This is a genomic window from Shewanella sp. 0m-8 (genome assembly GCF_052977265.1).
Genome location: NZ_JBRIMB010000012.1, coordinates 1 through 57,671, shown reverse-complemented (window position 1 = coordinate 57,671; position 57,671 = coordinate 1). Strand labels below are relative to the sequence as shown.

Sequence of the window (57,671 nt, the reverse complement as noted above, 5' to 3'; positions counted from 1 at the left end):
ATGTAAAATTTTTGCTCAATATGAATGTTATTAGCGGGTAATTGAATGAACAGCTAAATGCACGCAAAAAAAACCACCAATTTTAATGGTGGTTATTTATGTTTAAAGTTAAAGCTGAAGCTGAAGCTTATCTCTGGAACTGATAAATACTACCTAGTTGCATAATCTGTGTTAGTTCATCGAGTGCTGTGCGGGACTCAATGATAAGCTGCGGATCGGCTAAGTCTTCAACGAGTAAGCGGTCACGATAATGCTTATCAACCCACTGATTTAAGCGTGTGAATAATCCATCGTTCATCAAGGTGTGCTGGTTTACTGCGGCAACTTCGTCTTGATTCATGGCAACACGAAGGCGTAAGCAGGCTGGGCCACCGCCATTTTGCATGCTCTGCTTAACGTCAAAGTAAAGCACTTGCTTAATCGGCGTATCAAGAGTGACAAGTTCGTTAAGGTAAGCGAAAACCGCTGGGTTCTCTTGACAGTTAGTTGGCGCAATAATTGCCATTTCACCTGAAGGTAAGGTAACGACTTGGGTATTGAACAGATAACTCTTTACGGCATCTTGAATAGCAACCTTTGAGGTTGGTACTTCAACAAAGTACAGCGCAGAGTCACCAAATTTGCGCTTAATCTCAGTGAGCTTTTGCTGAGTATTTAAAAACGCCTGCTCATGGTAGAACAACACGTTTTGGTTGCCGACGGCAATCACATCGTTGTGAAATACACCTTGGTCAATCACATCCGGGTTTTGCTGAATATAAACTGTGCCATCATCATCTAATTGGTGTAGGCGGGCGACAGCTTGCGACGCTTCTAGTGTTTGACGAGCGGGGAATTTTTGTGGCCTAGGTGCTGATGGGTTCGTGGCTTCTTGACCATAAACAAATAACTCTACACCAGCATGTCCGTACTCATCGCAAAGACGAGTATGGTTAGCAGCCCCTTCATCACCAAAGCTGGCATGTTCTGGCAGATGTTGGTGATGTTTGAAATAACGGCTATCGTTAAACGTAGCTTGGAGTATATTGCCCGTTGTAATGGGTTCAATGCTGCGGTGAAGCTTGTCGACAAGGTTCGCAGGGGTGAAATGGAGTTTACCGTCGTGTGTGTCTGCGCTTGGAGAGACTGTGGCGGCATTAGCAGTCCACATACTTGATGCACTGCAGCAAGCTCGTAGTAGCGCTGGGGCGTCTTTTGCTGCTTTAGAGAGGATCGCTGCATCTGTGCCTGTAAAACCGATTCTACGAAGCGTGTGTAGGTCTGGGCGTTCTTGAGGTGCAAGCATTCCTTGAACTAAACCGAGATCAGCGAGGGCCTTTGCTTTTTTGAGCCCTTGCTTCGCGGCATCTTTTGGGCTTGAGGTTGCAGCGGCGTTATTTAATGAGGCGACGTTACCAAATGATAAACCAGCGTAATTATGCGTTGGCCCAACGAGTCCGTCGAAATTCGCTTCAAAATGCTTCATTCTTTATCCTTAAGGGTATCTCAGGTTGTAATATCTTTTCTGAGTTGTAATTATTGTGGTCAGTATACTGAAGCGTGAGTGCCACACAAGCGAACGATAATTGACAAAAATGCTGAATTTGAATCGAAATGCACAACTAATACTTGCTTGATGACTAATAATGAAATATTAGTTTTTAAATACGCACTAATTTTTTTCACATTTATTTCAAAAACGGTTAAAAATTGATACTCCAGTACAAATAAAAGAGGGATTAGCTTGAAACTCTGTACACAACCCTCTATATATGGAGCCAAATTTCCGATTTTTGAGACTCGTTGGCGCAAAGTAATCTATGGGTAAATCGCTAGTAATCGTCGAATCACCGGCCAAAGCCAAGACTATTAATAAATATCTAGGCAAAGATTTCATCGTTAAGTCGAGTGTAGGTCACATCCGTGATCTGCCTACATCATCGAGTTCAGACGCTAAAGTTGTCAGTAAGACAGCAGCTGAAGTTAAGAAGATGTCTCCAGAGGAGAAGGCTGAGTATAAGAGCTTAAAAGCGAAGCAAGCATTAGTTGCGCGCATGGGGGTAGACCCGGAAAAAGGCTGGAAAGCCAATTATCAAACCTTACCCGGCAAAGAAAAAGTCGTTAAGGAACTTCAAACTCTGGCAGCGTCTGCTGACCACATCTATCTCGCAACCGATTTGGATAGAGAGGGAGAGGCAATTGCTTGGCATCTACAGCAAGTAATCGGTGGTGATGAGTCTCGCTATCAACGCGTGGTATTTAACGAAATTACCAAGTCAGCGATTCAAGATGCATTTAGCCAACCATCAGTGCTTGATACCAATATGGTCAATGCACAGCAAGCACGTCGATTCTTAGACCGTGTTGTTGGTTTTATGGCATCACCACTATTGTGGAAAAAAGTGGCACGTGGTTTATCTGCTGGCCGTGTACAGTCTGTGGCTGTTCGCCTAGTGGTTGAGCGTGAAAGCGAAATTAAAGCATTTGTGCCAGAAGAGTTTTGGGACGTGCATGCTGAGCTAAATACTTTGACGGACGACTTGTTGAAAATGCAGGTAGTCAAGTTCCAAGGTAAAGCATTTAGCCCAGTGAATGAAACCCAAGCACAAACTGCGGTTAGTCAGCTGTCTCAGTCAAGCTTTGTGGTGGCAGCTCGTGAAGATAGAGCTACATCAAGTAAGCCGTCTGCGCCATATATTACTTCAACGTTACAACAAGCTGCGAGTACGCGTTTAGGTTATGGCGTTAAGAAGACCATGATGATGGCTCAACGTTTGTATGAAGCGGGCCATATTACTTATATGCGTACCGACTCGACAAATTTAAGCCAAGAAGCGTTAGAGAATGTGCGCGACATGATTGGTAAAGAATATGGCGATAAGTATCTGCCAGAATCTCCAATTCGTTATGGTAGCAAAGAAGGCGCTCAAGAGGCTCACGAAGCGATTCGTCCTTCAAATGTAAAAGTTAGCGCGGCATCTTTGTCTGACATGGAGCGAGACGCTCAGCGCCTTTACGAGCTTATTTGGCGTCAGTTTGTGTCTTGTCAGATGACTCCTGCAAAATACGATGCCACTCGTTTGACCGTTAAAGCCGGTGAATATGAGCTAAAAGCGACGGGTCGTACTTTGCGTTTTGATGGTTGGACTCGCGTTCAAACTGCTGTCAAAAAGAAAAACGAAGAAGATAACACCTTGCCATACGTGGCAGAAGGCGATGCTGTTAAGCTTAAAGAGTTACTGCCTAAGCAGCACTTCACTAAACCAGCAGCACGTTTCAGTGAAGCTTCTCTTGTTAAAGAGTTAGAAAAGCGCGGTATTGGTCGTCCATCAACCTACGCAACGATTATTTCAACCATTCAAGACCGTGGTTATGTGAAAGTTGAAAACCGTCGTTTCTACGCTGAGAAGATGGGTGAAATTGTTAGTGACAGTTTAGTCGGTAGTTTTGAAGATCTGATGAGCTATGATTTCACTGCAAGCATGGAGCAAACATTAGATGATGTCGCTCAAGGTAAGCTTGAGTGGAAAAAAGTCCTTGATGGTTTTTATAAAGACTTCACTAAACAGCTAGAGCTTGCTGAATTGCCACCAGAAGAGGGCGGTATGCGCCCGAACGAAATGGTGATCACTGACGACATTAAGTGTCCGACTTGTGGTCGTCCTATGGGTATTCGTACCGGTACAACGGGCGTGTTCTTAGGCTGTTCAGGTTACGCATTACCACCAAAAGAGCGTTGTAAGACGACCTTGAACTTAACGCCAGGCGAAGAAGCGATAAGTGAAGGTGGTGAAGATGCTGAAACGGAAGCGCTGCGTGCTAAACATCGTTGTGGTATTTGTGGTACAGCCATGGATAGCTACTTAATCGATGAAAAGCGTAAGCTACATGTGTGTGGTAACAACCCTACGTGTGAAGGTTACGAAGTCGAAGCGGGTCAGTTTAAGATCAAAGGTTACGAAGGTCCGATTATCGAGTGCGATCGCTGTGGCAACGATATGGAGCTTAAAAACGGTCGTTTTGGTAAGTACTTTGGTTGTACTAATTCTGAGTGTAAGAATACCCGTAAACTGCTCAAGAGTGGCGAAGCGGCGCCGCCTAAAGAAGATCCTATTCACTTACCAGAGCTTAAATGTACTAAGTCGGATGCATACTTTGTATTGCGAGACGGTGCAGCAGGTATTTTCCTGGCTGCGAGTACCTTCCCTAAATCACGAGAGACACGTGGTCCGTTAGTGGAAGAGCTGATTAAGTATCGTGAGCTACTATGGCCTAAGTATCAGTATCTAGCCGATGCGCCTGTGGCAGATGATGACGGTAACTTAGCATCAGTGCGCTTTAGTCGTAAGACCAAAGAGCAGTATGTCGCAACAGATGTTGATGGTAAGGCTACAGGCTGGTCATCTAAGTTTGTTGATGGCAAGTGGGTTACAGAGGCAAAAGCTAAGGCTAAGGCTAAGCCTAAGCCTAAGGCCAAAGCTAAACCAAAAGCTAAGGCGAAAAAAGCTGAGTAATTTGTTTTATAAGCCGTAAAAAAGCCCCGTATTATCGGGGCTTTTTTGTATTTATAGATTATATGCTTACAGGTTAATGATGCTGTTGCCATCAGTTAACGGCCGCTATCATCCCATTCAAAAATGCTTAGCTTTACCACTTCTTCTTCGGTTGGAACAACACATCAATATCATCGTCATCACCTTTGGCTTTACTGGCTACCGGGTGAGCGATTTTCTGGGCGCCAGTGATCTCCTCAAGCATGGCTTTAGCTTCTTCAACTTTACGGGCAATAAACGGGTCATTGGGAGTTTGTGCCTTGATCGTATGCAAGGTAGCGAGTGCCTTTGTCACCATTTGCTTAGCTGAACCATATTGCTTCATAAAACAAGCTGCACGGCCTCTTCCAAGCATGGAGTCGACGTTAATGCGTAGTTGCAAGCTATCGATTCGGATCTCTTCTTGGCTGAAAACGCTAGGCTCAACTTTTCCCTTGCTGTGTTCGGCTCGAAGAATCGCTTTCATCTTCTTTAGAGTCTGTACCAGAGTGAGTATTTGCCTATCATTATCAGGTAAGCGAAATAGCTCAATAGCTGGGGCGGTTTTTGGGCTGGTTTGCAGCGCCTGTACCTGAGTACGAACATCGATAAGACGACGCTCATAATCGTTACTTTGGTTTGCGGCAAGGGGAAGCGCAGTAGACAAGGCGTCTTCGACTCTTCGATAAAGGACTAAGAGAATACCTGAAGAGCAGGGGATAAGGCCTGTATTAGATAAAACTTCTTCAGTTTCATCTATCACTGCACGTTGACGAGCAAGCTCTATGCGCCTTTCAGCTTCAACACGGGCTTTTTGTTGCTGAATGATGCTAATACCTATTACTAGAAGTAATAGAGCGCCGAGCAAAACCAAGACTGAAGCAAATATCATACTGAAACCAATAAATTTACAATTCGGTTAATGCTACTATAAATCAACATTCTAGGGTAGTAATCTTCATCATGGTTTCTATATAAGTCCTTCGCAGAGATCGACAATTATGGTATATTCCATTTGATTTAATTATTGCGTTGTACTATAACCAATAATTATAGTAAATGCGTCATTACTTATTTACTAGACAGGTACTGAGCCTGCCCATTGGAAGGATAAAAGATGAAGTTGCAGCAACTTAGATATATTGCAGAGGTCGTAAATCACAATCTCAATGTTTCTGCTACAGCGGAAAATCTGTACACATCTCAGCCCGGTATAAGTAAACAGGTACGAATGCTTGAAGATGAGCTTGGGATCCAGATTTTTGGCCGTAGCGGCAAACACCTCACTCATGTGACTCCTGCGGGACTACAGGTGATAAACATTGCTAATGATATTCTTGGCAAGGTTGAAAGCATCAAGAAAGTGGCAGAAGAGTACACTAAGCCAGATCAAGGTGAGCTGAATATTGCCACTACAGATACGCAAGCGCGTTATGCGCTGCCGCATATCATTCAAGGTTTTATTGACCGCTATCCAAAAGTTAATTTGCATATGCATCAAGGTACGCCGTCACAGATAAGCGAGTTGGCCGCTAGAGGCGACGCTGATTTCGCTATCGCGACAGAAGCTATGCATCTGTACAGTGATTTAATCATGCTGCCTTGCTATCACTGGAATCGCTCTATTGTGGTGAAGCGTGATCACCCTCTGGCGTCCAGAAGCAATATTAGCATTGAAGATCTTGCGCGTTTTCCGCTGGTCACCTACGTGTTTGGGTTTGACCGCGCATCTGAAATCGAAAAATCGTTTAACCGCGCCGGACTTGAACCTAGAGTTGTATTTAGTGCCACGAGTGCCGATGTACTTAAAACCTACGTCAGACTGGGTCTTGGTGTCGGCGTGATTGCTTCAATGGCAATTGATGAGCATATGGATAAAGATCTTGTCGCCATCGATGCAAGTCATCTGTTTGCCCATAGCACGACAAAGATTGGCTTTAGAAAAGGTAATTTCTTACGTACTTATATGTATGATTTTATCGAGCATTTTGCGCCGCATTTGACTCGAACCGTTGTAGAACAAGCGGTAGCGTTAAGAGATGCGCAGCAGATAGAAGCGATGTTCAAAGATATTGAGCTTCCAGTTCGCTAATAATACGTTCGCTAACCAATAAAAAACCTCGCTTAAAGCGAGGTTTTTTGTTTTTAGACGCACAGCGATTAAGCCATACAAAAAGCCGTGATTAACACTCTACAATATTAACCGCTAGACCGCCTTTAGCAGTTTCTTTGTATTTGCTGCGCATATCTTTACCGGTATCCATCATGGTCTTAATCACTTTATCGAGTGATACCTTATGGTTACCGTCGCCGCGCATCGCCATGCGAGAGGCGTTAATCGCTTTAACTGCACCCATGGCATTACGCTCAATACAAGGTACTTGTACAAGGCCGCCAACGGGATCGCAGGTTAGCCCTAGGTTATGCTCCATACCTATTTCAGCGGCGTTCTCAACATGTTCTACAGTGCCGCCCATGATTTCTGTCAGTGCAGCTGCAGCCATTGAGCAAGCTACGCCAACCTCACCCTGACAGCCGACTTCAGCGCCAGAGATCGACGCATTCTTCTTATACAGAATACCAATCGCTGCGGCAGTAAGTAGGTAGCGTGAACAAACATCTCTGTCAACTTCTTGCACAAACATGTCGTAATAACAGAGTACAGCCGGAATGATCCCCGCTGCGCCATTGGTGGGAGCGGTGACAACACGATCGCCAGCGGCATTTTGCTCGTTAACTGAAAGTGCAAATAGGTCTACCCAATCCATCGCTGTGAGTGGGTCAACACAGTTTTTCCCTTCCGCTTTTAAACGACGGTAAAGTGAAGGTGCACGGCGTCTAAGCTTTAGCCCTCCAGGCAGTATGCCTTCTTTATGGTAGCCACGCTCAACACAGGTCTTCATGGTTTCCCAAATTTGCCATAATTGCTCATGAATATCGTCAGCATCGGCAATGCTCAGTTCATTGGCCATCATGAGTGATGAAATGCTAAAGCCATTTTCGGTGCAAAGGGCTAATAATTGCTGCGCAGAGTTAAAGTCAAATGGGGCTGCTTTGATAGGCGCGGCAGGTGATGCATCTTGGGCTTTAATTTCATCTTCATCGAGAATAAAACCGCCGCCTACAGAGTAGTAAGTACGCTCATAAATACATTTGCCTTCTTTATATGCATATAAAGTCATAGCATTGGCGTGAGCGGGGAGGCTCTTGCGTCTATGATAAGTTATGCCGTTTGCACGTGTAAAAATGACATTACGACCAGAGGCAAGGAGTAAGTGTTCATTGTCACTGACTTGCTCTAGGATGGCATCGATTCGGTCGGTATCGACCGTATCAGGGGCTTCACCCATAAGGCCTAAAATCACTGCTTTACCGGTACCGTGACCTTTACCCGTTTGACCTAAAGAGCCGAACAGCTCAGAACGTAACTCATCAACGCTGTCGAGTAACCCTAATGTTTGCAGTTGTTCGATAAATATATTGCCGGCTTTCATTGGGCCCACAGTATGAGAACTTGACGGCCCGATGCCGATTTTGAACATGTCGAATACACTAATCATGCTAAACCTTTATTGCTCTAGTCGTTATAATAATTACCAATTCGCTAAGATAGAACTGAATGGAGGAATGACTCTATTCTTGATATATTTCATTTATTCAGCGTGTAGAAACGATGCTTGATGTTAATCTTAGTTGCTTGAATTCATTGGTGCGAAAAAGTATCCCATACTTTAGCTTTTTCTCTACCATTAGTTTTTTTGTATGCAATTTTTAAACATTAGATAAACTAATTGTACATTGTTAACAATATTTTCATTTTTTAGTCTGTCACTTTTATTAATAATTGTTGTTTAACAGTCATTTATTGGGAATTTTGTTATGTGCTTAAGGCTAGGGCTATTACAGACCTACTTAAGCTTTAGCGTCATCGGGATTAAAATTTAGAGGGTTATATGAGTTATTTGATGTTAGATATCGAGTCCACAGAGCTAAGTGCTGCTGAATTAGCACAATTAGCGCATCCTATGATAGGTGGATTGATTCTATTTAGTCGTAATTATGTCGACCGTGCCCAGTTAGTTACGCTTATTCAATCAATTCGAGCTGTACGCCCTGACATTGTTATCGCTGTCGATCATGAGGGCGGGCGAGTGCAGCGTTTTCGTGAAGGTTTTACTGTTCTACCTGCAATGGGGGATATTTTACCCGCGGCCAAAGGCGATATGGCACAAGCTAAAGCGTGGGCTACGGAGCTAGGTTATCTCATGGCCATTGAATTGTTAGCCGTTGATATCGATTTGAGCTTTGCACCGGTACTGGATTTGAACGGGGTGAGCCAAGTGATCGGCACTCGAAGCTTTAGCCCTAATAAGGCTGAGGTGGTCGAACTTGCGGGGGCCTTTATTGATGGTATGGAGCAAGCGGGTATGTGCGCGGTAGGAAAACATTTTCCTGGCCATGGCAGCGTCGAAGCCGACTCTCATATTGCTAAGCCAGTTGATGAGCGCACCAAAGATGAGATTTTTGCTAATGACATGCAGCCATTTAAGGCGTTAATCGGAAAGAATCGATTACAAGGCATTATGCCAGCGCATGTTATTTATTCTAAAGTGGATAGCCAGCCTGCGGGCTTCTCTTCATTTTGGTTACAAGGTGTCTTGCGCCAGCAGTTAACCTTCAACGGGGTGATTTTCTCTGATGATCTCGGGATGAAGGGCGCCGCAGTCGCTGGCGGATACACGGCAAGGGCACAGGCTGCAATTGATGCGGGCTGCAACATGATTTTAGTCTGTAACGATAGCGATGGCGCGACAGAGGTACTTAAAGGTGTTCAGTGGCCGAGTGATGATAAGGGGTTAAGTGCTAATTTATTAAAACCTAACGCTAAACAAGTCGCTAAAGCGCTTGAAGATCATGAGCGCTGGGAGCACGCTAAGTCTATTGCTAAAAGTTTGATTTAGCGCAACACAAAGGTAACCATTGCTTGATAGGTTGGCTAACATTAATGATGAATAAATTATTTTGGGGGATACAATGATCCTTTATCTTCATGGGTTTGATGCTACAAGCCCAGGTAATCATGACAAGATGCGTCAACTGCAATTTATTGACGATGATGTACGTTTAGTCAGTTATAGCACCCAGCATCCCAAAAACGATATGCAGCATTTACTGAATGAAGTGAGTAAACAAATCGCATCGTCTGATGATGAGTCACCGTTAATTATTGGTGTTGGTTTAGGCGGATATTGGGCTGAGCGGATTGGTTTTCTAAATGGGGTTAAGTCGGTACTCATTAATCCAAACCTAATGCCTCAAGAGAACATGGTCGGCAATATTGATAGGCCTGAAGAGTACAGCGATATCGCTAATAAGTGTGTGAAGGATTTTCGCGGTTTAAACGCGGGTAAGTCACTGTGTATTTTAGCAAGGCAAGATGAGGTTAACGACAATTCACAAGTCGAGTCGACGCTAAAGGATTATTACGCTATTGCGTGGGATGAAGAGCAGCGGCATAAATTCGTATCACTGGCTGGACAGCTAAACCGAATTAAAGAGTTTAAAGGCCAACTTTAGGCTAGTTTTAGGGTTAGGATCGAAGTCCAATAAAACCACTTATAGCAAGCTTGCTATAAGTGGTTTTTTATGGGTATTTTTTGCCCAATGCAGGGCTTTGGGTTATCTTATTGATAAGTTAAATCCTTGATTAACCCAATCAGTATAAAGAGTTCAGTACAAAGATTTTAACGCCCATCTAAGGAATAGACTATGAAGCGTGTCATGATTAACGTGAAGGGAAAGGTGCAAGGGGTTTCCTATCGACAAAGTACACTGGTGCAGGCCAACGCGCTTGGCGTGACTGGATACGTGAGTAACCTTAGTGATGGTTCGGTGCAGATCTTAGCCCAAGGTGGCTACCCTGCCGTCGACAAACTGATTAGCTGGTGCCACATTGGGGCACCCATGTCACGAGTCTCTGAGGTTATTGTCGAAGAGGATGAGGCAGATGAGATCTACCTCGACTTTTCAATTATTCAGCTTTAAAAAGTGGATAGAGGCATTGCAGCAGTGTCTGTGCTCGTTTCTACGACACTAGCAGTAGGTTGCTCCATTTTTCTTATCTGAATGATCATGCCCATTTTGGGGTGGTCAAAGTAATGCACCTCGTCACTGCGTACCCTGCGGTTTTGTAGCATAGGGATAGAGTAAAGGTAAGGTGTTGTTACCTCTTGAGGCGTTGTTGCTGCTATTCCTGCTTCTATTTCATTAGCCGATGCGCGGAGTTCATTTTTAGCCACTAAAACGGTTTTGCTGCCTGGCTCGCGTAATCTAAAATCAGTTTCGATAAACAGATAGTGCTGTAGATAGATATTAATGGTGCCGTCAAATTTCCATACGGGTTTGTTTGCATCGGCAGTAAATTGTGACCCCATAAAGTCGAAGTTGCCAAACTCAGAGGCTGCCCCCGATGCTTTAATTGGCTGCCCGCTGAACTCATACTCTTCAGAATAGTCATGTCCAGAGTAAAGTCTTACTGGTACGGCGCGATTACGCGGTAGCATTGATTGCTGCCAAGTCATGTGTAACAGGCTGTGGGTGCCTTTTTCGCGAGAAATTGTCGCCATAATATCGCTAAATTGACTTTGGCTTTGAGCTAATAGCACTGCGCCATCACCTAAATGTGCCACAGCAGGCTTTGCTGCTGCTATCTGCATCGGCACATCGGCCAAGGCTTTATGGTTTGCGCTGCTCATTTGTTCATTGCAGTTTACGCTGTCGGTGGCCCAATCAGTCGACGAACAGCCATTAAGCCCCATACTCACAGCAGTTAAGTCTGTACTGACCATCGGCGTGATAAAGTCGACTGTTTTGCGGCTACGTGTTTCAGTGGCTTTTGTTGGCCACTGCTCTACGCTGGGTACATCGCGTTCGAAGATATAGACTTCGACCTCAAACCAGCGCTCTTCTGCAGCAAATACACTTGCGGGTAGGCTGGATAAGAGGCTAACAGCTAAAGCTGCGCTTAGCTTGTTTTTAGATAGTCCTAACACGATTATTCTCCAAGACGATGTTGAAACAGCTGCTCAATTAACAGTTTCAGTAATGCGAGCCTGTCTTTAGCTGTTTCAGAAGGCATAGTAAATTTTAGCTTATTGGGCCCGTCCATTCGATATACTTGGGGCTGAGTTTGCAGTAAGCCGATGATAAAGGTTGGGTCAACCTTATTATTGTCACCAAACTCTATACTACCACCTTTAGCATGCATTTCGATTTTTCTTAGGCCTAACTGTGTGGCTAAGTGCTTATAAAGTGTCATTTCCATCAAGTTTTTAGTGGCGTCGGGTAACATACCGAAACGGTCAATTAACTCGACTTTTAATTCATCAAGGGCTTTAGCCGTTTCACTGTTGGCAATGCGTTTATACAAAGATAAACGCATGTTGACGTCACCGACATAATCTTCTGGCAATAGCGCAGGAATACGCAGCTCAATTTCACATTGATGACGCAGCATCTGGTTAAGTGAGGGCTCTTTACCTTGTTTTAGTGACTTAACCGCATCCTCTAGCATCTCCATGTAGAGGGTAAAACCAATCTTAGAAATATGGCCACTTTGTTCGTCACCAAGCAGCTCACCCGCACCGCGAATTTCTAAATCTTGGGTTGCAAGCATAAAGCCTGCACCGAGATCCTCTAATGCGCCAATAGCTTCAAGACGTTTACGGGCATCTTTTGTCATTCGTTTTGGATGAGGCGTCATCAAATAAGCATAGGCTTGGTGATGTGAGCGTCCTACACGGCCGCGAAGTTGATGCAGCTGCGCCAAACCAAAATTGTCAGCACGTTCAATGACAATGGTATTGGCAGAGGGCACATCAATACCCGTTTCAATGATGGTGGTGCACACCAATACGTTAAAGCGTTGATGATAAAAATCAGACATCACCCGCTCAAGTTCACGCTCTCGCATCTGACCATGGGCGGTAACGACTCGCGCTTCAGGTAAGAGTTCACTGATTTCAGCTGCGCGTTTTTCAATGGTTTCAACACTGTTATGCAAGAAGTAAACTTGGCCACCTCTTAAGATCTCACGCAGCAATGCCTCGCGAATGGTGGCTTCATCATATTCTCTGACAAAGGTTTTTACTGCGAGTCGTTTGGCTGGCGGCGTGGCGATAATTGACAAGTCGCGCATGCCAGACATGGCCATATTCAATGTTCGCGGAATAGGGGTTGCTGTTAGGGTTAAGATATCGACATTGGCTCGTAACGCCTTAATCTTCTCTTTTTGTCTGACACCAAAACGGTGCTCTTCATCAATGACTAACAAGCCCAAGTTTTCAAACTTAGCCTCAGATTGTAATAATTTGTGGGTACCAATAACGATATCGACTTTGCCATTGAGCAAATCTTTCATTACCTGAGTTTGCTCTTTTGCCGTTTTAAAGCGAGACATCACTTCAATTTTGAAAGGCCAATCAGCAAAGCGGTCTTTAAAGTTCTCATAATGCTGCTGGGCTAGCAGAGTCGTGGGCACTAAAATGGCGACCTGTTTGCCATCATTGACGGCAACAAAGGCGGCTCGCATAGCCACTTCAGTCTTACCAAATCCCACATCACCGCAAACGAGTCTGTCCATCGCTGTTGGTGAGCGCATATCTTCAAGTACCGCATTAATTGAGGTCTCTTGATCAACGGTTTCTTCATACGGAAAACTGTTAGCAAACTGAGCATATTCTTCTTGGTCGATGTGGCAAGCTTCACCAGGACGTGCTTGCCTGCGGGCATACACATCAAGCAGCTCAGCAGCGACATCACGAATCTTCTCAACCGCTTTTTTCTTCGCTTTCGCCCAAGTTTCGTTACCGAGTTTATTCAGCGAAGCTTCTTCGTCGGGGCCTACACTGTAGCGACTAATGAGGTGCAAGGATGACACTGGCACATAGAGTTTATCGCCGCCTGAATATTCAAGCACTAGGTACTCGGCAACGAGGCCGCCCGTGTCTAATGTTTCTAGACCTTGATAGCGCGCTACACCATGATCTAAGTGAACAATCGGTTGTCCTACTTTGAGCTCGGCGAGGTTCTTAACCAGTGCGTCAGAGCTTATTTGGCGCTGTTTATCACGACGGCGTCGCTGTGATATACGTTGACCAAAGAGTTCTGTTTCGCAAATTAAACTAAATTTACCGCCTGTTTTCTTTTCAACGATGCAGCCTTGCGCTAGCGGTGAAACAATCAGCCCAAGTTTTGTCTTGCTGGCAACAAACTCATCGAAGTGGCTAAATAGCTTTGGCTTGATATCAATCTTAGCGAGCAGCTCTAACAAGGCTTCACGGCGGCCTTCTGATTCAGCACTAAATAACAGGCGATCGCCCTGTGCGACGTATTTTTCAAGCTCAGTTAATGGTTGCTTGAGTTTATGATTGGCGGTGACATCTGGTAGCTTGCTGACTTTACCTTGAAGAGCTGTGCCAGTATAAGTTTCATTTTTAAGGCCAAAGCGGGGAAGGGCCTTAAAAGAGGAAAAAATCTGTTCAGTAAGAAGATACAGCTCTTGTGGTGCTAACAAGGGTCTTAATGGATCGACGCGTCTATCTTGATAACGCGCTTCAACCTCATTAAGGTGCGACTGAGTGGCAGACTCAATGTCTCCCACTGTGACTAATTGGGTATTGTCCGGTAAATAGTCAAAAAGAGTGGCTGTCTCATCAAAAAACAGCGGTAGATAGTTTTCAATACCAGCAGGCATGGTTTTCTTGCTGACCATTTGGTAAATCGAACCCGGCTCTTTGACTAAGACTTCAAAGCGGCGGCGATATCTTTGTCTAAAGCCTTCAATGGCCGCGTCATCGGTTGGGAACTCTTTTGCAGGCAGTAAGCGGATCGCATTGATCTCTTTACTTGAACGCTGAGTCTCTGGGTCAAAATTGCGGATAGTTTCCACTTCATCATCAAACAGTTCGATTCGATAAGGCTGGCTCGAGCCCATAGGAAAAATATCGATGATAGAGCCGCGCACGGCAAATTCACCATGCTCATAAACCTGCTCAACCACATGGTAACCGGTATTAATTAACTGTTCGCGCACATCTAAAAGACGATATTTATCGCCTTTTTCTAGCATCAGCACATTGCCAGTGAGAAATGATTGCGGCGGTAAGCGCACCATTAAGGTGGTAACCGGCACAATGACAATACTTTGCTGAGCTTGAGGGATCCGAGATAGCGCTTCGAGTCGCTGAGACACCAGATCTTGATGTGGCGAAAAGCTGTCGTAAGGCAGTGTTTCTCTGTCAGGGAACAGCCAGATCGGTATTGATTGCTCACTGAGTAAGTAACTTAGCTCAGCTTCTAGGCCGATAGCATTAGGCGTATCGGCGGTCACAACCAAGGTTACTCCATGGTGCTGCTTCGCAATATTGGCGATGGTTAGCGCTTGGGCTGCGCCGCTAAGTGTACACAGCGTTTGTGCCAATTTGGCACTCTTGACAGCTGGTGGAGTCAATACGGAAAAAGCATTCATTAAGGCGAGGAAACAAGTCCATTAGCAGTAAAGTTGCTAAGTATTGTAGAGGCTTGTCTCAACTCATGCCAGTGAAAATTATGTTTGTCTTAGCGGGCTAACTTGCGCAGTTTTAGTTGCCTCTGCTGTATGCTTAAGCTGGCTTTCACCAGTTGTTCTACATCACTGTCTTGGATCACACTGAAGGTTAGTTCGCAGGCATACTGGGCTGCGCTAGCTTGTGAGGCGGTTTCAGAATTAACTTGTGGATCAGCTTCAAGCAAGGTGCAGCTTTTCACTTTTGCAAGGCATAGAAGGGCCACGAGCTCCTCTTTGATGTGTAATGTCACTTGAAACATTTGCCCAAGTTCAATTGGCGCAGCACTAACAAGGGTAATGCCACTACCACCGAAATGACTGCCGGTATAGCGAGTTCCCTCATATTCCTCTTTGGCCATGACGTGTTGCAATACCATGTCAATTTTTCGAGACTGCAACTTTAAAAATTCCACCACCGTTTTTGCTTCATCATCGAGGTGGCGCAGTTGTATAAGGCAATCTGATTCAAGGGCTTTAACATCGCTAATCAACTGCAGGCTGGTAGGCAGCATCATGCCAAGTTGCGCTGGTGATGGCAGTGGTTTAGCACTATCCCAAGGACTCAAATAGACATCAAATGGATGATTAATACTAAAATAGGCTGTAGAGTCGGTTAACAAGGCTTTTGCCTCTTGTTTTTAGGGGGCTAATACACCTATTATCGTGCGCATCTTTATGATTTAGCAAGGTTAGACACGCAAATGTCTTAGTATTTGAGCAGTATTGAAAAGATATTGAGGAAATATTAAGGTTTTTTGTGAAGCGCTGGGGATCTGTTATTCCATTTGAATGGGGGCTAGCCAGTTAATTACCGTGGCTATTGAGCTCAGCTTAAGTCGATTATATTTGGGTTTTTTAATGAATTTTTCATTATCGTTTTATATTGGTTATCGCTACTGGCGAGCGCGTAAATCCAATGCATTTGCATCATTTATCACCATCTTTGCTGTCTCTGGGATTTTACTTGGTGTCGCGGCATTGATTGTGGTCAGCTCAGTCATGAATGGCCTAGAAGGTCAACTTAAACAGCGGATCTTAGGCGCAGTGCCGCAATTAACTGTGCATTCGCAAACAGCGATTGTTGATTGGCCAGAGCAAGTCATCAAGCTGAGCGAACTTCCCGGTGTGATTGGGGCTACCCCCAGTATTTCAACTCAAGCCATGGTGCAATCGCCGAGTAATATAGGCGCCGCGCAGGTTTATGGGATCTATCCTGAGCAAGAAAAAAGCTTACTTAATACCACAAAACAGGTTTATTCCGGTGATTTTGACGCACTAGAATCTGGAAAATACCGCATCATCCTAGGTGCAGAGCTAGCCCGAATGCTCGATGTTGCTCCCGGCGATAAAATTCGAGTGTTGAGCGGCGATGGTGTGGTGTATACGCCACTGGGGCCCGTGCCAAGCCAGCGTAAATTTACTGTGGCCGGTGTTTTTGAAATGGGTTCACAAGTCGATGCGACCCTTGCCTATGTTCATCATGATGACGCGCAGCGTTTGATGAGACAAAAAGCGGGTGAAATTAAAGAGCTGCGTTTGTATTTAGATGATCCCTTTAACGCCGCAAAAATGGCGCCTCAAGTGATTAACCAATTTGCCACGCCCGTGACGACAACAGATTGGCGAGATACCTACGGACATTTATTCGGGGCGGTAAAGATGGAAAAGAACATGATGTCTTTAATGCTCAGTCTTATTATCGCCGTTGCTGCATTTAATATTGTTTCTGCCTTGGTGATGATGGTGGTTGATAAAACCACTGACGTTGCGGTTCTCAAAACACAAGGTTTAACCACATCGAACGTGATGGGGATTTTTATGATCCAAGGCTCACTTAACGCGATTATTGGTTTGATATCAGGCGTTGCTGTTGGTGTATTGTTAACCTTGAACCTCAATATGATTACTCAGCTTTTAGGGATCTCTATCTTGGGAGCCGGGCAAAATTTGCCGGTGCAATTAGAGCTGAGTCAATTAACCTGGATTGTGGTTGGTACATTAGTGATAACACTGGTAGCCACCGTTTACCCAGCAATTAGAGCAGCTAATGTGCAGCCTGCTACCGCGCTTAGGTATGAGTAAGCAAACATACGAGTAAGCGGCGATATGAATAAGAACAGAATAAGTAACAATAGCGAGTTAACAATGAATCAAGAATTATTGCTACAAGTCAGTGGTGTCAGCAAGCGTTATCAAGAAGGCTCTGTCGATACTGAGGTTTTGCATAATGTTGACTTACAAGTATTTAAAGGTGAGCAACTGGCTATTGTCGGCAGCTCTGGCTCGGGTAAAAGTACCTTGCTACATATAATGGGGACGCTTGATAGCCCGACCAGCGGCACCGTCACTATGCTTGGAGAGGACCTGTATAAGTTATCGAGTCAGCGCCAAGCCAAGATCCGAAATAAAAATTTAGGCTTTATTTATCAATTTCATCATCTATTACCTGAGTTTACTGCGCTTGAAAATGTGTCTATGCCTGCGTTAATTCAAGGTCAACGTCGTAAACAGGTTGAAGCCAAAGCCAAGTCATTGCTCGAGCGGGTGGGGTTAGGGCATAGGTTAAGCCATACTCCGGCAGAAATGTCCGGTGGTGAGCGTCAACGGGTAGCAATTGCCAGAGCCTTGATTAACGATCCTAAGTTAGTGCTCGCAGACGAGCCAACCGGTAATCTCGATGCTAATAGCGGCGAAGCCGTATATGAGCTTATCACTGAACTTGCTGCGCAGCTGGGCACTGCATTTGTTGTGGTGACTCATGATCAAAGCCTCGCGGCAAGAATGGATAGGCAGCTGCATATGAAGGATGGCCGCTTGGTGCAAGCCGAGGAATTCACTGCATGAGAAGTCTGTTAGCTATGTGGGTTGGCTGGCGCTTCTATTTAGCGCGTCAGTCAAATCGGTTTATTAACTTTATCTCGTTTGCTTCAACGGCGGGGATCGCGCTCGGGGTAACCGTGCTTATCGTGGTTTTATCGGCGATGAACGGCTTTGAAAAAGAGTTAGAGCATCGCTTATTAGGCGTGGTGTCACATGGTGAGTTAATTGGTGTCAATGAGCCCATCCATCAGTGGCAATCAATTGTCAGTGATGCCAATAAAGTGCCGGGGATCACTGCCGCCGCGCCGTTTGTGCGTATGCAGGGCTTAGTGCAAAAAGTCGGTGGTTTTCAAGGGTTAACAGTACTGGGTATTGATATCGAAACCGAATCGAAAGTATCAAATATTCAGCAATTTATGTCAGCTAAGAGCTGGCAGAGCCTAAGTGAGCAAAACAGCAATAATATCGTTTTAGGTAAAGGTTTAGCCAAGAGTTTAGATTTAAAAGTAGGTCAGTCATTAAGCTTGTATATGCCTAATATCAATGGCCAGTCACAAAGTAAGATTGGCGCGGCTAAAAGTCATCGCTTTGTGGTTTCGGGCATTTTTGAACTTGGCGGTGAGCTAGATATGACCACAGCCTATATCCCGATGCAATATGCCGCCAAGACCTTGAATTTAGGTGACAGTGTTTCGGGCGTGCGTATTAAAGTTGATGACGTATTTGCAGCGCCAAGATTGATAAGAGATTTAGGTTATAGTCAGCAGCAATATGTGTATATTTCTGACTGGACTCGTACTCAAGGCCATTTATACCAAGATATCCAGCTAGTGCGTATGGTGATGTATCTGGTGCTTGCGTTAGTGATTGCGGTGGCGTGTTTTAATATTGTGTCGACCTTAGTAATGGCGGTGCGAGATAAACAATCTGAAATTGCTATCTTACTCACCATGGGCATGAGAAAAGCATCAATCATGCTGATCTTTATTGTACAAGGCGCCTTTAATGGCATTTTGGGCTGTGCCATTGGCGGCGTATTAGGGGTCATGATCTCACTTAACTTAAGCGCTATAGCACGTACGATAGAATCGGTATTAGGCGTTCAGCTGTTATCGGCGGATGTGTATTTTATTGATTTCTTACCCTCTGAACTAAAAAGCGGTGATGTGGTAACGGTTGTCTGTTTAGCCTTTATAATGAGTGTTATTGCAACCTTATATCCCGCATGGAAAGCGAGCCAAACTCCGCCAGCAAGAGCCTTGGCTGGTAGGTAATACTGATTATCAGCTCTATAAAGACAAAAATAACGCCAGCAGATGCTGGCGTTTTTATTTTTGGCTTATCTTTTACCATCTCGGCAACTATCGAGTCAAAAAAGGTAAGCAATCTAGGGCAATAAGGTGTTAGAAAGCTTATTCATGTAACCAAGTCAACGCAGCATCCTCATTTTCAAAGAATTCAATTTCTCCTGCGACAAACCAGCGACCTAGTTTAGTAGCGGTTTCTTGCCAACCTTTATTGCCGTATAGGGCTATTTTAACAAATTGATTGCCATGTTTAAGTCCGAGTTTAAAGTCATCCCAAGCAGCGCTAAGCTCCCAACCTTCAAGCTCTGTCGCATCAAACAGGGCTTTAATCTTAGGCTGTTTGACCTCCGATAGGGCGGAATCAATGACAGGGGTAATCGCGAGGTAATCGCTATGGGTAAGCTTACCTTTGGCTTTTAGGGTTAAGTAAAACTCGTCACTCACTCTCTCTATGCCGATAGAGAAACCGTGTCTTAGTGCATTCATATAGACTCTCCTTGTTAGATAATGCGCGTCATACAGTATTTGTTGATTTGATATCACTCGCGCCATGAAAACTAATCCAGACAACTGCATTGATATCGATGAATATCACGTTTATGCTTTCGGGCAATTTAATTTCGCCTGTTTAGCTATAAAAATCAGGTGTTATTTGGGTACTAGGTATAGAAGAGCTTGGAGCGAAAACCAAGCCAAAAGGAATAATAATGGATCAGCAAGCATATTCAATTGGTGTCAAAGGCCAAAAGTGGGGCGATGCAGAAAAAAACCAGTGGTTTAATGCTCAGTCGGTTAAACGCTCATACCAAGATGAAGTGCTGAGTAAAATTCTAGCGCTTAAAGACTGCTTTAACGTCGAGCAGTATGGCGCGCTGTCATACGATGCTGCACGTTATCCTCTATTTGCCATTAAATCGCCAAACTGGGATGACAACAAAGTGACTATTTTAGTGACCGGTGGCGTGCATGGCTACGAGACAAGCGGCGTTCAAGGTGCGATTCGTTTTGTTGAAACGAAAGCGGCAGAATATGCAAAGCATTTTAATATTTTAGTGGCACCGTGTATTAGCCCTTGGGGTTATGAAACCATTAACCGTTGGAACCCGAAAGCTATTGATCCTAATCGCTCGTTCTATGCAGATAGCCCTGCAGAAGAGTCGGCAGCGTTAATTAAGCTGTTAGCAGAACTTGAGGTGGAGATATTTGCCCATATTGACCTACACGAAACCACCGATACCGATAACAGTGAATTTAGACCGGCATTAGCAGCGCGTGACGCGGTAGAACACACTAACTGGAATATTCCAGACGGATTCTATCTGGTAGGCGATACCATCAATCCACAAGATGCGTTTCAAACGGAAATGATAACAGCAGTAGAGCAGGTGACTCATATCGCTCCAGCCGATGACAGCGGTAAGTTAATTGGTGTTGATCTGGCTCAGTTTGGCGTGATTAATTACGCGACTAAAGCGTTAGGTTTATGCGCGGGCGTGACAGATGCAAAATATGTCACCACAACAGAAGTCTACCCTGATAGCCCATTATCAGATGATGAAAACTGCATTGTGGCGCAGGTCGCTGCGATAACCGGTGGACTGGATTACTTGCTAACCCTGTAGCTTTTGCTTCTTAGCTGTGACCCTAGGCTTTGGTTTATGACTCTAGTTTAAGGCTCTAGTTTAAGGCTCTAGTTTAGCATTTTGCAGTAAAAATGCGGCTTTAGCACAATAGCCTCGTCATATAGATGAGGCTTTTTTATGCCTGTATTTTCATCTGCTTGAAGAAATGTATTTGAAGTAAAAGGTCACTTTCAGTTAACCTGATTGCGATAATAATGACAAAAAACAGCAAAAGGAAATTTGCGAATGAGCATAGTTTTAGCTACCTCAGCTTTTGCTTTATCTCTCTCAGTACTTGCGCCCTTGAACGGCGATTCATCGGTGCTTATTGAAAACCCCAAGGTTACCCAGCAGCAGGGTTGCTTCAGCGGGACATTCTCCAGTTACGATGTGTGGAAAAAAGAGGTAAAGCAAAGGTACCAACCGCACTACCATACCCAAGAACAGATAAGTCATGCGATGAGCTCGTTCGAAGCTCGATATCCACGGCATAAATTTAATTATGCTCAGCGCGAATTAGCTTGCAGCACGTTTACCTATATGGTCGATGGCATTCCAGTTGATGGCTTTGTGATTAAACCCAAGTTCTCAATAAAACCTTTACCAGTGGTGGTTTTTAACCGCGGTGGCAACGGCGACTTTGGCCGGGTAGGCTTCAGCGCTATGATGCACACTCTTTTTCCCATCGCGCAAGAAGGCTTTGTGATTATTGGCAGCCAATATAGGGGCTCCTATAGCGCTCAGCTCCTTTCTCAATCGGGCTCAAAAGCCGTTGACCGAGTAAGTGTCGAGGACGAATTTGGCGGTAAAGATATACAAGATGTGACTCACTTGATTGATTATATTCCGAGTATTGCTGGTGCAGACTCAGAGCGTATTGGCCTATTTGGCTGGAGTCGAGGGGGAATGCAAAACTATCTAGTATTAAAGCAGCTTGAAAATATTAAAGCGGTAGTGACGATAGCCGGGAGCACAGATCTGTTAGCTGGTCTTAGCCAGCGCCCTGATATGGAGCGTGTATATAAAAAACGTATTCCAGACTATCGTCAAAATAAAGCCGCTGAACTTGACAAGCGATCGGTGATTAAGTGGGTCGATAAGTTACCGACTAATGTCCCCATTCTGTTGTTACATGGCAGTGATGATAGGCGAGTCGATGTCAGTCACTCAATTACATTTGCCGAGAAGTTGAAGCAACATAACTTGAGTCATAAGCTGGTTGTTTATGATAAGGATGATCACGGCTTAACCCGCAATAAAGAGCAAGCGTACCAAGAGGTAGTCTCTTGGTTTCAGCAATACCTATAATTTAAAATGAGCATTAACATAATACGAGCATTAACCATCAACACAAAGTAGCAAGGAATGCGCAATGAGAGTATTTAACGAGTTCTGGTTTTGGTTTGGCTTAATCATTTGTCCAATCATTTTTATTGCGAGTGTCTTCAATACAGGTCGATTACTCGGTCATCTTATCTATCGCTCTGAGCCGTTATTACAAGCATTGAGTACTGCGCCTGAGCGTCCTGAGTTAGTGGTCAGCTTCGCTCTGGCTATTTGCAGTGTTTCTGAGTTTTACCGAGCATTTAGCCGCGCAAAAGTAAGGTTTGCAGGCTAAGTTAAACTGACTTCAGACTCGCTAGCAGTAATTGAGACATCTGTATCGCGGTGGAAGTGTTTAATATGTGGTCATATCAATAGTTTGAGTAAGGCGCGGCGTCAAGCCAGAGTTATAACATAGCTTAAAAAAAGAAAACGCAGCCATTACCTGAAATCAGGGGGACTGCGTTTTTTAATGCCTAGAAAATAAACTTTAGCAAGACCATTGTTGCCTATGCAACAAAATTAGTCTAGAATTCACAGTTGTTGTATGTGCAACAATAGTTTTTAAGTAGCAAGTTAACTGGCTGTTCAACTCATGAGTCTGTTGAAGCAAGGCTTAACACCTAACACCTAACACCTAACACCTAACAGCTAAGCCCGTTATGGCCAACGAATAAAGATGCTGGAATTAGAGCAAGTGATGTTTGTGGAGAGAAGATGAAAGACAAAATATACCAATATATTAGCTATGCAGTACTGAGCTTAGCCGTACTGTTTTCGCTATTTTTGGTCACAACAGACAATATCGCCCCTTTCACCACACAGGCTGCTGTACATAAGAACGTGGCGACAATAGCCGCTGAAGTTTCGGGGGGGGTTACTCAGGTCTACGTTGAGAATGGCCAGCAAGTGACTCAGGGGCAGCCATTATTTGCAATTGTTCAAAGTCAGTACCTGATTGCGGTAAAACAGGCCCAAGCTGAGCTTAATCAAGCATTAGAGGATAACTCTGCCAAGGGGCAAGAGTTAGTTGCGGCTGAGCAGGTTATATCCCAGCGCAGCTCAGAGAAAATGAATGCAACCCGTAAGATGAAGCGTTATCAATCGTTATTAAAGCAGGGCACGGTTACACAGCAAGCGCTAGAAGATGCCGAGTTAGCCTATAACGTCGCATTGAGCAGTGAGTCTGCAGCCAAAGCAGATGTGAAGCGTATTAAAGCTGAGCTTGCCACTGAACAAGATAATGCCGCAATTGAACTTGCCAAAGCAAAGTTAGCTCAAGCTCAGTTAGAGCTTGAACATACACAGGTTACAGCGCAACTCGCGGGTTCGGTAAGTAATTTACAACTTCAAACTGGAAGCTATGTCGCGGCGGGTGCGACGGCCATGTTTGTTGTAAATGAGCATGACAGCTGGCTAAGTGCAGACTTCAATGAAAATGGCATTGAGCATATACAAGCTGACGCTCCTGTGATGATTGTGTTCGATGCATTGCCTGGTAACATCTTTTACGGAAAAATTATTAATCAGGATCGCGCCATTTACGATCAATCGAGCATGAGCAATCAATTAGCCGAGGTCACTAATAGCGATCGCTGGATCAGGGAACAGCAAAAAATTCGAACTCGAATTACTATTAATGATCTAAATAAGCAATTGATTTCAGGCTCTCGAGCCAGTGTGATGGTGATAAACGGTAATTGGCTGGTGGATGCTAGTGCTAAGATCTGGATGAGCTTAGTTAGTTACTTTCACTATGTGTATTAACAGGTTTGAAGTCAGGTTCGAATATGTTTTCTAACGCAATGCAAAGAAATGAAGCCATTAGGATCACCTTAGTGATCACGCTTTGTATGTTGGTTGGCCAAATGTTTCGTTTTGACTCTGCGGTCTACCTTGCGCTGTATCCAACAATCGTGATGACCAAAGTAAAAGATTACTCTTGGAGTCATCTTGTAAAAACCTTTGCGCCAACACTGCTCAGTGCATCTATAGCGCTTGTGATTGTTGAACTGTTTCAGTCTCATCCCTTTATTGTGTGGACAATTAGCTTACTGTTTGTCGATTGGATGCGAAAAAAAGCAGATACACCCATTAAGCGTGGCGCAATGATAATGCCGGTTTTTAATTGGATTCTTATCGTCATTTTTTCACAATTTAGTAGTCAGAGCATGCCGGATAGAATTGGTGAAATTTTTCTATCGATGTTGATTACTGTTTGTGTCGCAAAGGTTGCCGTTCGGTTTTTCCCTGTATCAGACTTAGCGGAAAACGCTAAGACTAAGATATTTAAGCCGCAACAAGTCACCTATCAGCAAAGACTTGTGACTATGAGTCTTATCGGCACGGGGATTGCGGTATTGATGAACATTAATCTGCTTTCGGCAACCTTTTGTATGGTGCCAGTCATCGCCGCAGCAACTCAAATTGATCGCAATGCCTATAAAGAGGTGGTGAGGCGCCGCTTCATCACTCAAGTAGGTGGCTGCGCCATTGCTGTGATAGTGAGCGTTTTACTTGCAGGCCATCAAGCGGTTATCAGTTACTATACGCTTATTGTTGGCGCGGCTATTTTTTTGATTGCGACCCAGATGGTCACAGCCGAAAAAGCGTTACGAGACTTTCATGGCGATGCGCTTTTAGCGACAGTCCTACCAATCCAACTTTATATTGGTACCGCTAGTATGGGGTTGGAGAGTATTTTACTTAGAGCGTGGGAACTGGCGCTAACATTAGGTATATTATTCCTATTATTTCAGCTATCTAACAGAAGAGAACACAATGTCACAGACGAGCAAAATGGTGCCGGAGCTTGAAGCTAGTACGTCATTTATGATGGGACTAGCTTATAAACAATTTAGAACCTTGGCTAACCAAGCGTTGACGGCAAAGCTTGGCATTAGTCTGGAAATGTTAGGTGCGCTTAAAGTGTTAGCCCATGCTGGCGAGATGCCGCAGCAAGGGTTAGCTGAAAGCCTACTGCGTGAACGCTCGGCGACTAAGCGACTAGTTGATAACTGCATTAAGCGCGAATTAATCAGCAGCTATAAACATGAAACAAATAAAAAAGCGAAATATTTAGCGATTACAGATAAAGGCATACAGGTAAAAGAGCAGGCTAGCGCTATATTGTCAGGAATTATTGAACAGTTTTACGCGCCATTAACTGCTCAGGAGAGAGAAACGATATTAGTGCTTTGCCGTAAGCTGGTAAAAGATGATGTTTTTTTGGCAAATGACTAACTAATGGGTTAAAACTTTGTAGAACCTAGAACCTAGAACCTAGAACCTAGAACCTAGAACCTAGAACCTAGAACCTAGAACCTAGAACCTAGAACCTAGGATTCTCCATTGAGTCTATAAATTTAGCGCTTTATTCCGCTTCCGATGCAATCACCGCTTTAATGCCGTGAGCGTGCACTTTGACGCAAATGCCGTCTTTTTTAAACGCAATGGTCGGGTTCGCAAGGCGCTCTTTATCGCCTTTTGGGGAGCTCATTTTAACTTTTATGTCAGTTTCACCAGCTAATACTGGGGCTAGCTGTGGCGCTTGCTTGAGCAGTGCCTGAGCCAATGTATCGCAATCTATAGCATTACAATCGAGTACCAGTTCAATATGCTCCCAGCCTTCAGTTGGGTAGACTTTGTCGCTAGGGTAAGGCAGCTCAACACACTCAATGGCATTCGTGCCCATCATTAATGGCGTGGTGAGTTCGATAATCAAAATCGGGCGGCCGTTAATCATGTTGTCTGAAATGATATTACCAACCTTAGCAAACTCAGCTCTCAGCCCATCAGCGCTTTGGTTACTGTTCACTCTGAGCGCGGTATGGTCACACTCTAAAGATAGAGGCTCTAGGCCTAACTCTTGAGTAAATGCTTGTACTTGTTGGCTGAATGTCGTCCAGCTATTGATTAATTCTTGGTATGTCATGCTTGGGCCTTAAAGGTGAAAGGGCACGGGATTTTGAAATTATGTGTGACTAATGTTTGCAGAACCCTACTGGATAAAAATGGCTATCACTTAAAGAAGGCAAATTTATCAAGCAGCTGTTTGTAAAAATAAACTGCTTGTTTAAAGAAGCTGCCTGTTTAAAGAAGCTACTTGTTTAAATAAACTTATCTACTTAAAGAAGCGAGTGTTTAACCATGTTTAGGGCCAGATCTCAATCGGCGTGCCTTCATCAATCGCGCGCCAAAGTTCATCCATCTCTGCATTGGTGACCGCGATACAACCATCGGTCCAATTATACATCTGGGCTTCTTCAGGGGTTAAGCTAGAGTTAGGATTTTCACCGTGGATCATGATCTGCCCGCCTGGACTAATGCCTAGCGCATCGGCACGTAAACGGTCTTCATCATTAGGGTAGGAGATATGAATCGCGCGGTAGTAAGCACTATCAGACTTTTTGTAGTCTAATAAATAACGCCCTTCTGGCGTGCGCTGGTCGCCTTCGGTTAACTTATGCCCAACAGGATTGTCACCCATAGCAATGCGATATTTTTTTATCACCTTACCTTGGCGCAACAGCGACATACTCGCTTCTGACTTTGTCACGATAACTAGATCGGCTTTACCGTTGACCATAGCGCTCGCTATTGTGGCCGGTGAAAAGAGGCTACTTAAGATAAGCAATAATAAACTGAGTGATAAAACAATAACGCGCATGAAAAACCTTGAGTCAATAAGCTAAAACAGAGTCAAATATGGGGGTCATATTACCCTAAAAATCGGTGAGTGTTGACGCTAAAAGCTAAGATTATTTTTGAGCTATCTCTATATGCGTGTCACACTATTGATATCATTTATTTTAATGCGTTGATTAATCAATTTTACTCGATTAAATCTTCGCCATATGCGCAAGGATTTGCTGTAACAATGGCAACCGATAAAGAGTCAGAAAGTATACTAAAACTTAAATTACGCCGGGTTATTTTTGGTACCGATACGCCTGCTGGTCGTTATTTTGATATCAGTTTGATGGTCTGTATTGTGCTAAGCGTGATGTTAGTTTTCTTAGATACTGTCGCAGGTGTCCACGAAAAATACGGTGATATCATCGTCACTATTGAGTGGGGATTTACCGTTATTTTCACCATAGAGTATCTGTTAAGACTCTACTGCTCAGCTAAGCCGCTGAGTTATGCCAAGAGCTTTTATGGCGTTGTTGATTTGCTTTCCGTATTACCGACGTATTTAGCGTTGTTTTTCCCTGGTGCAAGTTTCACTATGGTCATTAGGATCTTGCGTCTATTTCGAATTTTCAGAGTATTAAAGTTATTACGTTATTTAAGCGAAGGAAATTTGCTGCTGCGCGCAATGATGCAGTCGAGCCGTAAGGTATTCATCTTCTTTTTCTCCGTAAGCCTTATCGTGGTTGTGTTGAGCGCAATTATGTATGTGGTTGAAGGGCCTTATAATGGCTTTAGCTCAATTCCTAAATCGATTTACTGGACCATTGTGACCATCACAACGGTAGGTTATGGTGACATCACGCCACAGACTCCTTTAGGCCAAGCAATTGCCGCATTTACCATGTTGCTGGGTTATTCCATTATTGCTATTCCTACGGGGATTTTAACCGCAGAGATCTCACAAGAGATTGGGCGCACGCGTGATTTAAGACGTTGCAGTAACTGTTTGAAGGTTGGGCATGAAACGGATGCTCTATACTGTGATCATTGTGGCAGCGAATTAGAGACCGACCTGTAAAAAATCATCAATGTTAAAGGATTAGCCAAAGGCTAAGAGGTGTTATGGCTGTAGCCAAGTTTGTACAGGGATCGATTTTACGCCACATCTTAGTGATGAGTTCAACCGCCGCTGTCGGTATATCGGCATTGTTTGTGGTCGATTTATTAGATCTTTTCTTTCTCAGTTTTCTTGGTGAGTTAGAGCTAGCGGCGGCGGTTGGTTATGCAGGTACCATCTCCTTTTTTACCACCTCAATTGGCATTGGATTATCGATAGCACTTGGCGCTGTAGTGTCGCGCTCAATTGGCGCCAAAGAAGTTGAAAAAGCTAAACGGCTAATGCTAAATAGTCTCGTTGTCACGCTGTTAGTGAGTATCTTTGTTGCCTTTTGGGTGTACATGTTTATTCCGGAGTTATTGAGCCTAGTGGGGGCAACTGGAGAAACAGCTAAGCTAGCCGAGAGCTTCTTGAATATTGTCGTACCATCGTTACCGTTTATCTGCCTTGCAATGGCGCTAGGTAGTGCGCTGCGCGCAGTGGGTGATGCTAAGTTATCTATGGTATCAACACTTATTGGTGGCGGGGTTAATGCGGTATTTGATCCGATCTTTATCTTTATGTTTGCCATGGGCATAGAAGGCGCGGCGGTAGCCTCTGTATTGGCACGTATTGCCGTGTTTGCGGTAGCGGCAAGAGGTGTGGTGGTTAAACACAACTTACTGGGCCGCTTTAATGTTGAACATTTTGTTGAAGACTTAAAACCCATTTTTGCTATTGCAGGTCCTGCAATGCTCACTAACGTGGCAACCCCTATCGCAAATGGAGTCGTAACGCGCGCCATTGCCGATTTTGGCGATGGCTATGTTGCTGGTTGGGCTGTGCTTGGGCGACTCATTCCGGTGTCATTTGGCATGATCTTCGCGTTATCAGGTGCTGTTGGCCCCATTGTTGGGCAAAACTTTGGCGCACTAGAATTTACACGGGTGAAAGAGTCACTGACCCGAGCGATTCAGTTCTGTACCTTATACGTACTTGGGGTTTCACTGCTGCTTTTCTTGACTCGTCATCAAATTGTCAGCGCGTTTGATATGAAAGGTAATGCGGCAGAGCTTATCTTATTCTTCTGTTCCTATATTGCGGTGTTTTTTATCTTTTCTGGCATATTGTTTGTCGCCAACGCCTCATTTAATAACCTGGGCAAGGCTAAGTACTCAACCTTGTTTAATGTGGGTAAGGCCACGTTAGGCACGATTCCATTTGTGTATTTTGGTGCACAGTGGGGAGGCGTATACGGCGTGTTGGTTGGTCAGGCTATCGGCTCGATTATATTTGGTGTATTGGGTGTTATCGTCGCTTACAGATTGGTTGATAAGGTTCAAGCAATAACTGCCGTTAGTGGGCGCTATAGGGCTCAAAGTCAGATAGAGGAAGATAAAACTGAGTTTGATGAGGAGTTGAGCTTAAGTAGTCAAAATCCTTTGTCTTCATCTTGTGCCAATATGGCCATGGTCAATGAAGAGCAAGATAATGAAGCCAGTAACAAAGTGGCTGAGCTTATTGGTGGACAAGAAGAGAAGGTTTCAACCAAATAAGCTCAATTAGTCTTGATAACTAAGACTCTTAGTAACAGATACTTTAAGCAACAAATACAAGCGATAACAGATACCAGTGATAACAAACACACTGGGTAAAAGTGACACCGTCGGTAAACGTTACATTTGGTAAAAGTTAGTTAGCAGGCGCCGCTTTTTCGTCGTTGCTTGCTATCGGTGCGTCGTTAGTGGCCGCATCAGTTTCAGTCGTCCCTTCTGCTGCAAGCGCTTCTTGCTGGGCAGCTTCTTCAGCAACAAGTTTAGCTTGCTGCTCAGCACGTTCAGCTTTAGACACATATTTTTTGATCGTAGGCGCAGTGTGCTTGTTAAGGCGAGCCTTAGCACGTTTTGCGGTCTTTTTGATCATCTTCTGTTTTCTGTTCATGAGTTCTCTACGATATGCCTATATGACAATTGTGGCACATTGTGCGCCAAGCTAGAAATCGGATGCGGATTTTACCCTAAACGGGGCGTGACTGCTACCGCAGTATTTCATTCAGCGTAATAGACTATTTTACCCTGCTTGATACAAAAACATGTATCCACGAGCCGCTTCGAATTAAAATAAAGACAAAGCATCAATTGTGATGCAGCAGAGAGTATCGATAGCATGATGAATCCACCGAATAAGATCACCTTCTTTAGCCGTTTTGAGGTCGATATTTTAGCGGGCAAAAAAACCATTACACTGCGTGATGAGTCAGAGTCTTTTTATCAGGCAGGCCAGCGCGTTAGCGTGTCAAATCTAGAAGATGGTCGCTGTTACGGTGAGCTGGATATCTTGTCGGTTGAAAAAGTGGCTTATGATGACTTAGATGACAGCCATGCTAGCCAAGAAAATATGAGTCTTGCAGAGCTTAAAACCTTAATTAGGCAGATATATCCAGGGATCACTTCAATGTATATGATCCGTTTTAGTCTGGTTTAATCCGTTTTATCTTTGCCAGTTTTATCCTTAACGTTTTAGTTCAATAAACATTGCCCGCAATCGGGTTAATTTTTCGTAGTGTGCTGTTATTCAAAACTCTGGTTTTTGAATAACGATAGTCCATGCAAAAGCTAACGGCAGCCAGTAGACTGCGTCATTCAAGTGAATAACGCAGTTTTGTATCGCCAGTGATTAACCAGCAAGATTCAAAAACAGAACAAACATGGTTTCCATGGAGGAGAGTGGTAATGTCTAGCTTAAACGGAAAGCCGTGGTATTTTTTCCCAGCAGTGGCGGTCGGTGTTGTGGTGCTCATCTTAGTGGTTAAGCTACGTAGTCATCCGCCACTTGAATTACAGGCCGAACCGAGCAAGCTGGTTGAGGTCATTGAGTTAAAGCAAGTCCCTGTTGTGGCACAGGTCGACGCCTTTGGGCGTGTTAGTCCTAAAATTCAGTGGCAGTTACTGCCTGAAGTGGGCGGGCGCGTGGTATATAAACATCCCGATCTCGCTGTGGGTAAAATCCTGCCAAAAGACACGCTCTTACTGTCTATCGATCCACTGGATTATCAAATTCGACTGTCTCAAGCCCAGGCAGACCGTAAAGCCCTTGAAGGCCAGCTTGCCGGTAAAGGCCTACAGCTTAAAAACTTACAACTATCGCTACAAATTGAAAACAATCGCTATGATCTAGTGCAATCAGATTTAAAGCGTAAAGAGACACTGCGTAAGCAAAACCTTATCTCACAATCTGAGCTTGATGGCGAAAGACAAAACCTATTGGCTCAACAGCAAAAATTACAAGAATTAGATAACAGCTTAAACCTCATGCCCAATGAGACCGATATTCTTAAGGCGCAATTACAGCAAGCGGTTGCCCGTGAAGAGGAGGCTCAGAGCCAACTAGCTAAAACCGAAATACGTCAGCCTTTTGAGGGCCGCGTGGCTGAGGTGAATATCGAAAATAATCAAGTGGTGTCGCCGCAGCAAGTGTTGGCGCGCATTAATGGTATCGAGGTCATGGAGGTTGAAGCCCAAGTGTCACTCGGCGATGTGATGACGCTGATGAAAACCGTCAACAAGCCACAAGGGCAAGAGATGCAATTACCGCGCGCAGAAGCGTTAGGCCTAAGCGCAGAGATCAACTTAAAGGGAGCCACTTACTCCTTTAGCTGGCCGGCTAAAATCAGCCGTATTGGTGAAACCGTTGACCCCACATTAGCCACTGTCAGTGTGGTATTGCAGGTCGAGCAGCAGTACCGTGAGCTTAAAATTGGTCAGTCGCCACCGCTGGTAAACGGCATGTTTGTCAGTGCACGAATTAAAGGCGGAGAACGTGATTACTGGATGGTGCCAGAACGCGCGCTGCACGGTGACAAACTCTATATCATGAACCAAGAAAATCGCTTACAGCTTATTGATGTTCAGGTTCTTTTTCGTCAAGAAGGTCAAGCGGCGCTGCAAGGTGAGTTCGTCGATGGCATGAAGTTAGTGTTAACCGACCTTATTCCGGCGGTGAACGGTATGGCGCTGCGCACTCAAACTGATGACGCTAATGTCGACAACGCGGATAAAGCGAACACTAAGCAGTCGGAAACTAACAAAGCGGAGATTAAGCCGTGATCGGTTTCTTTGTCCGTCATCGCACCGCCACGACCTTGTTGATGTTGGCGTTTATCATTCTAGGAATTAAGGCGCTGCCTCAGCTTAAGCGAGAGACCTTTCCTGAGTTTTCTAAAAACTTCATCAGTGCACAAGTGATCCTACCCGGGGCATCCCCTCAAGACGTGGAAGAAAACCTCTGCCTTAGAATGGAAGATGCCGTCGATAGCCTTGGTAGTATTATTGAAACCAAATGTGACGCGCTAGAAGGCGTTGCTCGCATGACACTTAAGCTTGACGATAAAGCTGAGATTGGCCGCAGCCTTGTTGATGTACAAACTAAGATCTCGGCAATTAAAGACTTTCCGGCAGAAATTGAACCGCCAATTGTTGAACAGTTAGATTTTAACGAGCGGATTATCGATATTGCGGTGTCAGCGTCGACCAGCAAGCCAGAACTTAAAGCCTACGCCGAAGACTTAAAGCGTCGACTCAAGCTAGATACCAGTATTCGGCAAGTGGAGATCGCGGGCTTTTCATCGCACCAATTGTTGGTTGAGATCTCACTCGGCGCGATTAAACGTCTAGGCATGAGTGTGGCCGATGTAGCCAAACAGATTGAACAACAAAACGTGCAGCTACCTAGCGGCACGGTTGAGACGCCAAGTAAGAATATTCTTATTCGCTTCGATCAGCGTGAAGTGCAGCCCGAACGTCTTGCCAATATTGTGATCCGCTCAGACGCTCAGGGCGGAGTCGTACGGCTTGGTGATATTGCCACCATTACCGATAGATTCGAGCTTGATGAAGAGAGCATTCGCTTTGATGGTGAACAAGCCGCAATTTTGACTGTGTTTAAGAATAAGTCGCAAGATTCATTAAGACTAAAAGAGGAAGTCATCGGCTTTTTAGATGCTGAGAAACCGCGCACTCCCAATGGGATCACCATTAGCACTTCCAATGATTTAAGTTCATTGCTGTGGGATCGCCTTAATATGCTAATTGAAAATGGCTTGCAAGGTGTGGTGCTTGTGTTCCTGTGTATGTGGTTGTTTTTTAGCTTACGTTACTCATTTTGGGTGGCCATGGGCTTACCCGTCGCCTTTATGGGCAGCTTGTTTTTTATGGCGCAAGTTGGCTTAACGATTAACATTATGACGCTGGTGGCCTTTTTAATGGCAATCGGCATCATGATGGACGATGCCATTGTTATCGCCGAATCTATAGCGGCCCATATTGAGCGAGGTTTGAGTAAAACTGACGCCGTTATTCAAGGGGTAAAGCGCGTATTGCCTGGGGTCATATCATCCTTTTTAACCACGGTATTTATCTTCTCCAGCATCGCTTTTATGGAAGGCGATATGGGCAAAGTGCTTAGGGTTATTCCGCAAACGTTACTGCTTATCTTGACTGTCAGTTTAGTCGAAGCCTTTTTGATTTTGCCTAACCACCTGGCCCATGCCGCCAAAGGCAAAGAGCGTAAAACCAGTCGTTTCAAACAAAAATTTAACCAACAGTTTGAGCATTTCAGAACGGTACAATTAGTGGCGGCGGTAGAGTGGGTGATCAAATGGCGCTATCTGTTTATGGGCTCAGTGATAAGCTTATTGTTTATCTCTATTTCGCTGGCAGCTGGCGGCGCGGTTAAGTTTATCGGCTTTCCTGAGCTTGACGGCGATGTAGCCGAAGCGCGGATTATCTTGCCGCCGGGTGCAACGCTTGAGCAAACTGAGTTTGTGGTTAATCGAGTGGTCAGCGTTGCTAAACAGCTAGGTGATAAATACAGCGATAAAGAAGACGGACAACAACTTATCCAGCATATTACTGAGCGCTTTAACTTTAACGCCGATGCCGGTGAAAGTGGTGCCCATGTTGCCACGGTAAAAGTTGACTTGCTCAGCGCTGAAGTGCGCCAAACACTGATGAGCACCTTTATCAGAGAATGGCAGCAGGGCGTGGGCGAAATGGTCGATCCGATTGCCATCGTCTTTAAGCAGCCTAAGATGGGGCCTGCTGGGCGCGCGATTGAAATTCGTGTGCGCGGTGACAACTTAAACGAACTTAAATCAGCGGCGATTGAAGTGCAGCAATACTTGCAAGGCTTTAATGGTGTTTCAGGCGTGATGGACAGTATGAGGCCGGGTAAAGCCGAGATTTTAATGACTTTAAAACCGGGGGCAGAAGCCTTTGGCGTAAACGGCATGATGTTAGCGAGCCAGCTTCGTGGCGCTTATTTTCATCAAACAGCCGATACCATTCAAGTGGGGCCAGAGAGCATTCAAATCGATGTACAGCTAGATAAAATTGATGCCGCTAAGCTTGAAAATCTGGCGAACTTCCCAATCAATATCGGTAGCGCAGGCGAGCAAGTACCGCTGTCTGCGGTGGCCAACTTTGAGTGGCAACGAGGCTACGTTAAGATCTCTCGCCTCGATGGCATGCGATTTGTCACCATAACTGGCGAAGTGGATACTCACTTAGCCAACGCTAGCGAAATCAATAACGCCTTTAAAGATGAGCTATTACCTGAGCTTAAAAAGCGCTATCCCGGTATTCGTGTCAGCTATGAAGGTGAAGTTAAAGAGAGCGCGACCACCCAAAACTCAATGGCAAGTGGCTTTATTGTTGGCTTGCTAGCGGTATTTGCCATTTTAAGCCTGCAGTTTAAGAGCTACATTGAACCATTAGTGGTCATGGCCGTTATTCCGCTTGGGTTAATTGGCGTGTTATGGGGTCATCTGTTACTGGGATATTCCATGAGCATGCCGTCGATACTTGGCTTTGTGGCACTTGCCGGGGTGGTGGTCAATGACTCGATATTGCTGGTGCAATATATCCGTTTTCACGTAGAAGAGGGCCAATCGGTGCATCAAGCGGTAGTGAGTGCTAGCAAAGAGCGTTTCAGAGCCGTATTTATTACGTCTCTAACCACAGCTGCGGGCATGTTGCCACTGTTACTTGAAACCAGTATTCAAGCGCAGGTATTACAGCCTTTGGTGGTTTCTATGGTATTTGGTATTTTTGCATCTACCGCGCTAGTGCTATTTATGGTCCCGGCCTGTTACGCGATTCTAGACGATTTTGGCAAGGTCAGTTTTAGTCAGAAAGATGAGGAAATAAAGGCCTAATCAGCTTGTAATGATAGATGCTAAAAAGGCGCTAACCCTTGTGGTTAGCGCCTTTTTTAATGAAATATTGACAAAATAGAGAGTGTGATGCACATAGTAGAGAGCAACATGCAGTCCACTAAAGGATGACTTTAAAGCGGATGTATAAACTTATCTTTTGTTTCTAAAAGCATGGATCCCATGGGTGATGATAAGCGCGATTGCCACCCAAAAACAGCCAATGACAGTGTCATAAAAGCGCCAGCTCATTAGATTTAAATCGCCATTGGGCATCAAGGCAAAATTGATCGCCACCATAACGGTGACCGTTATCGAGAGGCTAAACAGTAAATAGCTTTTCCTGAGACTGAACGGGATCCAAAAGGCAAATATGGCTATCACCAGCGCTAAGCCAAGCTGATCAATATAGCGAACAGAGAAGTAGGCAATGATGATCCCAAGTAAGGTGCCAACGATGCGATCCCATAAATGATGCCAAGAAAGTCTATCATTAATATGCATCACAAATAATATGGTCAAGCCGACCCAACCGGGTTGATTGACATGCAGCCAATTAGCACAGAGGGTTGCAGCCAGTATGGTTAACGGTAACGTGAGGCCATAAAAAGGGCCGTTAGTATCACCTTTAATGATTTGAAAAAATTCATTGCTAGGCGAGTGACCAACCTCGTCAATTTTATATAGCCAGCCTTGCAGTAAAATAAGCGCTAAAGCAAAAAGTGCACCGTAAAAATAAGCGGCGCCTATATTGATTGAAGCTGGGAAGCCCAGCTGAGCCAATAATAATGCAGTGGCAATATATTTACCGAGTAACCCCCAATAGGCGTGTTCTGGTTTTGGCAGGCCAGCGAGAAAGCCAAATACCATTAATGCGGCAATGGCCATGTGTGGATGACCGATTAAGGTCAACCCCAGCGCTGCTGCTAGGATCACCGCGAGCACCCCGATAACGATAGCGAGAATTTGCTTTAATGCCTGACTGCGAGGGTCGAGTAGCAAAGCGAGTAAGGCTCCAAGGCTCATAAATGCGGCTTGAAGAAAATGCTGCGTGAGAGCGCCGTAAATGATAGGCAAACTCATACCTAAAGAAAAAAGAACACCTCTGGTACGCTCATATACAAACATAATGGATTCTGATATTTAGGTTGATTAACAAAAGTATAGAAGTTGTCGCAGAAAAGAATAGTCGTTTATATAAGACGGGCTGATCCCATATAAAAAAGGCGCTAAACCATCAGGTTTAGCGCCTTTTTTATAGAGAGCGGAATTCAGACTGTATTGATTACATCTTGCTAAGCATATTTAATGTGATGGCCACTGAGTTATCAGCAGTTACCTGCTTGGCTTCTTCATAAACTAAGTGTGCCGAACCATCGGCTTTGTCTGAAATGGTGCGAATGACAACCAACGGGATATCGAACATATCGGTAACTTGCGCTACTGCGGCGCCTTCCATTTCAACTGCGATAGCATTGAACTCTTTAAGTAACATGTTTACTACGCTTTTATCGGCAATAAACTGATCGCCAGTGGCAATAACGCCTTGGTGTACCCGCGTTTTACCCACAGACTCTTGCGCAGCGCTAAGGGCTAGTGCTTGCAGTTTTTTATCGGCGTAGAAGAAACGATCGTTATAGCCATCAAGCTGACCTTTTGGCGCGCCAAAAGCGGTTAAGTCAACATCGTGCTGCACCAGCGCGGTTGAAATCACCACATCGGCAACATTCAACTCAGGTCCCGCAGCGCCAGCAATACCGGTGAAAATAATGCTGTTGACATTAAAGTGATTGATCAACACATAAGTGGTGATCGCCGCATTGACTTTACCAACACCAGAGCGAGCGACAACCACAGGTTTACCTTTGATAAGACCTGTGTAATAAGTGTTTTTGGCAATGGTATGGGTTTGGCGTTGCTCAATTTCCGGCAGTAGCTTTTCTATTTCAGCGTCCATCGCTCCCAAAATAGCGATAGGCTGGGCATGGTTTACTGTATTCGTTTGAGCTTCAGTTTGAGCAAGGGCGTTAATCGAGAACAGTGAGTAGAGTAGAGCGAAAATAACAAGAGTGGTGCGCATCTTAGTGGCATTCCAATAGTAAAGATGGGCGCATCATAATGACATTAGCAGTGAGAGTAAACGTGCTTTTCAGCAATATATTACGAACGTGAAGTGGGTAAGTTTTGATTAGAACGGGAAGAGATTTAATGGACATTAATGTTGGCCTTCGAATGAAGACGGATGACATTTATTTTTTTGGTTGCTGTTACCAAGTCGCGCGCTTGAGCTGGTAATGATTAGATATCGTTGCCAGTCTATCCTAGGAAGTTCGGCCATAACACCTGATATGAGCCGGTTCACAAATGCAACGGTGACATAGATGTAATCGTTTGGCTCTGTCCGGTGGGCCTAAACCATTTTGTAGCTATCTCATTAATAGGCGGTTTAGTGCCCATCACTTAAAAGGTGAAACGAGTAGGCTGATGTTTTATTATTACAACTTTTTCATTGGTTTAGCTTATTTTTAAATCACCGTCAGGCTCCGTGATAGCCGTATTAAAGATTATCTAGCGGGCTCACGGTGCCTGCGTAATGTTGGCCAAGCACATGAGTGTAGATTTGAGTGGTATTGACATCATTGTGGCCCAGTAGCTCCTGAATCGTTCTTATGTCTCGCCCAGCTTGAAGTAAATGGGTGGCAAAGCTATGTCTAAAGGTATGGCAAGTAACTCTTTTGATGATATGGGTTTTCCGCACCGCAGCGGCAAGTGCTTTTCGAATAACACTCTGATGTAAATGGTGTCTACAGTGAGTCTTAGTGTACGGATTATCACTTGTGGTGGTTGATGGAAAAACAAACATCCAGCCAGCTTGCCTATATGCATTGGGGTACTTACGCTCTAGTGCATTGGGTAAAGATGGCCCCACACCACAGGTATTGTCCTTAATCTGAATAGCACGCGCAGCATCGATATAAGCAGGTAGTTTGATAGTACATTTTTGACTGAGAATGGTTTGTCTGTCTTTATGGCCTTTTCCATTTCTGACAGTGAGTGAGCAGCGTGCGAGATCGATATCTTGAATACGTAACCTTAAACATTCTGAAACCCGCAGTCCGCTGCCATACAGTAACTCGACAATAAGCTGGTCTCGCCCATTAAGCTGGCAAAGCACCTCAGAAACTTCTTCGGTAGATAGCACAATAGGTAACTGCCTTTGTTTGGTGGCATATCTAAACCCCAAGTCGCCTAGATCTTGTTTTAGGTGTTTATGATAAAGATACACAAGAGCATTGAGCGCCACTTTCTGTGTATTAATAGCAACATTACGTGAGTTAGCCAGAAAACTGAGGAATTGAGTCACTTCAGCTTGCCCCATTACTTCTGGGTGACGCTTTTGCTGAAAGTTAATGAAAGCTTTAATCCAGTACAAATATGCTTTTTCTGTTTTGATACTGTAACCGCGCATACGCATATGTTCACTAACTTGAGTTAAGAAAGGGCTTTTTTTAGCTGTCATGGGAAGTCACTCTTGAACTGTTTATTTATACAGTATTATCTACTTTGCTCGGTTTTTCAGGGAAATGTTGTGTGAATAATGCTCACTTACACTTGAGGAGGGAAGATTTGTGCTATAACATCAATGTCTTATGTAGGTGTTGATTTAAATAACAGGTTTGATAAACGCGCATGCGCGTTTTCTCTAAAAAGTTATTGTTCCATATTTTATTTTCATCAATAAATACAAATGATTAGTTGTGCGCGTTTTAGCTGGTCTAATGAGGTAAACGCGCATGCGCACAAATACTAAGACGTTATCGCGACGTTAGCAGTACAAGGATATGTAATGAAATATAGTCTCACCACCACTCTAGCTTTTTTTACGGTAGTTACTCTAAGTGGGTGTACTTCAACATCAACTTCAAAGTTTACTGAGGTAGAAAAAGAAACATCAAATTTTTGTTCAAAGTTTAACGGAGTTAATGAAATGGGTAAGGAAATTAAAGTCACAACTTACACCATTAAAGTAGAAGAAATTGATGGCGGTGGTAATAAAATAGAAACCAATAAAACAGTAACTTGTGACGTATAGTACTGCTAACAAGCCACTTAAGCAGGACAAAAAACAGTTGGCTTTTTGCTCCTTCGTCGCTAAGTTTAGCCAACAATTTTTTGCCTCTTAGTGGGGCGTTATGTTTTTCACAAGGAAGGAGTCAATTATGACCTCGGTGCACAAAAATATTATTTCATTTCTACTAGGTAGTTCTTTTGCTTATATCTTTGTATGGTTATCTGGTGTTGTTGCAGCCATGCCTGTCCCCGAGTTTCTCCGACCATATAATGAATTCGTGGTTTCCTACTATCCAAATATATTAATCGTATTATTTGCGTCAATTTTATCTTTAATTATTGTTTTAATAGTTCGCAAAGCATTTACTTTATTCACTAAGCAAAACCTATTTTACTTTGCTCTGCCTATAGTTTTATTCTTAGTGTATCTATTAGTATTTATGGGCTTTGCTGTAGCACCTTTAATGTATGCTGCAATTCCAACATTGCTGGTAGCTCTATTGTTAAGCAATGGTGCACAAAAAACATAACAAGCAATTAAAGCGGGACTTTTTATAGTTTGCTCGGTTCCGCTGCGCTACACATTTTAGCAAACTAATAAAAAGCCCCTTAATGTGGGCGTTATACACCAAGAGGTAAAAATGGAATTTTCTCTACTCGCTGAACAACCATCCGCAGCATCAACAGTTGCTAAATGGTACTTTGATGAATGGTGTCGAGACACTGGGCGTTACCCGTTAGAGTTTGTTCAAAAAAATGTTGCTGCGGCTACCAACATAGAAAAGGCTCCAATGCTCATACTTTGTCACATAGGTAATGATTTAGTCGGTGCTGCTGAGCTTAAAATCAGAGAAATGGACGCATTCCCTGAATATGAATTTTGGCTTGGCGGTGTATACGTACGTAAAGATTTTCGCGGTCATGGGATTGGCTCTGCTTTGGTTGCTGAGGCACTAAAAAGAGCCCTTAACGCCAATATCAAAAAGCTATATCTTCAAACTGAAAATTTATCTGGTGGCTTATATACAAAGTTCGGCTTTAATCACTTGCATCAGGTAGATTCAAAAGGCGTGTATGTAACTGTCATGTGCGCTGATACAGGTGTATAACAAGCTGCTAAATCCAGATTCACCAAGGCTGTCATGCCATTTGCTGAGCAAATCGCCTGCCAGCACATGGTTCACTTATTAGCAGGGCGTTAGCAATATTGCAGGAGCTATAGTTGGGTAGATATCAATTTAAAAAGCATTATTATATTAGTCCCTTAAGTGAACCACTTTTATGTCTTCTTTTATGTATTCCATTTTGGTTTTTTAGAGAAAGCATTCCTGATAATCTCTGGGGGAAAGCTATTTTTCTTATAGGAGGTATACCGTTCCTATTAATTTGGCTAGTTGATCGTATTTATAAGGTAATTAAACACCCCAAATTATTTGTATTTGATTTAACTTCAAACAGTTTAATTATTGATGATGCTGTTTACTCCTTTGATGACTTAAAGTTTTTTTACATATCAGAAAATGATGATGCTTTTAAGATGGAGTTTGAGTTTCCTAGCCCTAAACAATTTGAAGCAGGATATAACCTTAAAACACTTGGTATGTATAAACTTGACTCATCACTACAAGAGTTTAATGATTCAATAAAAAACATGAAACATATAAAAACGTTCTCATAGGATTAAACTTATTGCTAACGAATAAGGATAGGCCGCGCGTAGCCGCGTCCTTATCCCGAGTGTTGAACAAGCCCGGGTTTGTAGGAAGTGATACCTTTATATAGTAAATAGCGGCGTGAGAGCTCACGCTGGTTTAGGTCGGGGAGCTTAATTTACACTTTTGGCTAGCCATAGCTATCCCTTAGCACCGACAGCTAATAAGTAAGTCTATAGTTTCAAAAGCTTAATCACCTCCTGCGTTTCACTTCTAGAGATCTAAAATTTCAAAATCCTGTTATCTTACCGCTTAAACAGTGGCGTTAGATTGCTAAGTGCTCTGGCTATGAAAGCTTGTCAGTCGCACCTGCTTTTTTCCATGTACGCCCATAAATGTCATCGGCTGCTGACAGCAAGGACAAGGCCGTATTGCCGCAATGCGTTTTGCCTCTTCGACTAGGGGAAATACCGCCCCTGTGACAACGATCATCAACTGTATTTGTTGCCTCAGTTTGCAGAAGTACCCGCTAAGTAATCCATAATCTCGTACTCGGCGTAACCCTTTGGGCAAAACATGCTGAAGCACTAACCATAGGAACTCTATCGCGGGTAAGGTACGCACTTTATTGGTCTGAGTTTGGCTGTCTAGATACTCGAAGCTGACGTGCCCATCGATATTACTGATGATATTTTTATCAGGCAATACACCGCGATAGAGGTATCTTGATAAGTACTTCAGTGCAGGTAAGCCTTTGCCAACATGCTGGCAATCTACCACCCACTTCTTTGGGGTAGCTGCTGGCAGTGTGATATCTAGCTTATTTGTCAGGTATTCCAGCAACCTTGCTCGCCACACTGTGGCGAGATTAAAGGCGTTGAACAGATATTTACCTCTGCTTTTTTGCCACTGCTTTTTGTCTTTGTTAAAGCTTCCAGCGGGAATGATGAAGTGAAGATGCGGATGGTAGTCTCGGCGTCTGCTGTGGGTATGCAGTACTCCCGTGAAACCTATCTCTCCACCAAGTGATTTTGAGTTGTGTGCAAAGTCTTTAAGTACACTGGCCGCAACTGAAAACATAGCTTGATAGAGCAACTCAGGTTGATGTTTTGCAATGACTCGAAGCTCAAAAGGTAAAGTGAACGTCACCATGTAATACTCAACGGGCAATAACTTAGTCTGTTGTTTAGCTAGCCAATCTGCCGTGGTGTTGTGCTGGCATTGAGGGCAGCTCCGGTGACCACATGAGAGTGGATAATCAGTGGTATGAGTACAACTCTGACATGCCCAAAGACTCGTGCGTTCAGTATTGCTGCGGCAGCTGAGCATCGAATAAATGGCTTGTCGCCTCGCGGTTGTTATCTGTTGCTCGTATGCCTGATTAAACGCATCAAGATGAGCATGTAAAATATCGACGAACTTCATACGCCACACTCCCATTTCAGCGCTAAACCATCCGTCAGCAGGTTAATTGCTTCGACCGTGTTCTTGCGAGTGATCTGGGAAAGCGTTGCTGTTCAAATGTGTTCATGACAATACTCCTAGGGTTACGACCAAGGCTGGTCGCTACTAGAAAGTATTTAGGATGTGCAAGGAAAGAGGCTTGTTATCTCTTCTGCCGCAGAGCGGCTTCGTTCAACAAGGTCTTAAAGTCGGATTCGTAACAGTTGCCTCGGTTCCGCTTCGCTACACATTGTAGCCAACTATTTTTCGCCGCTTAAGGCGGCGTTAATGAGGCGTTACCGAATATCCGCGTACCATACATTCTGTCCAAAAATGAGTTTGTAACATCTGAGACACTTTGTGAACACCAAGGGACTTTGTCGTATCTTAACTACCAACCGATTTTGTCGGTTTGCTTTCACGAAGAACACGGAGGTAAAGCTTAAGCTGTTAAAAGGCTTGCGTTGTTGTCTTTCTTTGTTGTCTGCGGGTCCTTGGTGGTGAGCGGCTTTAATCCTAATGTGATTTTAGCGCTATTAGCCTTTAATAAAGCAGCTGAAACAGCTACTTTTGTCGCTATGAATAGATTATTCTCTGTCGGTAACCTTTTGAATTGGATCGAGTCAAATGCTTTGGACAATAGCCGAGAAGTTAACAAAGAGCGGTGTGCAAACGGGGGCATTACTGCCGTTAACGGATGCTGATACATTAATTGAACTCGATGGAATCAACTATGTAGGCAACATAGTCACAGAGAACATGGCGAAAAAGCATCAGCCGCAGGTGTCGCTACATGATCCTTTTCTTGCTCCTTATGATCCCGCACTTTATATTGGTGAGATTGGTTCAGAGCATGTCTGTTTACTGAACAAATTTCCGATTATCACTCCACATATATTGATCTGTGCTAAAGAATGTCTTTCGCAAACATCGGCTTTGAGACTAGTCGACTTTAAGGCGTGGATTCAGGGCTTTTCTTCAGCGGATACGCTGGGTTTTTTTAATGCCGGGCATGATGCTGGGGCTAGCCAAATGCACCGTCATATGCAAATAGTGAAGACGCCAATCACATTAGAAGCCTTAATACTCTCAGGCAAATTGCCCTTTAAGCATTATCTATTTCAATTTGAACATTTAGATGCTCAATTGTTGATACAGCATTATAACGCCGCGATGCTTAAGTTTGGCCGCTATAAAGCGACCTTGACTGACGGCGCCGCCGATTGCTTACCTTATAATATTTTATTGACTCAGGGCTGGATGTTAATCGTGCCACGATCTACCAATGTGGTGGGTACTGTGTCTGGTCACGGTCTGTGTTATAGCGGTCGATTTCTCGTTAACTCAGAACAGCAGCTTTGTTGGTTAACTGAGTATGGTTTTTTGCAGTTCCTTACGGAATGTGGTTACCCAATTGAGCAGTAGAGAGATCTTGATTAGATTTAGGTTAAAACATGGTTGTTTTTTAGCTTGTTGTGATTAAATCAGACTGTGGTTAAATTAATCAGTAATTAAATTAGCCCATGGATTTAAAGGGCTTTTGATTTAAAGGACTTTTGATTTAAAAAACTTTGGATTCAACGAGCTTTAGATTTAAATAGCAGGGAATGGACTGTTTTAAATAAGCAGTCCATCCACATAATCAATAAGCACATTAAGAATCAAACTTAGCGATATCGGCTTCATCGGCGCCATCATTACACTCACCACGGATCATTCCACGGTCGTACTGAATACTGCGGCTCAGTTCGATATATCCCTCTTTGCAGTAGCCGGTCATTTCGATGGTTTGTTGTAAACCATGCTCAATCTTCTCTGTCCACATCGTTAAATCTGGCCCTTGATATCGTTTGTTAGCACGAGAACGCTTCTTTTGGTTTGAGCGCACCTCGTGTGGTAAAGCTTGGCTTTGTGGTGTTTCCATGGTGAGAATGGCGCGGTAAGTAAATAGCTTTAAACCATTACCTTTAATATCGGTTCTAAAAGAGTCACTGACTTGGCCTGCAAATTTTTCGGGCTCGATATCAGGCTGGCTGCTACACGCGCTGAGCAAGCTACTGAGTACGACGACAAAAGACAATGTTGTTAAGCGCATAAGATTTTTTGTTCTAATTATAGGTTTATACGGGCCAGCATAACGTATATTGAAGTAAGTTAGCAGCGAGATTACAGGATTTTACAGTTCATGGACGCAGGTTTAATCGATTTCTGGCATAGACGGCTGAGCGACATTAACTGGAGCTTTTCCAGTGGGGATATCGCCACATTGCTGATCTTAGCCTTATGGGTTTGGGTGATTTACCCAAGCGATGAGCTGGTTCAGTTATTGAGGACTCCCGCTAAGCAAACCCATGTTTTGATGGCAAGCATAGCGCTAACCGGTTTGTGGCTGATGAACGCCAGTGTCACGCCGGAGATCCATGTTCACTTTCTAGGCTTAGTGGTGTTAATGCTGATGTTTGGTTGGCGCTTGGCCAGCTTAATAGCGTTATTGCCAACACTATTTTTTGCTCTATTTGTCTTTAAACAGCCCGCAGTATTCGCTATCTATGGGCTGCTTGGGGTGTGTTTGCCTCTCTTTTGCTGTTTCTTGGTGTACAGCCTGGTATTTAAGTACTTACCCCATCATCTGTTTATCTATATTTTTTGCGGCGCGTTTATCAACGGCTTTTTATCTATTTTGTTTCATATTTTTGCTTGGGCGACGTGGTTATCGTTCACCACTAAATACGACTGGGCGTATTTGAGTCATAACTATTTAGTGCTTATTGGGCTGTTAGGTTTTCCTGAAGCCTTGCTCAATGGCATGGCAATTACCTTGCTGGTGGTATACCGGCCCGAATGGCTTTAAGACTATTCAGACAGAACTTATCTGTGGAAGAAATAGTTTTTTGTAGAAGGGCGCTTCGCTTTGAGAGCGGACTACGTCCGGCTAGTGGAGAGGTTAGAGCGCTAGGCTTCTAGATAAGGCTGTTAGGTAAGGTTTCTAGTTAAGGCTGTTAGGTAAGGCTTATGTAGGTTGGGCATTAGCCCATCGGTGTTGTATTTGAATGTAAGATAATTGACGGCATAAATGCCGACCTACAATGGCCATTTGCCTCTAGAACGGGTAGCGTCCGGTTAGGGGATAGTTTAGAGCGCTAGGTTTCTAGATAAGGCTTATAGGTATGGCTTCTCGGTAAGGCTTATGTAGGTTGGGCTTTAGCCCATCGGTGTTGTATCTGAATGAACGACAATTGACAGCATAAATACCGACCTACAATGGCTATTTTCTTCTAGAACGGACTACGTCCGGCTAGTGGAGAGGTTAGAGCGCTAGGCTTCTAGATAAGGCTGTTCGGTATGGCTTCTCGGTAAGGCCTATGTAGGTTGGGCTTTAGCCCATCAGTGTTGTATTTGAATGTAAGATAATTGACGGCATAAATACCGACCTACAATGGCTATTTTCTTCTAGAACGGACTACGTCCGGCTAGTGGAGAGGTTAGAGCGCTAGGCTTCTAGATAAGGCTGTTCGGTATGGCTTCTCGGTAAGGCTTATGTAGGTTGGGCTTTAGCCCATGATGTTGTATCTGAATGAACGACAATTGACGGCATAAATACCGACCTACAATGGCCATTTACTTTTAGAAAAAGGCTTAGGGGGTAGTTCATTTTTCTGTGAGCGGAGCACTCATCTTTTGTTGGGGTATTGTGGCTTTTCCTAGGACCTAGGACCGATAACCTAGGGCCTTTAACCTTTAACCTTTAACCTTTAACCTTTAACCTTTAACCTATAGCCTTTAACCTAGCACCTTCTTTTAAATTACTTAACGATAAGTACCGGACATGTAGCCTTATTGGCCAACTCCTCTGATACGTTAGGGTTGAGCATGTGCGATAAACCCTTATGGCCATGGCTGGCGATGACTATCATGCCAACATCGTTCTCTATACTGTCTTCGAGAATTTGCGCAAAGGTATCGCCACTCCTAATCGCTGTTTTAACCTCAAGGCTTGGCTCTAGTTCAGGTGCGACTTGAGAAACAAGTTCACTGAGTTTTTCATTGGAATAGGCGTTAAGCTGTGTCTCAAGATCTTTATTGCTCTCAACTACTATGCCGTAATTGTGCTCGCCATAGGGTTTACTCATCACGTGTAGTAAGCGGATATTAACGTGATATAAGTTTGCCATCTCAACGGCGTAGCCTAGGGCATGAGATGCTGTTTCTGAAAAGTCTGTTGGGCATAAAATCTGATGAGTACGCATAGTAAACCTCGGTGATAATCTCGGTGGCCATTTCGGAGACCATCTCGATAACAATCAGGCGTAAAAAGCCTGCTTTAATCGGCTAAATATCCCTTTAAAAATGGGATGTCAGTTGATTGACTACTTACTATTAATAATAGACAGAATTGAGCCTGTTAGCCTAGAAAACAGCACCCTATTAAACTGGCATCTTAAGCTGTTTTTATGAGCGGTTAATCGTCTAAGGCTGAAGGCGCTTACCTGACAAATGATTCATGCCTGCTACAGGGAAGTTGTTTATTTGTGTGAAGGTTACTTTATGGTGTTGGTGATGTTATTTTTATTTACACTCGTTTTCAATTATTGAGGTTTCTATTTTTTATTGCCACTTTAATTGAGGATTGTTTAACGTAAGTCGAGTATTTCTTATTAATTGGCGTAATCAATGATAACTCGTTAGTGAATCACATTAATTCCCCATTCTGGGTGCTATCGTGCTGCAAAGAATCAAAGTAGTACTGAATGCTACTTAATAAAAACAAGTCTTTGATGGAGCTAGGGTGTTGAACAAAAAGAAAAAGTTTTATAAAAACATTGGATTCCAAGTGGTTGTAGCCATGGTCCTAGGTGCGATCGTGGGTATGATGATGGGAGAAGATGCTTCTATCTTCGCTCCGCTAGGAACATTTTTCATCCATTTAATTAAAATGTTGGTGATCCCTTTAGTCGCGGTTTCGATTATTGCAGGCGCAGCAAGTTTAGGTGCGGGTCCGTCGGCGGGTAAAGTCGGTATTGGCACGATTAGTTTCTTCATGGCAACATCAGCCTTGGCGGTGAGCTTGGCACTTGTTATGGGCGAGTTTTTCCAGCCGGGTGTTGGTATGGATTTTTCGCAGCACAGTGCGGGTCTGGCAGCGGTAACGGCTGAGCAGGGGGCATTACCGGGTGTGGCTGATACCATTATCGGTATGATCCCAACTAACGTATTCGAGGCACTTACTGGCGGTAATATTCTGCAAATTTTGGTGTTCTGTATTTTCTTTGGTATCGCACTGACTAAAGTCAATCAAGAAGCGGCTAAGCCGATTACTTCTGCACTTAATACTATCGTTGAAGCCTTTATTTGGATGATTAACATCGTGATGTTGATTGCCCCAATTGGTGTATTTGGTTTAATGGCTGACTCAGTGGGTACTTTTGGCTTCCAGTCACTGACTGTTGTGTTGAACCTATTCCTAGTTTATGTCGCCGCTATCTTAATTTATGGCTTTATCTTCTTCCCATTGATGGTGAAGTTCTTCTCTAATGTTCCTGTTGGCAAGTTCCTATCGGCCATGAAGAAGCCGCAAGCCTTGGCGATGTCTACTGCTTCATCGATGGCCGCGTTGCCAGTTAACATCGAAGTGTGTGAGAAAGAGCTTGGCGTATCTAAGTCTACGGCGGCATTTGTACTGCCTTTGGGCGCGACGATTAACATGAGTGGTAACGCAATTTACTACGGTCTAGTGGCGGTATTTTTTGCTCAGATGTTTAATGTCGAATTAGGTCTTGCTGCGTATGTAGCGATTATCTTTACATCGACATTGGGCGCAATTGGTCAGGCTGGTGTACCGGGTCCATCATTTTTAGTGATAGCGGTATTAGTTGCAGCAGGTATTCCAATTGAAGGTCTACCACTATTGTTTGCTTTAGACCGTATATTTGACATGATAAGAACTACGCTAAACATTACTGGTGATGCGGTATGTGCGGTGGTTATTGATAAGTACAACCCTGAAGTTGAAACACAATCAGAGCCAGTGCAAGCGACGGTTAACAGCTAGTCGTAAATGATGAATTGCAATAGTGACGGTATTAGTCGCTCATTGAAAAACGCATAAAATAAAGCCCTTATCGGTTGATAAGGGCTTTTTGTTTTGTGTTGTCTTGTTCTGGAATGTGTTGACGATTTAACGTTTAGGATCAGTTTTAGTCTTTTTGGTCTTTATTACCTTTATTGTCTTTTTTATCTTTTTTATCTTTTTTATCGAGCACGCCGTTGAGCAGATCCATCGGCAGCGGGAACAGGATAGTCGAGTTTTTTTCACTGGCAATTTCGGTGAGCGTCTGTAAGTAACGCAAAAGAATCGCATTAGGTTGTGTTGATAATTTTTCTGCGGCTTCAACTAATTTTGCCGAGGCTTCCATCTCACCCGAGGCGTGGATCACCTTGGCTCGACGAGTACGCTCAGCTTCCGCTTGCTTGGCGATTGCTCGGATCATTGTTTCATTAAGATCGACATGCTTAATTTCGACATTTGATACTTTGATCCCCCAGCCGTCGGTTCGGTTATCGAGTATGGATTGAATATCCGTATTGAGCATATCTCTATTTGCCAGCATCTCATCGAGTTCATGTTGGCCTAACACCGAACGTAGGGTGGTTTGTGCCAGTTGCGACGTGGCCTGCAAAAAATCCTCAACGTTGATAATCGCTTTTTGAGCATCGATCACCCTAAAATAGATCACCGCATTGACTTGCACCGAAACATTATCGCGACTGATCACGTCCTGAGTGGGCACATCCATTACAACAGTACGTAAGTCGACCCTCACCATTTGTTGAATGATAGGGATCACTATGATCAACCCTGGCCCTTTTACTTGATAAAAACGACCTAATAGGAAGATCACGCCGCGCTCATACTCCCTTAAAATTTTAAACATGCTGACGAGTAAGGCGACAACAAGAAAGGTCAATACGCCTAAAAAGACACTGCCATTAGCGAAGATAGGGCCCATATTCAACTCCTTAGCTATTTAGCACTTGTTGATTAGCACTTGTTGATTAGTACTTGTTAACTATAACTTGTTAATTAGAGGTTGGAGGCAGTTCGACCTCCAGCGAAAGATCGTGACGCACGACAACAGTAACCTGTTGTGCTTTTTTAAGATTAGCGTGTGAACTTGCTGCCCAGACTTCACCTTGCAGCTGAACAAAGCCTTTATATTCAAGCTGACCATTGCCAACCGCGCTTGCATCAGGTGCGTTTATGTTGAATATACTTGGCGTAAAGTCATTAACCACTAGCGCAGTTTGGCCAACAATTTGGCCATCACCACTGACGATGGGGGATTTTCTGTTGCGCCAAAGTGTGCCTAACACCAACAGCGAGAGTAAAGTGACCGTTACCGAAACCGCCGCAATGAGTGGCAAGGAAAGGGCGTAGTGATCGGCCTCGGTATCGATTAGGAAGAGTGAGCCAACCGCAAAGGCGATGATGCCACCAATGCCAAACAAGCCAAAGCTTGGGGCAAATGACTCTATGGTAATAAGTGCTAATCCGAGTAATAACAGGCCTAATCCGGCGTAGCTAATGGGCAACATTTGAAAGGCATACATGGCAATCAGTAGACTAATGGCACCTGTGATCCCGGCAATTCCAATCCCGGGGCTGTAAAACTCCAGCAAAATACCGTAAATACCAATCAGCATCAGAATATAAGCGACGTTGGGGTTGGTGATAGTGGCGATGATTTGATTACGCCAATCAGGGCGCTGCTCGTGTAGTTCGGCATTATCTAACGCTAACGTGAGCTGTTGATTGTCTATCTCAACTTGCCAGCCATCGAGCTGTGCAACCAAAGTCTGGGCGTCAGGACTGATGATGTTGATGACATTCATCTCTAGGGCTTCGTTGGCAGTGAGCGTCGCGGCTTCTTTTACGGCGAGCTCGGCCCACTCTTGATTTCGGCCTCGAAGCTGCGCCAATGCGCGGATATAGGCTATTGAATCATTGAGGACTTTCTTTTCCATGGCGCTAGGGCTTGGTGTGCTGTTGTTCGTTTCCTCGCCGGACTTAGCGTCTGAGCCTGAGCTAGAGTTGGGATCAGAGCCTGAATCTTTATTGGGGCTAGGTGCCGGAGTCGATCCGGGTCCAATACTGACTGGTGTCGCCGCACCTAAGGTTGTGGCCTCTGCCATTGCGGCGACGTGGCAGGCATAAAGCATATAGGTACCAGCACTTGCCGCCCTTGCACCTGGCGGCGCGACCAAACAAGCCACAGGTACTTTGGAGTTTAAAATACTTTGATTAATATCTCTTAGGCTAGAAACAAGGCCACCTGGGGTATCCATGACAATGACAACTAAATCAGCTTTGCGATCGGACGTCAGAGGCGGCCTACCGCCAGAGTTAGCAAGCTTAATTCCATGAGTTAAGTACTCACTTGTTGCTGGCCCTATCGGGCCTTCGAAGCGCAAAACTAATACTTGAGGCGTTAGGTTTGCGCTTTCTGCAGCTTCTGCTGTAGTAGGAGTGATAAATGTGGTTGAGTCTTGTATGGGGCTTGCGTAGCAGAGACCGTAAAATAGCGATAACTGCAGTAGAGCTGCAATTAGTAGCAGTAAAAATAAATCGGCCAGTTTGTTTAAACTCAAGTTGACTGTCCATATTAAGCTTTACTATTAAGTTTAGTGTAGCAATGCCAAATTGGTGCTTAATTAGATCATTTATAGCGCAATTTTTTGCCTTTGCACTATGTCACATATGTCACATATGTCATCGCAAGGGGTTATATGCTGATAATTGTCAGTGAATCTGGGAGAGTACGGATTTGATGAGAATATATTGAGGTGCGACAGTATTTTGAGCACTTTTGTCGCAGTGTGTTTTTTATTGTGTAATGTTACTAATTTTTGGTCGGTTAGCGATCGATGCTAGTCTTTTTCATTTTAATATTTCGCACCCAAGTTTGCTTTCAAATTGTTGTTTTTAAATTGAATTTATTTTTATTGTTGGTTGTGTCCATGTTGTTGCTAGATTTGTGAGCTATTTTGTTTTTTTACGTATTAAAACAACATAAACACTTATTTCTAAAAATGTTTTTGAACCTGCGTCACGAAAAACGCCTTCTTTGCGCTATTTTTTGTTGGTAACTTACAAGTTTGGCCGCAAAGTGTGAGCTCTAGCGCGGAATATTAGTTAACAAAGATTTACTATTGTGCATCCAAAATTTTAACGGTTGATTTTAGTGATGGCAGGTTACTCAAACCAAGTTATAACAGTCAAAAAGGGCTTAGATGTCCCGATAGCCGGTGAGCCTAAGCAAGTGATCCATGATGGTAAGCCATCATCGCATGTCGCTTTGCTTGGTGAAGAATACATAGGCTTGAAACCAACGATGTTGGTTGAAGTGGGGGACAGTGTTCAAAAAGGCCAAGCCCTTTTTGAAGATAAAAAAACCACTGGCGTCATTTATACCGCACCCGCCAGCGGTAAAGTCGTTGCGATTAACCGCGGCGAACGTCGACTTTTTCAATCAATCGTTATTGAATGCGATGGTAGCGAAGCTAAAACGTTCGCTCCATGTACCGATCTTAACTCGCTTAGCCGTGAAGAGGTTCAAGCTAAGCTAGTAGAAAGTGGCTTGTGGACAGCATTACGTACCCGCCCGTTTTCAAAAGTTCCTCAATTAGATAGCCGTCCTGCTGGCATTTTTGTAAGCGCAATGGATAGCAATCCATTGGCCGCTGAGCCTAGACTGGTTATCGCTGAACAAACAGAAGCCTTCGCTGCGGGTCTGCAGGTATTAAGTCATCTGACTGACGGCAAGGTACACCTATGCCAAGAGCAAGGTGAAGCATTGCCTGGTCATGATCTACCAAAGGTCAGCAACCATTATTTTGCCGGCGTTCATCCAGCAGGCATTGTAGGCACCCATATTCATTTCGTCTTACCTGCAAGCCTTGACCGTCCTGTATGGCACCTTGGTTATCAAGACGTTATTGTCTACGGTAAGTTATTCCTAACCGGTGAAATTTATACAGATCGTATTGTGGCGCTGGCTGGCCCTGATGTGATTAATCCACGCCTTATTCGTATGCAAGCGGGTGGACAGCTGTCTGAAGTCATTGCTGGCGAACTTAAAAACGGTTTGTCTCGAGTCGTATCTGGCTCAGTATTGTCGGGCCACACTGCAAAAGGGCCGCATGACTTCCTTGGTCGTTTCCATAACCAAATCAGTGTACTGCAAGAAGATGGTAAGCGTCAGGTTATGCCTTGGGTACGTGGCGGCTCTAAAAAGTTTTCAATTACCCGCGCGGTCACCTCGCGTTTAAAAGATGCAAAACAGCTGTTTGACTTTACCACTCACACAGGTGGATCTGCTCGCGCCATGATGGCATTTGGCCAGTTAGACCGCGTGATGCCACTGGATATCTTACCGACATTATTGGTCAGAGATCTGGTCGTGCGCGATACCGATGAGGCGCAGGCGCTGGGTGCATTAGAGCTCGATGAAGAAGATTTAGCATTATGTACATTTGTTTGCCCTGGCAAGTACGACTTTGGTAAAGAGCTTCGTGCTTGTTTAGAGATTATTGAGAGGGAAGGGTAATGAGTCAACAAGATAAAAAGCCTGATATCCAAGAAGATTACTACGCACCGGGTAACTCGGTTAAGGGTTACTTAAGCTCTTTACTGATTGCTCACGGTCGCAGTACTCAGGGCAAGGTGCATATTCGTGATGCCATTGATGTAAAACGTACCATGACGATTGTTGGCTTATGTTTACTACCTGCCATTTTGTTTGGTATGTACAACATAGGTTTGCAAGCGCAAATTGCGGTGGCGTCGGGTCTAGCGACTGCTGATGTTTGGCAGCTAGCGATTTTTAACTTTGTCTTTGGTGGCTTGAGTGAACAAACTGGTATTGCTGGCTTATTCGCTTATGGTTTGAGTTTTTATGCTCCTATCTATTTAACAGCATTAGCTGTGAGCCTATTTTGGGAGATGGTGTTTGCCAAAGTACGTGGTCAAGAGCTGCATGAAGGCTTCTTTGTTACCGCATTATTGTTCACCCTGATTTTACCTGTATCAACGCCGCTTTGGTTAGTGGCGATGGGTATTACTTTTGGCGTGATCATGGCCAAAGAAGTATTTGGTGGCATGGGCTACAACTTCTTAAACCCTGCACTTGCGGGCCTAGCCTTTATCTACTTTGCCTACCCATCACAAGTTACGGCGGTGAGCCAACTGGTTGCGGTTGACGGTTTCTCTGGCGCAACGACCTTAATGCAAACGGCTGCAGGCAAAATAAGCTTCGCCGATTACTCATGGTTTAATGCCTTTAGCGATCCGAACTGGTGGAATGCCTTCTTTGGCTTTACCGTTGGCGCAATTGGTGAAACGAGCACGCTAGCATTATTGATTGGTGGTGGTTTCCTTATCCTGACGCGTTTAGCTGATTGGCGTATTGTTGCCGGCGTACTGTTTGGCATGATCTTAACCGCCACGATGTTCAACTTGATTGGCTCAAGCAAAAACGAGCTATTTGCAATGCCGTGGACATGGCACTTGGTTACCGGTGGTTTTGCACTGGGTATGATGTTTATGGCCACTGATCCTGTAACGACCTCTTATACCCGTAAAGGTAAAGTGGCTTACGGTCTGCTTATCGGCTTTATGACTGTGCTTATTCGTGTGGTGAATCCAAAAATGCCTGAGGGCATTATGCTAGCCATCTTATTTGCCAACCTTTGGGCACCGATTTTCGATTACTTGGTGGCTAAAGCAAACATCAAGCGGAGGCTCAAGCGTCATGGTCTTTAAACGAAATACGATGCAACAAGGCGCGTCACCTGCTGCGGCGATGCCTATGATGTTAATTGCCAATATTTGGGAAGCGATATTTGAGTACATCATCTATCGGATGCCAAAGAGTGCGACTCGTAAAGTCAATACGGAGAATAAAGCGTAATGGCATTTAAGAAAGATTCTTTTGTGGGCACCATGATTTTCACCGTGACCCTCTGTTTACTGTGTTCATTTATGATCACCGGAACATCAGAACTGCTAAAAGAGCGCAAGTTAGTTAAGAAGCGCACTGAGCTGATGCGAAACGTATTGATTGCTGCAGATGTTGATATCAGTAGCGATACCGACGTGAAAGCGCTATTTGATAAAGACGTTAAGCCTTTATTGGTATCGCTCGATACGGGAGTAATCGATAGCGAGTCAAATGTAATGGACTTTGACGAGCGTATGGCGTCAATCAACCCCGAAACCTCAAGTAACCCAAAGAAAGACACGGCTAAGATTAAAACCCGGGCTGACCAAGTTCGTGTATTTAAAGTGTTTGACGCTAATGGCAAGCTAAGCAGCATAGTCGTACCGATTTACGGTAAAGGCTTATGGTCGATGATTTACGGTTATGTGGCGCTAAAACCTGATCTAAATACCATCGAAAATATCGTGGTTTATGAGCATGGCGAAACACCGGGTATTGGTGATTTCCTTAACGATACAGCCTGGACATCGCAGTGGCATAACAAGCAGATCTTTGACGAGAAAGGCAACGTGGCTTTTAAAGTTGTTAAAGGTGGAGCTAAGGACGGCGACGTTCACGGTGTCGATGCCGTCAGTGGTGCAACGATGACAGGCCGCGGACTACAGCGAGCGGTACAGTTCTGGTTTGGTAGCGAAGGTTTCGAAACCTTCTTCCAAAAACTAAAAGCGTCGGAGGTATAAAAGGATGAGTACTCAATCTATTTCGACTCGTGACATTTTAACGGGGCCTATTTTCAGTAATAACCCGGTTGCGATGCAGGTCTTGGGTGTTTGTTCAGCGCTAGCGGTCAGTAACTCAATGCAAACCGCATTGGTGATGACGCTCGCTGTAACCTTCGTACTAGTGTTCTCAAACTTGATTATTTCAAGCATACGTTCACTTATTCCAAATAGCGTGCGTATCATTGCGCAAATGACCGTGATTGCCTCATTGGTCATTGTGGTTGATATGGTGCTGCAAGACGTGGCTTATGAGCTATCGCGTCAGCTATCAGTATTTGTTGGTTTGATTATCACTAACTGTATCATCATGGGCCGTGCTGAAGCGTTTGCCATGAAAAATCCACCGCATTTGGCGGTTGTCGATGCCGTGGGTAATGCCATGGGTTATGGCGTGATCTTGCTTGGCGTTGCCTTTGTACGTGAACTGTTAGGTAGTGGCACCTTGTTTGGTCATGAGATCTTAAAAACCGTTGAGAATGGTGGTTGGTATCTTGCTAACGAAATGTTCAAGTTACCTCCAAGTGCATTCTTCCTTATTGGCCTGATGATCTGGTCAATTAACGTCATTCAACGTAAGCGAGGTTAAGAGGTCAATATGGAACATTATATTAATCTGTTTATTCAAGCCGCGTTTATCGACAACATGGCGCTATCGTTCTTCATGGGTATGTGTACCTTCTTGGCTGTATCAAAAAAGGTTTCGACCTCTTTTGGCCTAGGTATCGCGGTTATTGTAGTGATGACCTTGGCTGTACCGCTTAACCAGATCATCTACGCTAACGTGCTTGCTCCAGGTGCCCTCGCTTGGGCTGGCTATCCAGCACTGGATTTAAGCTACTTACAGCTGATCACCTTTATTGGTGTGATTGCCGCATTGGTGCAGATCCTGGAGATGTTTTTAGATAAATACATTCCTGCGCTTTATGACTCGTTAGGTATTTTCCTACCGTTATTGACCGTAAACTGCGCCATTTTTGCTGGCGTTATCTTTATGGCAAACCGTGATTACAACCTAGCGGAGTCTGCCGTATTTGCGATGGGCTCAGGTTTTGGTTGGGCGATGGCGATTGTGATGTTGGCAGGTCTACGAGAGCGTATGAAATTCCATGCGATCCCAGAAGGTTTACAGGGCATTGGTATTGTCTTTATTACAACAGGCTTGATGGCGTTAGGCTTTATGGCTTTCTCCGGTATTTCTATTTAAGGGCGTTAAACGCGTTATTCCCCTTAATGAAAACGAATTAAACAAAAGGTAGATTCGATGGAAATGGCAATTGGTATCGGTATGTTCACCTTTGTGGTGAGTATATTGGTTATGGTGATTTTATTCGCCAAGAGCAAACTGGTCTCCACTGGTGACGTCAACATTCGTATTAACGATGATCCAACTAAAAGCATTTCGACCCAGGCGGGTGACAAGCTTTTAGGTGCATTAGCCAGTAAAAATATTTTTATCCCGTCAGCTTGTGGTGGCGGTGGTACATGTGGTCAGTGTCGCGTTACCGTTAAGTCTGGTGGCGGAGAAATTTTAGCAACTGAGCGTGACCACATTAATAAGAAAGAAGCGAAAGAAGGCTGCCGTCTGGCTTGTCAGGTATCGGTGAAAACCGATATGGAGCTTGAAGTTGAAGAAGAGATCTTCGGCGTTAAAAAGTGGCAGTGTGAGGTTATTTCTAACAATAACCAAGCGACCTTTATTAAAGAGTTATTGCTTAAACTGCCTGAAGGCGAAGACGTACTGTTTAAAGCGGGTGGTTATATTCAGATTGAAGCGCCTGCTCACGAAGTTAAGTATGCGGATTTTGATATCCCTGCTGAGTACCGTGATGACTGGGAAAAGTACGACCTATTCAAACTGGTTTCAAAAGTTGATGAGGATGTACTGCGTGCCTACTCGATGGCCAATTATCCAGATGAGAAAGGTCGTATTATGCTGAACGTGCGTATTGCGACGCCGCCAAGTGACAATGTACCGCCAGGTAAAATGTCTTCGTACATTTTTAACCTAAAAGCGGGTGACAAAGTCACTATCTCTGGCCCATTTGGTGAGTTCTTTGTGAAAGAAACTGACGCTGAAATGGTGTTTATTGGTGGTGGTGCGGGTATGGCGCCAATGCGTTCACATATCTTTAATCAGCTTAAGGGTGTAAAAACCAAGCGTAAGATGAGTTTCTGGTACGGCGCACGTTCAACACGTGAAGTATTCTATCAAGAAGACTTTGATACGCTGGTTGCTGAAAATGACAACTTTGTTTGGCATGTGGCACTGTCTGATCCACTACCAGAAGATAACTGGACCGGTTACACAGGCTTTATTCATAACGTATTGTTTGAGAACTATCTACGCGATCATAAAGCACCTGAAGATTGTGAGTTCTACATGTGTGGACCTCCGATCATGAACTCTTCCGTTATCGCGATGCTTGAAAGCCTTGGTGTAGAGCCTGAGAACATCTTACTAGATGACTTTGGTGATTAGCCTTTAGCTTTGATTTAACAAAAAACGCAGCCTTTTGGCTGTAATGCCGATCATTTAGCAGTTTATTGATCGGTTGACCGATCTTTATAAGATGGCAAAATCCGAGTGTTTTTAAACA

Annotated in this window: 51 protein-coding genes; 33 read left to right on the top strand and 18 right to left on the bottom strand. The window is 44.2% G+C overall.

Features of this window, described 5'->3' with window-relative positions:
* Positions 1 to 127: 127 nt before the first annotated feature.
* Complete coding sequence (astB, locus tag ACVBIO_RS08315) at positions 128 to 1,465, bottom strand: N-succinylarginine dihydrolase (protein WP_447172385.1); 1,338 nt, start codon at positions 1,463 to 1,465, stop codon at positions 128 to 130.
* Between the two features lie 334 nt (positions 1,466 to 1,799).
* On the opposite strand from astB, the gene topA reads away from it, so the two are divergent.
* On the top strand, positions 1,800 to 4,493 hold the full coding sequence (topA, locus tag ACVBIO_RS08310) for a type I DNA topoisomerase (RefSeq protein WP_447172384.1): 2,694 nt from the start codon (positions 1,800 to 1,802) through the stop codon (positions 4,491 to 4,493).
* A gap of 133 nt (positions 4,494 to 4,626) precedes the next feature.
* On the opposite strand, the gene ACVBIO_RS08305 is transcribed toward topA, so the two are convergent.
* Positions 4,627 to 5,403 carry a hypothetical protein gene (locus ACVBIO_RS08305; RefSeq protein WP_447162619.1) on the bottom strand — a complete coding sequence of 259 codons (777 nt, stop codon included), beginning with the start codon at positions 5,401 to 5,403 and terminating at the stop codon, positions 4,627 to 4,629.
* Between the two features lie 225 nt (positions 5,404 to 5,628).
* On the opposite strand from ACVBIO_RS08305, the gene cysB reads away from it, so the two are divergent.
* Positions 5,629 to 6,603 carry an HTH-type transcriptional regulator CysB gene (gene cysB, locus ACVBIO_RS08300; protein WP_447162620.1) on the top strand — a complete coding sequence of 325 codons (975 nt, stop codon included), beginning with the start codon at positions 5,629 to 5,631 and terminating at the stop codon, positions 6,601 to 6,603.
* 91 nt (positions 6,604 to 6,694) lie between these two features.
* Here the strand turns inward: cysB and ACVBIO_RS08295 are convergent, their stop codons facing one another.
* Positions 6,695 to 8,071, bottom strand: coding sequence for an L-serine ammonia-lyase (locus ACVBIO_RS08295; RefSeq protein WP_447162621.1), 1,377 nt, complete (start codon positions 8,069 to 8,071; stop codon positions 6,695 to 6,697).
* A 393-nt stretch (positions 8,072 to 8,464) separates the two neighbouring features.
* Here ACVBIO_RS08295 and nagZ point away from each other — a divergent pair, with 393 nt between their 5' ends.
* From nagZ to ACVBIO_RS08280, 3 genes are all read left to right on the top strand, one after another.
* A complete protein-coding gene (gene nagZ / locus ACVBIO_RS08290; RefSeq protein ID WP_447169901.1) occupies positions 8,465 to 9,472 on the top strand; it encodes a beta-N-acetylhexosaminidase in 1,008 nt (335 codons plus the stop codon).
* A gap of 73 nt (positions 9,473 to 9,545) precedes the next feature.
* Positions 9,546 to 10,088, top strand: a complete 543-nt coding sequence (ycfP, locus tag ACVBIO_RS08285) for an alpha/beta hydrolase YcfP (protein ID WP_447163417.1) — start codon at positions 9,546 to 9,548, stop codon at positions 10,086 to 10,088.
* Positions 10,089 to 10,280: 192 nt separating this feature from the next.
* The gene (locus ACVBIO_RS08280; RefSeq protein ID WP_447162624.1) at positions 10,281 to 10,556 is read left to right on the top strand and encodes an acylphosphatase; all 276 of its coding nucleotides are present in this window, start codon (positions 10,281 to 10,283) and stop codon (positions 10,554 to 10,556) included.
* Here the strand turns inward: ACVBIO_RS08280 and ACVBIO_RS08275 are convergent.
* From ACVBIO_RS08275 to ACVBIO_RS08265, 3 genes are all read right to left on the bottom strand, one after another.
* Entirely contained in the window at positions 10,553 to 11,563 is a 1,011-nt protein-coding gene (locus ACVBIO_RS08275) for a peptidoglycan binding protein CsiV (protein WP_447162625.1), read from the bottom strand. The genes ACVBIO_RS08280 and ACVBIO_RS08275 overlap by 4 nt on opposite strands.
* A 2-nt stretch (positions 11,564 to 11,565) precedes the next feature.
* The gene (mfd, locus tag ACVBIO_RS08270) at positions 11,566 to 15,039 is read right to left on the bottom strand and encodes a transcription-repair coupling factor (protein WP_447172383.1); all 3,474 of its coding nucleotides are present in this window, start codon (positions 15,037 to 15,039) and stop codon (positions 11,566 to 11,568) included.
* Positions 15,040 to 15,128: 89 nt separating this feature from the next.
* Positions 15,129 to 15,737, bottom strand: coding sequence for a hypothetical protein (locus ACVBIO_RS08265; RefSeq protein ID WP_447162627.1), 609 nt, complete (start codon positions 15,735 to 15,737; stop codon positions 15,129 to 15,131).
* 238 nt (positions 15,738 to 15,975) lie between these two features.
* Between ACVBIO_RS08265 and ACVBIO_RS08260 the strand changes: the two genes are divergently transcribed.
* The 3 genes from ACVBIO_RS08260 to lolE all read left to right on the top strand — a co-directional run bounded on the left by ACVBIO_RS08260 (position 15,976) and on the right by lolE (position 19,211).
* Positions 15,976 to 17,199, top strand: a complete 1,224-nt coding sequence (locus ACVBIO_RS08260; protein WP_447162628.1) for a lipoprotein-releasing ABC transporter permease subunit — start codon at positions 15,976 to 15,978, stop codon at positions 17,197 to 17,199.
* Between the two features lie 63 nt (positions 17,200 to 17,262).
* Positions 17,263 to 17,961: a lipoprotein-releasing ABC transporter ATP-binding protein LolD gene (gene lolD / locus ACVBIO_RS08255; protein WP_447172382.1), complete on the top strand. Its 699-nt coding sequence runs from the start codon at positions 17,263 to 17,265 to the stop codon at positions 17,959 to 17,961.
* Positions 17,958 to 19,211, top strand: a complete 1,254-nt coding sequence (lolE, locus tag ACVBIO_RS08250; protein ID WP_447172381.1) for a lipoprotein-releasing ABC transporter permease subunit LolE — start codon at positions 17,958 to 17,960, stop codon at positions 19,209 to 19,211. Before lolD ends, lolE begins: the two co-directional genes overlap by 4 nt.
* Positions 19,212 to 19,349: 138 nt before the next feature.
* On the opposite strand, the gene ACVBIO_RS08245 is transcribed toward lolE, so the two are convergent.
* Entirely contained in the window at positions 19,350 to 19,730 is a 381-nt protein-coding gene (locus ACVBIO_RS08245; protein ID WP_447172380.1) for an STAS/SEC14 domain-containing protein, read from the bottom strand.
* 221 nt (positions 19,731 to 19,951) lie between these two features.
* On the opposite strand from ACVBIO_RS08245, the gene ACVBIO_RS08240 reads away from it, so the two are divergent.
* The 6 genes from ACVBIO_RS08240 (at position 19,952) to ACVBIO_RS08215 (ending at position 25,432) form a co-directional block, all read left to right on the top strand.
* Positions 19,952 to 20,866 (top strand): M14 family metallopeptidase, encoded by a 915-nt coding sequence (locus ACVBIO_RS08240; protein WP_447172379.1) that lies wholly within the window; start codon positions 19,952 to 19,954, stop codon positions 20,864 to 20,866.
* 246 nt (positions 20,867 to 21,112) lie between these two features.
* On the top strand, positions 21,113 to 22,174 hold the full coding sequence (locus ACVBIO_RS08235) for an alpha/beta hydrolase family protein (RefSeq protein WP_447162515.1): 1,062 nt from the start codon (positions 21,113 to 21,115) through the stop codon (positions 22,172 to 22,174).
* 64 nt (positions 22,175 to 22,238) lie between these two features.
* Positions 22,239 to 22,484: a hypothetical protein gene (locus tag ACVBIO_RS08230; RefSeq protein WP_220762826.1), complete on the top strand. Its 246-nt coding sequence runs from the start codon at positions 22,239 to 22,241 to the stop codon at positions 22,482 to 22,484.
* A gap of 422 nt (positions 22,485 to 22,906) precedes the next feature.
* Positions 22,907 to 23,956: an HlyD family secretion protein gene (locus tag ACVBIO_RS08225; RefSeq protein ID WP_447172378.1), complete on the top strand. Its 1,050-nt coding sequence runs from the start codon at positions 22,907 to 22,909 to the stop codon at positions 23,954 to 23,956.
* Between the two features lie 23 nt (positions 23,957 to 23,979).
* Positions 23,980 to 25,005 carry a DUF2955 domain-containing protein gene (locus ACVBIO_RS08220; RefSeq protein WP_447172377.1) on the top strand — a complete coding sequence of 342 codons (1,026 nt, stop codon included), beginning with the start codon at positions 23,980 to 23,982 and terminating at the stop codon, positions 25,003 to 25,005.
* Positions 24,971 to 25,432, top strand: coding sequence for a MarR family winged helix-turn-helix transcriptional regulator (locus ACVBIO_RS08215; RefSeq protein WP_447163410.1), 462 nt, complete (start codon positions 24,971 to 24,973; stop codon positions 25,430 to 25,432). Before ACVBIO_RS08220 ends, ACVBIO_RS08215 begins: the two co-directional genes overlap by 35 nt.
* Before the next feature lie 130 nt (positions 25,433 to 25,562).
* Here ACVBIO_RS08215 and ACVBIO_RS08210 read toward each other — a convergent pair whose 3' ends face one another.
* Both ACVBIO_RS08210 and ACVBIO_RS08205 read right to left on the bottom strand, forming a co-directional pair.
* On the bottom strand, positions 25,563 to 26,123 hold the full coding sequence (locus tag ACVBIO_RS08210; protein ID WP_447163409.1) for a VOC family protein: 561 nt from the start codon (positions 26,121 to 26,123) through the stop codon (positions 25,563 to 25,565).
* 219 nt (positions 26,124 to 26,342) lie between these two features.
* Positions 26,343 to 26,858, bottom strand: coding sequence for a L,D-transpeptidase family protein (locus ACVBIO_RS08205; RefSeq protein WP_447162520.1), 516 nt, complete (start codon positions 26,856 to 26,858; stop codon positions 26,343 to 26,345).
* A gap of 210 nt (positions 26,859 to 27,068) precedes the next feature.
* Here ACVBIO_RS08205 and ACVBIO_RS08200 point away from each other — a divergent pair, with 210 nt between their 5' ends.
* Together ACVBIO_RS08200 and ACVBIO_RS08195 are read left to right on the top strand one after the other, a co-directional pair.
* Positions 27,069 to 27,902 carry an ion transporter gene (locus tag ACVBIO_RS08200; protein ID WP_447162521.1) on the top strand — a complete coding sequence of 278 codons (834 nt, stop codon included), beginning with the start codon at positions 27,069 to 27,071 and terminating at the stop codon, positions 27,900 to 27,902.
* Positions 27,903 to 27,946: 44 nt separating this feature from the next.
* Positions 27,947 to 29,476, top strand: a complete 1,530-nt coding sequence (locus ACVBIO_RS08195; RefSeq protein ID WP_447172376.1) for an MATE family efflux transporter — start codon at positions 27,947 to 27,949, stop codon at positions 29,474 to 29,476.
* 136 nt (positions 29,477 to 29,612) lie between these two features.
* On the opposite strand, the gene ACVBIO_RS08190 is transcribed toward ACVBIO_RS08195, so the two are convergent.
* Positions 29,613 to 29,861, bottom strand: coding sequence for a DUF2986 domain-containing protein (locus tag ACVBIO_RS08190; RefSeq protein ID WP_447162523.1), 249 nt, complete (start codon positions 29,859 to 29,861; stop codon positions 29,613 to 29,615).
* Between the two features lie 228 nt (positions 29,862 to 30,089).
* Between ACVBIO_RS08190 and yqfB the strand changes: the two genes are divergently transcribed.
* The 3 genes from yqfB to ACVBIO_RS08175 all read left to right on the top strand — a co-directional run bounded on the left by yqfB (position 30,090) and on the right by ACVBIO_RS08175 (position 35,133).
* Positions 30,090 to 30,404, top strand: coding sequence for a N(4)-acetylcytidine aminohydrolase (gene yqfB / locus ACVBIO_RS08185; RefSeq protein ID WP_447162540.1), 315 nt, complete (start codon positions 30,090 to 30,092; stop codon positions 30,402 to 30,404).
* Between the two features lie 248 nt (positions 30,405 to 30,652).
* A complete protein-coding gene (locus ACVBIO_RS08180; RefSeq protein WP_447162524.1) occupies positions 30,653 to 32,026 on the top strand; it encodes an efflux RND transporter periplasmic adaptor subunit in 1,374 nt (457 codons plus the stop codon).
* Positions 32,023 to 35,133, top strand: a complete 3,111-nt coding sequence (locus ACVBIO_RS08175) for an efflux RND transporter permease subunit (RefSeq protein WP_447172375.1) — start codon at positions 32,023 to 32,025, stop codon at positions 35,131 to 35,133. The genes ACVBIO_RS08180 and ACVBIO_RS08175 overlap by 4 nt, the downstream gene beginning before the upstream one ends.
* A 150-nt stretch (positions 35,134 to 35,283) precedes the next feature.
* Here the strand turns inward: ACVBIO_RS08175 and ACVBIO_RS08170 are convergent, their stop codons facing one another.
* The 3 genes from ACVBIO_RS08170 to ACVBIO_RS08160 all read right to left on the bottom strand — a co-directional run bounded on the left by ACVBIO_RS08170 (position 35,284) and on the right by ACVBIO_RS08160 (position 38,650).
* Complete coding sequence (locus tag ACVBIO_RS08170) at positions 35,284 to 36,258, bottom strand: FUSC family protein (protein WP_447172374.1); 975 nt, start codon at positions 36,256 to 36,258, stop codon at positions 35,284 to 35,286.
* A gap of 157 nt (positions 36,259 to 36,415) precedes the next feature.
* Positions 36,416 to 37,210 carry a 5'-methylthioadenosine/adenosylhomocysteine nucleosidase gene (locus ACVBIO_RS08165; RefSeq protein WP_447163403.1) on the bottom strand — a complete coding sequence of 265 codons (795 nt, stop codon included), beginning with the start codon at positions 37,208 to 37,210 and terminating at the stop codon, positions 36,416 to 36,418.
* Between the two features lie 477 nt (positions 37,211 to 37,687).
* Entirely contained in the window at positions 37,688 to 38,650 is a 963-nt protein-coding gene (locus tag ACVBIO_RS08160; protein ID WP_447172373.1) for an integron integrase, read from the bottom strand.
* A 327-nt stretch (positions 38,651 to 38,977) separates the two neighbouring features.
* Here ACVBIO_RS08160 and ACVBIO_RS08155 point away from each other — a divergent pair, with 327 nt between their 5' ends.
* The 4 genes from ACVBIO_RS08155 to ACVBIO_RS08140 all read left to right on the top strand — a co-directional run bounded on the left by ACVBIO_RS08155 (position 38,978) and on the right by ACVBIO_RS08140 (position 40,879).
* Positions 38,978 to 39,223, top strand: coding sequence for a hypothetical protein (locus ACVBIO_RS08155; RefSeq protein ID WP_447172372.1), 246 nt, complete (start codon positions 38,978 to 38,980; stop codon positions 39,221 to 39,223).
* Between the two features lie 127 nt (positions 39,224 to 39,350).
* Positions 39,351 to 39,731, top strand: a complete 381-nt coding sequence (locus ACVBIO_RS08150; protein ID WP_447162532.1) for a hypothetical protein — start codon at positions 39,351 to 39,353, stop codon at positions 39,729 to 39,731.
* A gap of 111 nt (positions 39,732 to 39,842) precedes the next feature.
* On the top strand, positions 39,843 to 40,310 hold the full coding sequence (locus ACVBIO_RS08145; RefSeq protein ID WP_447172371.1) for a GNAT family N-acetyltransferase: 468 nt from the start codon (positions 39,843 to 39,845) through the stop codon (positions 40,308 to 40,310).
* Positions 40,311 to 40,423: 113 nt separating this feature from the next.
* On the top strand, positions 40,424 to 40,879 hold the full coding sequence (locus ACVBIO_RS08140) for a hypothetical protein (RefSeq protein ID WP_447172370.1): 456 nt from the start codon (positions 40,424 to 40,426) through the stop codon (positions 40,877 to 40,879).
* Positions 40,880 to 41,186: 307 nt separating this feature from the next.
* Here ACVBIO_RS08140 and ACVBIO_RS08135 read toward each other — a convergent pair whose 3' ends face one another.
* A complete protein-coding gene (locus tag ACVBIO_RS08135; protein ID WP_447172369.1) occupies positions 41,187 to 42,278 on the bottom strand; it encodes an IS91 family transposase in 1,092 nt (363 codons plus the stop codon).
* A gap of 645 nt (positions 42,279 to 42,923) precedes the next feature.
* On the opposite strand from ACVBIO_RS08135, the gene ACVBIO_RS08130 reads away from it, so the two are divergent.
* Complete coding sequence (locus ACVBIO_RS08130) at positions 42,924 to 43,721, top strand: phosphorylase (RefSeq protein WP_447162537.1); 798 nt, start codon at positions 42,924 to 42,926, stop codon at positions 43,719 to 43,721.
* Between the two features lie 229 nt (positions 43,722 to 43,950).
* Here the strand turns inward: ACVBIO_RS08130 and ACVBIO_RS08125 are convergent, their stop codons facing one another.
* Positions 43,951 to 44,391 (bottom strand): hypothetical protein, encoded by a 441-nt coding sequence (locus ACVBIO_RS08125; protein WP_447162538.1) that lies wholly within the window; start codon positions 44,389 to 44,391, stop codon positions 43,951 to 43,953.
* A 90-nt stretch (positions 44,392 to 44,481) separates the two neighbouring features.
* On the opposite strand from ACVBIO_RS08125, the gene ACVBIO_RS08120 reads away from it, so the two are divergent.
* The gene (locus ACVBIO_RS08120; protein WP_447172368.1) at positions 44,482 to 45,147 is read left to right on the top strand and encodes an energy-coupling factor ABC transporter permease; all 666 of its coding nucleotides are present in this window, start codon (positions 44,482 to 44,484) and stop codon (positions 45,145 to 45,147) included.
* Between the two features lie 952 nt (positions 45,148 to 46,099).
* Here ACVBIO_RS08120 and ACVBIO_RS08115 read toward each other — a convergent pair.
* Positions 46,100 to 46,543 carry a universal stress protein gene (locus tag ACVBIO_RS08115; RefSeq protein WP_447172367.1) on the bottom strand — a complete coding sequence of 148 codons (444 nt, stop codon included), beginning with the start codon at positions 46,541 to 46,543 and terminating at the stop codon, positions 46,100 to 46,102.
* 539 nt (positions 46,544 to 47,082) lie between these two features.
* Here ACVBIO_RS08115 and ACVBIO_RS08110 point away from each other — a divergent pair.
* Positions 47,083 to 48,345, top strand: a complete 1,263-nt coding sequence (locus ACVBIO_RS08110) for a dicarboxylate/amino acid:cation symporter (protein WP_447162640.1) — start codon at positions 47,083 to 47,085, stop codon at positions 48,343 to 48,345.
* A 145-nt stretch (positions 48,346 to 48,490) separates the two neighbouring features.
* On the opposite strand, the gene ACVBIO_RS08105 is transcribed toward ACVBIO_RS08110, so the two are convergent.
* Together ACVBIO_RS08105 and ACVBIO_RS08100 are read right to left on the bottom strand one after the other, a co-directional pair.
* Entirely contained in the window at positions 48,491 to 49,303 is an 813-nt protein-coding gene (locus ACVBIO_RS08105; RefSeq protein WP_447172366.1) for a slipin family protein, read from the bottom strand.
* Positions 49,304 to 49,373: 70 nt separating this feature from the next.
* On the bottom strand, positions 49,374 to 50,942 hold the full coding sequence (locus ACVBIO_RS08100) for an NfeD family protein (RefSeq protein WP_447172365.1): 1,569 nt from the start codon (positions 50,940 to 50,942) through the stop codon (positions 49,374 to 49,376).
* A 596-nt stretch (positions 50,943 to 51,538) separates the two neighbouring features.
* Here ACVBIO_RS08100 and ACVBIO_RS08095 point away from each other — a divergent pair.
* From ACVBIO_RS08095 to nqrF, 7 genes are read left to right on the top strand one after another with little or no spacing between them, the layout of a single operon-like run.
* Positions 51,539 to 52,900 (top strand): Na(+)-translocating NADH-quinone reductase subunit A, encoded by a 1,362-nt coding sequence (locus ACVBIO_RS08095; RefSeq protein ID WP_447162643.1) that lies wholly within the window; start codon positions 51,539 to 51,541, stop codon positions 52,898 to 52,900.
* Entirely contained in the window at positions 52,900 to 54,114 is a 1,215-nt protein-coding gene (locus tag ACVBIO_RS08090) for an NADH:ubiquinone reductase (Na(+)-transporting) subunit B (RefSeq protein ID WP_447162644.1), read from the top strand. Before ACVBIO_RS08095 ends, ACVBIO_RS08090 begins: the two co-directional genes overlap by 1 nt.
* Positions 54,104 to 54,262, top strand: coding sequence for a hypothetical protein (locus tag ACVBIO_RS08085; protein WP_447162645.1), 159 nt, complete (start codon positions 54,104 to 54,106; stop codon positions 54,260 to 54,262). Before ACVBIO_RS08090 ends, ACVBIO_RS08085 begins: the two co-directional genes overlap by 11 nt.
* Positions 54,262 to 55,032 carry a Na(+)-translocating NADH-quinone reductase subunit C gene (locus ACVBIO_RS08080; protein ID WP_447172364.1) on the top strand — a complete coding sequence of 257 codons (771 nt, stop codon included), beginning with the start codon at positions 54,262 to 54,264 and terminating at the stop codon, positions 55,030 to 55,032. The genes ACVBIO_RS08085 and ACVBIO_RS08080 overlap by 1 nt, the downstream gene beginning before the upstream one ends.
* A gap of 4 nt (positions 55,033 to 55,036) precedes the next feature.
* A complete protein-coding gene (locus ACVBIO_RS08075) occupies positions 55,037 to 55,660 on the top strand; it encodes an NADH:ubiquinone reductase (Na(+)-transporting) subunit D (RefSeq protein WP_447162647.1) in 624 nt (207 codons plus the stop codon).
* Positions 55,661 to 55,669: 9 nt separating this feature from the next.
* Positions 55,670 to 56,278, top strand: coding sequence for an NADH:ubiquinone reductase (Na(+)-transporting) subunit E (gene nqrE / locus ACVBIO_RS08070; protein WP_447162648.1), 609 nt, complete (start codon positions 55,670 to 55,672; stop codon positions 56,276 to 56,278).
* 57 nt (positions 56,279 to 56,335) lie between these two features.
* A complete protein-coding gene (gene nqrF, locus ACVBIO_RS08065) occupies positions 56,336 to 57,553 on the top strand; it encodes an NADH:ubiquinone reductase (Na(+)-transporting) subunit F (protein ID WP_447172363.1) in 1,218 nt (405 codons plus the stop codon).
* Positions 57,554 to 57,671: the final 118 nt, after the last annotated feature.

Bases quoted from the DNA above. Each gene is read 5' to 3' on its own strand.
- astB (WP_447172385.1), bottom strand. From the start codon at position 1,465: ATGAAGCATTTTGAAGCGAATTTCGACGGACTCGTTGGGCCAACGCAT.
- topA (WP_447172384.1), top strand. From the start codon at position 1,800: ATGGGTAAATCGCTAGTAATCGTCGAATCACCGGCCAAAGCCAAGACT.
- ACVBIO_RS08305 (WP_447162619.1), bottom strand. From the start codon at position 5,403: ATGATATTTGCTTCAGTCTTGGTTTTGCTCGGCGCTCTATTACTTCTA.
- cysB (WP_447162620.1), top strand. From the start codon at position 5,629: ATGAAGTTGCAGCAACTTAGATATATTGCAGAGGTCGTAAATCACAAT.
- ACVBIO_RS08295 (WP_447162621.1), bottom strand. From the start codon at position 8,071: ATGATTAGTGTATTCGACATGTTCAAAATCGGCATCGGGCCGTCAAGT.
- nagZ (WP_447169901.1), top strand. From the start codon at position 8,465: ATGAGTTATTTGATGTTAGATATCGAGTCCACAGAGCTAAGTGCTGCT.
- ycfP (WP_447163417.1), top strand. From the start codon at position 9,546: ATGATCCTTTATCTTCATGGGTTTGATGCTACAAGCCCAGGTAATCAT.
- ACVBIO_RS08280 (WP_447162624.1), top strand. From the start codon at position 10,281: ATGAAGCGTGTCATGATTAACGTGAAGGGAAAGGTGCAAGGGGTTTCC.
- mfd (WP_447172383.1), bottom strand. From the start codon at position 15,039: ATGAATGCTTTTTCCGTATTGACTCCACCAGCTGTCAAGAGTGCCAAA.
- ACVBIO_RS08260 (WP_447162628.1), top strand. From the start codon at position 15,976: ATGAATTTTTCATTATCGTTTTATATTGGTTATCGCTACTGGCGAGCG.
- lolD (WP_447172382.1), top strand. From the start codon at position 17,263: ATGAATCAAGAATTATTGCTACAAGTCAGTGGTGTCAGCAAGCGTTAT.
- lolE (WP_447172381.1), top strand. From the start codon at position 17,958: ATGAGAAGTCTGTTAGCTATGTGGGTTGGCTGGCGCTTCTATTTAGCG.
- ACVBIO_RS08245 (WP_447172380.1), bottom strand. From the start codon at position 19,730: ATGAATGCACTAAGACACGGTTTCTCTATCGGCATAGAGAGAGTGAGT.
- ACVBIO_RS08240 (WP_447172379.1), top strand. From the start codon at position 19,952: ATGGATCAGCAAGCATATTCAATTGGTGTCAAAGGCCAAAAGTGGGGC.
- ACVBIO_RS08235 (WP_447162515.1), top strand. From the start codon at position 21,113: ATGAGCATAGTTTTAGCTACCTCAGCTTTTGCTTTATCTCTCTCAGTA.
- ACVBIO_RS08230 (WP_220762826.1), top strand. From the start codon at position 22,239: ATGAGAGTATTTAACGAGTTCTGGTTTTGGTTTGGCTTAATCATTTGT.
- ACVBIO_RS08225 (WP_447172378.1), top strand. From the start codon at position 22,907: ATGAAAGACAAAATATACCAATATATTAGCTATGCAGTACTGAGCTTA.
- ACVBIO_RS08220 (WP_447172377.1), top strand. From the start codon at position 23,980: ATGTTTTCTAACGCAATGCAAAGAAATGAAGCCATTAGGATCACCTTA.
- ACVBIO_RS08215 (WP_447163410.1), top strand. From the start codon at position 24,971: ATGTCACAGACGAGCAAAATGGTGCCGGAGCTTGAAGCTAGTACGTCA.
- ACVBIO_RS08210 (WP_447163409.1), bottom strand. From the start codon at position 26,123: ATGACATACCAAGAATTAATCAATAGCTGGACGACATTCAGCCAACAA.
- ACVBIO_RS08205 (WP_447162520.1), bottom strand. From the start codon at position 26,858: ATGCGCGTTATTGTTTTATCACTCAGTTTATTATTGCTTATCTTAAGT.
- ACVBIO_RS08200 (WP_447162521.1), top strand. From the start codon at position 27,069: ATGGCAACCGATAAAGAGTCAGAAAGTATACTAAAACTTAAATTACGC.
- ACVBIO_RS08195 (WP_447172376.1), top strand. From the start codon at position 27,947: ATGGCTGTAGCCAAGTTTGTACAGGGATCGATTTTACGCCACATCTTA.
- ACVBIO_RS08190 (WP_447162523.1), bottom strand. From the start codon at position 29,861: ATGAACAGAAAACAGAAGATGATCAAAAAGACCGCAAAACGTGCTAAG.
- yqfB (WP_447162540.1), top strand. From the start codon at position 30,090: ATGAATCCACCGAATAAGATCACCTTCTTTAGCCGTTTTGAGGTCGAT.
- ACVBIO_RS08180 (WP_447162524.1), top strand. From the start codon at position 30,653: ATGTCTAGCTTAAACGGAAAGCCGTGGTATTTTTTCCCAGCAGTGGCG.
- ACVBIO_RS08170 (WP_447172374.1), bottom strand. From the start codon at position 36,258: ATGTTTGTATATGAGCGTACCAGAGGTGTTCTTTTTTCTTTAGGTATG.
- ACVBIO_RS08165 (WP_447163403.1), bottom strand. From the start codon at position 37,210: ATGCGCACCACTCTTGTTATTTTCGCTCTACTCTACTCACTGTTCTCG.
- ACVBIO_RS08160 (WP_447172373.1), bottom strand. From the start codon at position 38,650: ATGACAGCTAAAAAAAGCCCTTTCTTAACTCAAGTTAGTGAACATATG.
- ACVBIO_RS08155 (WP_447172372.1), top strand. From the start codon at position 38,978: ATGAAATATAGTCTCACCACCACTCTAGCTTTTTTTACGGTAGTTACT.
- ACVBIO_RS08150 (WP_447162532.1), top strand. From the start codon at position 39,351: ATGACCTCGGTGCACAAAAATATTATTTCATTTCTACTAGGTAGTTCT.
- ACVBIO_RS08145 (WP_447172371.1), top strand. From the start codon at position 39,843: ATGGAATTTTCTCTACTCGCTGAACAACCATCCGCAGCATCAACAGTT.
- ACVBIO_RS08135 (WP_447172369.1), bottom strand. From the start codon at position 42,278: ATGAAGTTCGTCGATATTTTACATGCTCATCTTGATGCGTTTAATCAG.
- ACVBIO_RS08130 (WP_447162537.1), top strand. From the start codon at position 42,924: ATGCTTTGGACAATAGCCGAGAAGTTAACAAAGAGCGGTGTGCAAACG.
- ACVBIO_RS08125 (WP_447162538.1), bottom strand. From the start codon at position 44,391: ATGCGCTTAACAACATTGTCTTTTGTCGTCGTACTCAGTAGCTTGCTC.
- ACVBIO_RS08120 (WP_447172368.1), top strand. From the start codon at position 44,482: ATGGACGCAGGTTTAATCGATTTCTGGCATAGACGGCTGAGCGACATT.
- ACVBIO_RS08115 (WP_447172367.1), bottom strand. From the start codon at position 46,543: ATGCGTACTCATCAGATTTTATGCCCAACAGACTTTTCAGAAACAGCA.
- ACVBIO_RS08105 (WP_447172366.1), bottom strand. From the start codon at position 49,303: ATGGGCCCTATCTTCGCTAATGGCAGTGTCTTTTTAGGCGTATTGACC.
- ACVBIO_RS08095 (WP_447162643.1), top strand. From the start codon at position 51,539: ATGGCAGGTTACTCAAACCAAGTTATAACAGTCAAAAAGGGCTTAGAT.
- ACVBIO_RS08090 (WP_447162644.1), top strand. From the start codon at position 52,900: ATGAGTCAACAAGATAAAAAGCCTGATATCCAAGAAGATTACTACGCA.
- ACVBIO_RS08085 (WP_447162645.1), top strand. From the start codon at position 54,104: ATGGTCTTTAAACGAAATACGATGCAACAAGGCGCGTCACCTGCTGCG.
- ACVBIO_RS08080 (WP_447172364.1), top strand. From the start codon at position 54,262: ATGGCATTTAAGAAAGATTCTTTTGTGGGCACCATGATTTTCACCGTG.
- ACVBIO_RS08075 (WP_447162647.1), top strand. From the start codon at position 55,037: ATGAGTACTCAATCTATTTCGACTCGTGACATTTTAACGGGGCCTATT.
- nqrE (WP_447162648.1), top strand. From the start codon at position 55,670: ATGGAACATTATATTAATCTGTTTATTCAAGCCGCGTTTATCGACAAC.
- nqrF (WP_447172363.1), top strand. From the start codon at position 56,336: ATGGAAATGGCAATTGGTATCGGTATGTTCACCTTTGTGGTGAGTATA.